This window comes from Stenotrophomonas sp. SKA14 (assembly GCF_000158575.1).
GTDB classification, from domain to species: Bacteria; Pseudomonadota; Gammaproteobacteria; order Xanthomonadales; family Xanthomonadaceae; genus Stenotrophomonas; species Stenotrophomonas forensis.
Window position 1 is genome coordinate 2114441 of sequence record NZ_DS999412.1, and the last position, 56446, is coordinate 2170886.

The 56446-nt window shown below is 67.7% G+C and carries 54 protein-coding genes and 2 tRNA genes (1 of these 56 only partly in view); 25 read left to right on the forward strand and 31 right to left on the reverse strand.

The annotated features are described in order from the left end of the window. Window positions 1-161: 161 nt before the first annotated feature. Window positions 162-989 carry an inositol monophosphatase family protein gene (locus SSKA14_RS09620; RefSeq protein WP_008264733.1) on the reverse strand — a complete coding sequence of 276 codons (828 nt, stop codon included), beginning with the start codon at window positions 987-989 and terminating at the stop codon, window positions 162-164. A gap of 120 nt (window positions 990-1109) precedes the next feature. On the opposite strand from SSKA14_RS09620, the gene SSKA14_RS09625 reads away from it, so the two are divergent. Genes SSKA14_RS09625 through SSKA14_RS09635 form a run of 3 tightly spaced genes read left to right on the forward strand, consistent with a single transcriptional unit; the run spans window position 1110 to window position 4982 of the window. Next, window positions 1110-1880, forward strand: coding sequence for an RNA methyltransferase (locus SSKA14_RS09625; protein ID WP_005414025.1), 771 nt, complete (start codon window positions 1110-1112; stop codon window positions 1878-1880). A gap of 46 nt (window positions 1881-1926) precedes the next feature. Next, window positions 1927-2859, forward strand: a complete 933-nt coding sequence (locus SSKA14_RS09630; RefSeq protein ID WP_050413364.1) for a phosphate/phosphite/phosphonate ABC transporter substrate-binding protein — start codon at window positions 1927-1929, stop codon at window positions 2857-2859. Next, on the forward strand, window positions 2856-4982 hold the full coding sequence (locus tag SSKA14_RS09635) for an EAL domain-containing protein (protein WP_040007386.1): 2127 nt from the start codon (window positions 2856-2858) through the stop codon (window positions 4980-4982). Before SSKA14_RS09630 ends, SSKA14_RS09635 begins: the two co-directional genes overlap by 4 nt. Before the next feature lie 117 nt (window positions 4983-5099). Here the strand turns inward: SSKA14_RS09635 and epmB are convergent, their stop codons facing one another. Continuing rightward, entirely contained in the window at window positions 5100-6140 is a 1041-nt protein-coding gene (gene epmB, locus SSKA14_RS09640) for an EF-P beta-lysylation protein EpmB (protein WP_087944943.1), read from the reverse strand. 96 nt (window positions 6141-6236) lie between these two features. On the opposite strand from epmB, the gene efp reads away from it, so the two are divergent. From efp to SSKA14_RS09665, 5 genes are all read left to right on the forward strand, one after another. After that, on the forward strand, window positions 6237-6803 hold the full coding sequence (gene efp, locus SSKA14_RS09645) for an elongation factor P (protein WP_006457340.1): 567 nt from the start codon (window positions 6237-6239) through the stop codon (window positions 6801-6803). Between the two features lie 200 nt (window positions 6804-7003). Next, complete coding sequence (locus SSKA14_RS09650; RefSeq protein WP_006457248.1) at window positions 7004-8347, forward strand: TRZ/ATZ family hydrolase; 1344 nt, start codon at window positions 7004-7006, stop codon at window positions 8345-8347. A gap of 25 nt (window positions 8348-8372) precedes the next feature. Further along, window positions 8373-9089, forward strand: a complete 717-nt coding sequence (gene ubiG / locus SSKA14_RS09655; RefSeq protein ID WP_008268227.1) for a bifunctional 2-polyprenyl-6-hydroxyphenol methylase/3-demethylubiquinol 3-O-methyltransferase UbiG — start codon at window positions 8373-8375, stop codon at window positions 9087-9089. Beyond that, a complete protein-coding gene (locus SSKA14_RS09660) occupies window positions 9086-9781 on the forward strand; it encodes a phosphoglycolate phosphatase (protein ID WP_008266752.1) in 696 nt (231 codons plus the stop codon). The genes ubiG and SSKA14_RS09660 overlap by 4 nt, the downstream gene beginning before the upstream one ends. Window positions 9782-9792: 11 nt before the next feature. Then, complete coding sequence (locus tag SSKA14_RS09665; RefSeq protein ID WP_008267738.1) at window positions 9793-10497, forward strand: phytoene synthase; 705 nt, start codon at window positions 9793-9795, stop codon at window positions 10495-10497. 88 nt (window positions 10498-10585) lie between these two features. On the opposite strand, the gene SSKA14_RS09670 is transcribed toward SSKA14_RS09665, so the two are convergent. Genes SSKA14_RS09670 through yidD form a run of 3 tightly spaced genes read right to left on the reverse strand, consistent with a single transcriptional unit; the run spans window position 10586 to window position 13036 of the window. Beyond that, window positions 10586-11434: a M23 family metallopeptidase gene (locus SSKA14_RS09670; protein ID WP_008267322.1), complete on the reverse strand. Its 849-nt coding sequence runs from the start codon at window positions 11432-11434 to the stop codon at window positions 10586-10588. Further along, complete coding sequence (locus SSKA14_RS09675; protein ID WP_006457238.1) at window positions 11434-12780, reverse strand: dihydroorotase; 1347 nt, start codon at window positions 12778-12780, stop codon at window positions 11434-11436. The genes SSKA14_RS09670 and SSKA14_RS09675 overlap by 1 nt, the downstream gene beginning before the upstream one ends. Window position 12781: 1 nt before the next feature. After that, window positions 12782-13036, reverse strand: coding sequence for a membrane protein insertion efficiency factor YidD (gene yidD, locus SSKA14_RS09680; protein ID WP_008266150.1), 255 nt, complete (start codon window positions 13034-13036; stop codon window positions 12782-12784). Between the two features lie 272 nt (window positions 13037-13308). Here yidD and dksA point away from each other — a divergent pair, with 272 nt between their 5' ends. Further along, a complete protein-coding gene (gene dksA / locus SSKA14_RS23375; RefSeq protein ID WP_008268391.1) occupies window positions 13309-14538 on the forward strand; it encodes an RNA polymerase-binding protein DksA in 1230 nt (409 codons plus the stop codon). Window positions 14539-14907: 369 nt separating this feature from the next. On the opposite strand, the gene SSKA14_RS09690 is transcribed toward dksA, so the two are convergent. The 3 genes from SSKA14_RS09690 to cysS are packed head-to-tail and all read right to left on the reverse strand — an operon-like array spanning window position 14908 to window position 18035. Then, window positions 14908-16155, reverse strand: a complete 1248-nt coding sequence (locus tag SSKA14_RS09690; RefSeq protein WP_008266987.1) for an MFS transporter — start codon at window positions 16153-16155, stop codon at window positions 14908-14910. Beyond that, a complete protein-coding gene (locus SSKA14_RS09695; protein WP_008264524.1) occupies window positions 16152-16604 on the reverse strand; it encodes a SufE family protein in 453 nt (150 codons plus the stop codon). Before SSKA14_RS09695 ends, SSKA14_RS09690 begins: the two co-directional genes overlap by 4 nt. A 54-nt stretch (window positions 16605-16658) precedes the next feature. After that, complete coding sequence (gene cysS / locus SSKA14_RS09700) at window positions 16659-18035, reverse strand: cysteine--tRNA ligase (protein ID WP_008266640.1); 1377 nt, start codon at window positions 18033-18035, stop codon at window positions 16659-16661. 186 nt (window positions 18036-18221) lie between these two features. Between cysS and SSKA14_RS09705 the strand changes: the two genes are divergently transcribed. From SSKA14_RS09705 to SSKA14_RS09755, 11 genes are all read left to right on the forward strand, one after another. Continuing rightward, window positions 18222-18785 carry a hypothetical protein gene (locus SSKA14_RS09705; RefSeq protein WP_040007390.1) on the forward strand — a complete coding sequence of 188 codons (564 nt, stop codon included), beginning with the start codon at window positions 18222-18224 and terminating at the stop codon, window positions 18783-18785. A gap of 319 nt (window positions 18786-19104) precedes the next feature. Continuing rightward, on the forward strand, window positions 19105-20115 hold the full coding sequence (locus tag SSKA14_RS09710) for an N-acetylornithine carbamoyltransferase (RefSeq protein WP_008266571.1): 1011 nt from the start codon (window positions 19105-19107) through the stop codon (window positions 20113-20115). Between the two features lie 118 nt (window positions 20116-20233). Continuing rightward, window positions 20234-21430, forward strand: coding sequence for an argininosuccinate synthase (locus tag SSKA14_RS09715; protein WP_040007391.1), 1197 nt, complete (start codon window positions 20234-20236; stop codon window positions 21428-21430). A gap of 87 nt (window positions 21431-21517) precedes the next feature. Further along, on the forward strand, window positions 21518-22606 hold the full coding sequence (locus SSKA14_RS09720; protein WP_008267807.1) for an acetylornithine deacetylase: 1089 nt from the start codon (window positions 21518-21520) through the stop codon (window positions 22604-22606). A 25-nt stretch (window positions 22607-22631) separates the two neighbouring features. Then, a complete protein-coding gene (locus SSKA14_RS09725) occupies window positions 22632-23960 on the forward strand; it encodes an acetylglutamate kinase (protein WP_008267932.1) in 1329 nt (442 codons plus the stop codon). Window positions 23961-23963: 3 nt separating this feature from the next. Continuing rightward, window positions 23964-24566 (forward strand): GNAT family protein, encoded by a 603-nt coding sequence (locus SSKA14_RS09730; protein ID WP_008267931.1) that lies wholly within the window; start codon window positions 23964-23966, stop codon window positions 24564-24566. Continuing rightward, window positions 24563-25516, forward strand: coding sequence for an N-acetyl-gamma-glutamyl-phosphate reductase (gene argC, locus SSKA14_RS09735; protein ID WP_008265048.1), 954 nt, complete (start codon window positions 24563-24565; stop codon window positions 25514-25516). The genes SSKA14_RS09730 and argC overlap by 4 nt, the downstream gene beginning before the upstream one ends. A 20-nt stretch (window positions 25517-25536) precedes the next feature. Then, window positions 25537-26832, forward strand: coding sequence for an argininosuccinate lyase (argH, locus tag SSKA14_RS09740; RefSeq protein WP_008264692.1), 1296 nt, complete (start codon window positions 25537-25539; stop codon window positions 26830-26832). Next, window positions 26832-27095 carry a YciI family protein gene (locus SSKA14_RS09745; protein WP_008265684.1) on the forward strand — a complete coding sequence of 88 codons (264 nt, stop codon included), beginning with the start codon at window positions 26832-26834 and terminating at the stop codon, window positions 27093-27095. Before argH ends, SSKA14_RS09745 begins: the two co-directional genes overlap by 1 nt. A gap of 11 nt (window positions 27096-27106) precedes the next feature. Beyond that, window positions 27107-28264: a glutamate 5-kinase gene (gene proB / locus SSKA14_RS09750; RefSeq protein ID WP_008265873.1), complete on the forward strand. Its 1158-nt coding sequence runs from the start codon at window positions 27107-27109 to the stop codon at window positions 28262-28264. Continuing rightward, window positions 28261-29532, forward strand: coding sequence for a glutamate-5-semialdehyde dehydrogenase (locus SSKA14_RS09755; RefSeq protein WP_008266831.1), 1272 nt, complete (start codon window positions 28261-28263; stop codon window positions 29530-29532). The genes proB and SSKA14_RS09755 overlap by 4 nt, the downstream gene beginning before the upstream one ends. 172 nt (window positions 29533-29704) lie before the next feature. On the opposite strand, the gene pgaD is transcribed toward SSKA14_RS09755, so the two are convergent. From pgaD to SSKA14_RS09805, 10 genes are all read right to left on the reverse strand, one after another. After that, window positions 29705-30175: a poly-beta-1,6-N-acetyl-D-glucosamine biosynthesis protein PgaD gene (pgaD, locus tag SSKA14_RS09760; RefSeq protein WP_008266968.1), complete on the reverse strand. Its 471-nt coding sequence runs from the start codon at window positions 30173-30175 to the stop codon at window positions 29705-29707. Next, window positions 30172-31428 carry a poly-beta-1,6-N-acetyl-D-glucosamine synthase gene (pgaC, locus tag SSKA14_RS09765; protein ID WP_008264916.1) on the reverse strand — a complete coding sequence of 419 codons (1257 nt, stop codon included), beginning with the start codon at window positions 31426-31428 and terminating at the stop codon, window positions 30172-30174. The genes pgaD and pgaC overlap by 4 nt, the downstream gene beginning before the upstream one ends. A 1-nt stretch (window position 31429) precedes the next feature. Continuing rightward, a complete protein-coding gene (gene pgaB, locus SSKA14_RS09770) occupies window positions 31430-33316 on the reverse strand; it encodes a poly-beta-1,6-N-acetyl-D-glucosamine N-deacetylase PgaB (protein ID WP_008268171.1) in 1887 nt (628 codons plus the stop codon). 1 nt (window position 33317) lies between these two features. Further along, window positions 33318-35345, reverse strand: coding sequence for a poly-beta-1,6 N-acetyl-D-glucosamine export porin PgaA (pgaA, locus tag SSKA14_RS09775; RefSeq protein WP_008266448.1), 2028 nt, complete (start codon window positions 35343-35345; stop codon window positions 33318-33320). Between the two features lie 347 nt (window positions 35346-35692). Beyond that, window positions 35693-36898: an MFS transporter gene (locus tag SSKA14_RS09780; protein WP_008268590.1), complete on the reverse strand. Its 1206-nt coding sequence runs from the start codon at window positions 36896-36898 to the stop codon at window positions 35693-35695. A 221-nt stretch (window positions 36899-37119) separates the two neighbouring features. Then, window positions 37120-37196 (reverse strand) — tRNA-Pro (locus SSKA14_RS09785). A gap of 140 nt (window positions 37197-37336) precedes the next feature. Further along, window positions 37337-37413 (reverse strand) — tRNA-Pro (locus tag SSKA14_RS09790). 55 nt (window positions 37414-37468) lie between these two features. Beyond that, window positions 37469-37585 (reverse strand): cytochrome bd-I oxidase subunit CydX, encoded by a 117-nt coding sequence (gene cydX, locus SSKA14_RS09795; protein WP_008268311.1) that lies wholly within the window; start codon window positions 37583-37585, stop codon window positions 37469-37471. 54 nt (window positions 37586-37639) lie between these two features. Next, entirely contained in the window at window positions 37640-38791 is a 1152-nt protein-coding gene (cydB, locus tag SSKA14_RS09800) for a cytochrome d ubiquinol oxidase subunit II (RefSeq protein WP_006457007.1), read from the reverse strand. Between the two features lie 15 nt (window positions 38792-38806). Continuing rightward, the gene (locus SSKA14_RS09805; protein WP_006457005.1) at window positions 38807-40396 is read right to left on the reverse strand and encodes a cytochrome ubiquinol oxidase subunit I; all 1590 of its coding nucleotides are present in this window, start codon (window positions 40394-40396) and stop codon (window positions 38807-38809) included. A 228-nt stretch (window positions 40397-40624) separates the two neighbouring features. Between SSKA14_RS09805 and cydD the strand changes: the two genes are divergently transcribed. Together cydD and cydC are read left to right on the forward strand one after the other, a co-directional pair. Continuing rightward, window positions 40625-42370: a thiol reductant ABC exporter subunit CydD gene (gene cydD, locus SSKA14_RS09810; protein WP_008268314.1), complete on the forward strand. Its 1746-nt coding sequence runs from the start codon at window positions 40625-40627 to the stop codon at window positions 42368-42370. Further along, on the forward strand, window positions 42367-44040 hold the full coding sequence (gene cydC, locus SSKA14_RS09815; protein ID WP_008268368.1) for a thiol reductant ABC exporter subunit CydC: 1674 nt from the start codon (window positions 42367-42369) through the stop codon (window positions 44038-44040). The genes cydD and cydC overlap by 4 nt, the downstream gene beginning before the upstream one ends. Before the next feature lie 71 nt (window positions 44041-44111). Here the strand turns inward: cydC and SSKA14_RS09820 are convergent, their stop codons facing one another. From SSKA14_RS09820 to ccmA, 11 genes are all read right to left on the reverse strand, one after another. Then, window positions 44112-44456 carry a DUF1294 domain-containing protein gene (locus tag SSKA14_RS09820; RefSeq protein WP_040007392.1) on the reverse strand — a complete coding sequence of 115 codons (345 nt, stop codon included), beginning with the start codon at window positions 44454-44456 and terminating at the stop codon, window positions 44112-44114. Beyond that, window positions 44457-45569 carry a homoserine O-acetyltransferase gene (locus SSKA14_RS09825; protein ID WP_008264885.1) on the reverse strand — a complete coding sequence of 371 codons (1113 nt, stop codon included), beginning with the start codon at window positions 45567-45569 and terminating at the stop codon, window positions 44457-44459. A gap of 151 nt (window positions 45570-45720) precedes the next feature. Further along, window positions 45721-46710: a cytochrome c biogenesis protein gene (locus SSKA14_RS09830; protein ID WP_008264669.1), complete on the reverse strand. Its 990-nt coding sequence runs from the start codon at window positions 46708-46710 to the stop codon at window positions 45721-45723. Next, on the reverse strand, window positions 46704-47153 hold the full coding sequence (locus SSKA14_RS09835) for a cytochrome c-type biogenesis protein (protein ID WP_008266460.1): 450 nt from the start codon (window positions 47151-47153) through the stop codon (window positions 46704-46706). Before SSKA14_RS09835 ends, SSKA14_RS09830 begins: the two co-directional genes overlap by 7 nt. A 4-nt stretch (window positions 47154-47157) precedes the next feature. Then, complete coding sequence (locus tag SSKA14_RS09840) at window positions 47158-47775, reverse strand: DsbE family thiol:disulfide interchange protein (protein ID WP_040007393.1); 618 nt, start codon at window positions 47773-47775, stop codon at window positions 47158-47160. An 8-nt stretch (window positions 47776-47783) separates the two neighbouring features. Then, the gene (locus SSKA14_RS09845) at window positions 47784-49703 is read right to left on the reverse strand and encodes a heme lyase CcmF/NrfE family subunit (protein WP_008266998.1); all 1920 of its coding nucleotides are present in this window, start codon (window positions 49701-49703) and stop codon (window positions 47784-47786) included. Next, a complete protein-coding gene (gene ccmE, locus SSKA14_RS09850) occupies window positions 49704-50165 on the reverse strand; it encodes a cytochrome c maturation protein CcmE (protein ID WP_040007394.1) in 462 nt (153 codons plus the stop codon). Continuing rightward, the gene (locus SSKA14_RS09855) at window positions 50162-50350 is read right to left on the reverse strand and encodes a heme exporter protein CcmD (protein ID WP_040007395.1); all 189 of its coding nucleotides are present in this window, start codon (window positions 50348-50350) and stop codon (window positions 50162-50164) included. The genes ccmE and SSKA14_RS09855 overlap by 4 nt, the downstream gene beginning before the upstream one ends. After that, entirely contained in the window at window positions 50347-51117 is a 771-nt protein-coding gene (ccmC, locus tag SSKA14_RS09860) for a heme ABC transporter permease CcmC (protein ID WP_008265653.1), read from the reverse strand. Before ccmC ends, SSKA14_RS09855 begins: the two co-directional genes overlap by 4 nt. 43 nt (window positions 51118-51160) lie before the next feature. Then, the gene (gene ccmB, locus SSKA14_RS09865) at window positions 51161-51856 is read right to left on the reverse strand and encodes a heme exporter protein CcmB (RefSeq protein WP_008268019.1); all 696 of its coding nucleotides are present in this window, start codon (window positions 51854-51856) and stop codon (window positions 51161-51163) included. Further along, window positions 51853-52482 (reverse strand): heme ABC exporter ATP-binding protein CcmA, encoded by a 630-nt coding sequence (ccmA, locus tag SSKA14_RS09870; RefSeq protein ID WP_008266623.1) that lies wholly within the window; start codon window positions 52480-52482, stop codon window positions 51853-51855. The genes ccmB and ccmA overlap by 4 nt, the downstream gene beginning before the upstream one ends. Before the next feature lie 185 nt (window positions 52483-52667). On the opposite strand from ccmA, the gene SSKA14_RS09875 reads away from it, so the two are divergent. Genes SSKA14_RS09875 through SSKA14_RS09885 form a run of 3 tightly spaced genes read left to right on the forward strand, consistent with a single transcriptional unit; the run spans window position 52668 to window position 55103 of the window. Beyond that, window positions 52668-53816, forward strand: a complete 1149-nt coding sequence (locus SSKA14_RS09875; protein ID WP_008268564.1) for a pyridoxal phosphate-dependent aminotransferase — start codon at window positions 52668-52670, stop codon at window positions 53814-53816. 14 nt (window positions 53817-53830) lie between these two features. Next, window positions 53831-54637 (forward strand): amidohydrolase, encoded by an 807-nt coding sequence (locus SSKA14_RS09880; RefSeq protein WP_008264492.1) that lies wholly within the window; start codon window positions 53831-53833, stop codon window positions 54635-54637. 28 nt (window positions 54638-54665) lie between these two features. After that, window positions 54666-55103: a hypothetical protein gene (locus SSKA14_RS09885; RefSeq protein ID WP_008268753.1), complete on the forward strand. Its 438-nt coding sequence runs from the start codon at window positions 54666-54668 to the stop codon at window positions 55101-55103. 93 nt (window positions 55104-55196) lie between these two features. On the opposite strand, the gene SSKA14_RS09890 is transcribed toward SSKA14_RS09885, so the two are convergent. Together SSKA14_RS09890 and SSKA14_RS09895 are read right to left on the reverse strand one after the other, a co-directional pair. Further along, window positions 55197-55457, reverse strand: coding sequence for a hypothetical protein (locus tag SSKA14_RS09890; RefSeq protein WP_008266622.1), 261 nt, complete (start codon window positions 55455-55457; stop codon window positions 55197-55199). Window positions 55458-55657: 200 nt separating this feature from the next. Beyond that, window positions 55658-56446: the 3' end of a pseudouridine synthase gene (locus tag SSKA14_RS09895; RefSeq protein ID WP_008268505.1), read on the reverse strand. The gene runs 852 nt beyond the window's last position; 789 of the gene's 1641 nt are visible here — the last part of the coding sequence; its start codon lies off the right edge, out of view; it ends in the stop codon at window positions 55658-55660.

Sequence of the window (56446 nt, forward strand, 5' to 3'; positions counted from 1 at the left end):
GTAGCGACGGCTCGCGGCCGGCGGCGTGTTTCTTTGGTTACTTTCTTTGCGCGCAAAGAAAGTGACACCCCTCCGTGGTCGCGGAAATGACTCTCGCCAGCGCGCAAACGAAAACGGCACCTTCGCAGGTGCCGTCTCCATGAACCGCTCTACACGGAACCTCAGAACTTCGCGTCGAACTCCGCCGCGTAGCCGGTGTTCACCAGCACCTTCTGCAGCGACTCGGCCACCTTCAGGTTGCCGGCGACGATCTGGTGGCTCTCCGGGCCGCGGTTGTCCATGCGGCCCAGGGTCGCGCCCTTGAAGTCGCAGACCTTGCCGCCGGCCTCGCGGACCAGCAGCAGGCCGGCGGCGATGTCCCATGCCTTCACGCCGGCTTCGAAGTAGGCGTCGGCGCGGCCGCAGGCTACGTAGGCCAGGTCGAGCGCGGCCGAGCCGGTGCGGCGGATGTCCTCGCCGTGCACCAGCAGGGCGTCGACAGCCTTCAGCTGGGCACTGGCGCGGGCGCGTTCGCGCGGGGCGAAGCCGGTGTGGATCATGGTGCCGTCCAGGTCCTTGCGGTCGGCCACGCGGATGCGGCGGTCGTTCAGCACGGCACCGGCGCCGCGGCTGGCAGTGAACAGCTCATTGCGCAGCGGGTCGAAGATGACCGCATCGGTCGGTTCGCCGTTCTCGACCAGCGCGATCGATACGCAGTAGTGCGGCACGCCACGCAGGTAGTTGCTGGTGCCATCGAGCGGGTCGATGACCCACATCTGGCGACGTTCGCCCTGCACGCCGCCTTCTTCGCCGAAGATGCCGTATTCGGGGTAGGCGCGCTTGAGTTCCTTGACGATGACCTTTTCCGCGTCCGCATCCACTTCGCTGGCGTAGTCCATCCGGCCCTTCTGCACCACGTTCAGTGCCTCGAGCTTGTTGATGTTGCGCAACAGGACGTTGCCGGCGAGGCGGGCGGCCTTGACCATGACGGTGACGGCGGGTTTCTGCATGGCGTGGGCTCCCGGAAAGGCAGAAGAGATGGACTGGCGGGGGAAAAGAGCAGGTCCGGCGCAGTGGCCGGCCGCACAGTTTACCATTGGTCATCGTCCAGCTCGACCTTTTCCCTGTTCATGTCCCAGTTTCCTGCCGCCACCCGCCTCCGATTCGTCCTGGTCGGTACCCAGCACCCCGGCAACATGGGCGCTGCCGCCCGCGCCCTGAAGACCATGGGCCTGGCACGCCTGGTGCTGGTCGCCCCCGAAAAGCCACTGGACGAGGAGGCCTTCCGCCGCTCGGCCGGTGCCGAAGACGTACTGGGGGACGCCCCGGTGGTGGCCACCCTGGCCGAGGCCGTGGCCGACTGCCGGCTGGTGCTGGGCTGCACCGCCCGGGCCCGCCGCGTCCAGCTGGAGGAGTACCTGCCGGCCGACGCCGCTGCGCGCGCAGTGGCCAAGGCGGGCGAGGGCGCCGAAGTGGCGCTGGTGTTCGGCCGCGAGCGCACCGGCCTGACCAACGAGGAACTGCAGCTCTGCCACGCTGCGGTGCACATCCCGTCCGATCCGGAGTTCAGCTCGCTCAACCTGGCCGCGGCCGTCCAGGTGCTGGCCTATGAAACGCGGATGCAACTGCTGGGCGCGCAGCCGGCTGCCGACGCTGAGCCGGGCTTCCGCGAGCAGGCGGCCAGCCACGAGCAGATGGAGAGCTTCTTCGCCCAGCTCGGCGATACCCTGGACGAGATCGATTTCCACAAGGGCCGCGCGCCGGAATCGGCAATGCGCAAGCTGCGCCGCCTGTTCCTGCGCAGCGAGCCGAGCGAGCAGGAAGTACGCCTGCTGCGCGGCATTCTTGCCGACACCCAGCGCATGGCACGACTGGCGCAGGCAGGCAGCAAGGACAGCTGACGACGTTCTCATTTTTTCGGGTAGTCTGTCCGGATACTCAGGGGGGATGAAGCCTGTGTCGGGTCTGCGAAGGGCAATGCAGGGGGGACTGCTGAGCCTGGCCATGGTCCTGCTGGCGGGGACGGTGCGTGCAGCGCCGGACCCGGTGCTGGTGCTGGGCCGGATCAGCGATGATCCCAAGGCCCACTACGAGCAGCTGCAGCCCCTTCTGGATTATGTGGTGGCCCGCATGCACGACGTCGGCATCAAGGAGGGGAGGATCCTGATGGCGCGCGATCCGCAGCAGATGGCCAGCTATCTGCGGCGGGGGCGGGTCGACTGGGTCACGGAAACGGCGGGCACGGCGGTGGCGCTCGGCCAGCGCAGTGGCGCACGGCCCTTGCTGCTGACCGAACGCAATGGTGTGCGCGAGTACCAGACGGTGTTCTTCGTGCGCAACGACAGCCCGATCCAGCGCATGCAGGACCTGCCTGGACATCGCCTGGCGCTGCAGAACACGGCGTCCACCAGCGCCTACCTGGTGCCGGTGATGACGTTGCTGCAGGAGGGATTGTCGCCGCAGATCCTGGCCGGCGACTGGGACATGCCGGGACGGGACAGTGTGGGGTATGTGTTCGCACGCAGCGAGTTGAACATCGCGACGTTCGTGCACAAGGGGGTAGTCGACGTGGGGGCGGTGAGCAGCGTGGACTGGAACGACGAGCGGCGGGTGCCGGCCGCGTTCCGGCACGACTTCCGTGAGCTGCTGCGTACCGAGCCGTACCCGCGAGCGGTGGAAATGGTCCGCGCCGACCTTGACCCGCGCGTGCGCGATCGCCTGCAGGAAGTCCTGCTGCAGGCGGCCAGCGACCCGCGCGCGCAGGGGGCGTTGCATCGGTTTTTTGGCACTTCCGGTTTCCACCGTGTCGATGCGCATGCGCAGCAGCGGTTGGATGAATTGAAACAAGGATTGACGCGCGTGCGGATGGAAGTGGAATGAAGTGGCTCGGCTCTGGAATGCAGGCCCGGTTCCTGCTGGCGATGGGCGGAGCAATGCTCGTGGTGATCGCGATCCTGGCGGTGCTGCTGGGGCGCCAGACGGCGATGCAGAGCGAGGTGCGCAGCCTCAGTGGCGGTGTCATCCACGAACTGTTCGACCGCAGCGTGCGCAGCCGCGGCGAGGCAATGGCGCGCGAATTGTCCGACTCGCTGGCCAACCCGTTGTACTACCGCGACCTGGACCAGGTCGGCGCCCTGGTGCGCGGTACCGCGCGGCAGCCGGTGGTGCGCTATGTCCTGGTGTTCGACCAACGCGGGCGATTGGTGCATGACGGCTCGATCGAGGTCGCCGGCTTCGGCCAGCAGATGACCGACCCGCTGGCGCCCAAGGCCGCTGCCGCGCAGGCACTGGTGGTGCAGGAATCGCCCAAGGTGCTCGACAACACGATGCCGATCACGATCGGCAACCAGCGCATTGGCGGTGTCCGCGTCGGCATGGCGCTGGACGAGGTGCAGCAGCGCGAGCAGGCCGCCAATGCCACCCTCGGCGAACGCCTGCAGCAGGCCGGCAGCCGTCATCTGGGCTGGCTGCTGCTGATGCTGGGCCTGCTGGTGGTGATCGGCGTGGTGGTGATCCTGTACGTGCAGCGGACCCTGGTCGCGCCGATCCGCGATCTGGCCGCGGCCGCCCGCCGCATCGAGGCCGGCGACTACCAGACGCCGTTGGCGGAGAATACCCGCGATGACGAAGTAGGCGAACTGGTGCGTGGCTTTGCCCGCATGCGCGATGCGATCGCCCGCCATGACCGCGAAGTGCGGCACATGGCCTACACCGACGCACTGACCGGATTGACCAATCGATTGGCCTTCCGCGAGGCACTTGATCATCGGTTGATGGCCGCGCGCGCGTCCAACCACCGGTTGGGCCTGCTGTTCGCCGACATCGATGATTTCAAACGGGTCAACGACACCCTCGGTCATGAAGCCGGCGACGAAGCACTGCTGCAGTTCGCGCAGCGCATCGGCCGAGCGGTGACCGAAGCCGGTGGCGACGAGGCCCTGCTGGCGCGCTTTGGTGGCGACGAATTCGTGATCCTGGTCGGCGACGGTGACGTCGCTGCCAACGCGCGGCTGCTGGCCGAAGTGCTGGTGCGCGAACTGGGCAAGCCGCTGGTGGTGCAGGGCCGGGAACTGTTCCTTGGCACGTCCATCGGCGTGACCCTGTTCCCGGACGATGCGGCCGACGCGACCACGCTGCTGAAGAACGGCGACATCGCCATGTACCAGGCGAAGATGGCCGGCAAGAACTGCTACCGCTACTACAGCCGGGCGATGGACCATGCGGTCGAGCGCCGCGTGCACATGGAACAGGAGCTGCGCGGAGCGTGGGAGCGTGGCGAACTGCGCCTGGCCTACCAGCCGATCTTCCGCATGCGCGACCGTCGCATGGTCGGTGTCGAGGTGCTGCTGCGCTGGCAGCATCCGACCCTGGGTACGATCCCGCCGTCGGTGTTCATCGAAGTGGCCGAGCAGAGCGGGCTGATCGAGATCATCGGCCCGAAGGTATTGCGCGCAGCCTGCATGGAGGCCGCGCAGTGGCCGCGCGGGGTGGCCGGGGACGACCTGTTCGTGTCGGTCAACGTGTCGCCGCGGCAGCTGCGGGGCGGCGAACTGCCGGCGCTGGTCGCACAGTGCCTGCATGAGTCCGGGCTGCCGGCGTCGCGCCTGCACCTGGAACTGACCGAGACCGCGGTGATCGGCGATGAAATGGTCGCCGCGCAGCTGCTGGACAAGCTGCACCGGACCGGCGTGAAGGTCTGGCTGGATGATTTCGGCACCGGCTTCTCCGGGCTCAGCCATCTGCGCCAGGTGCCGGTGGACGGGGTGAAGATCGACAAGAGCTTCGTGGCCGACATGCAGCGTGATCCCGACGACCTGGCACTGACCACGGCGATCATCGCAATGGCCCACGCGCTGGGCATCACCGTGGTCGCCGAAGGCATCGAGCAGCAGGCGCAGTTCGAACTGCTGGCCCAGCGTGGCTGCGACCTCGGCCAGGGCTACTGGCTGAGCCACCCGGTGACCGCCACCGAAGTGGTGCGGATGATCGAATCGGGTCTCTGACCCACGGCGGCGCCCGGTAGATCCACGTCATGCGTGGATGAGCCGTCCCAGTAGATCCACGCCATGCGTGGATGGGCTTTCCTGGCCAAAGCATCCACGCATGGCGTGGATCTACGGCTACACCGGGCGCTTGCTCGGGTCGCCGGGCAGTTCGCGCACCAGCTTCGGGATCAGGTAGCCGGACAGGCGTGCGGTGAGGCCGGCAATCAGTGCCTTGGCCCGGGCATCGTCCACTTCGAAGTGGGCTACGCCCTCGACCCGGTCCAACTGGTGCAGGTAATAGGGCAGCACGCCGACGGCGAAGCTGCGCTCGCTCAGATCCTGCAGGGCCTGCACGCTGTCGTTGACCCCGCGCAGCAGCACCGCCTGGTTCAGCAGCTGCGCACCGGTACCGCGCAGGCGTGCCATCGCCGCGTCCACGCTGGCATCGAATTCATTGGCATGGTTGGCGTGCACCACGATCGCCAGCGGCCACGGCAGGCTGCCCAGCCAGGCCAGCAGTTCCTCGTCCACGCGTTCGGGCAGCACGATCGGCAGGCGGCTGTGGATGCGCAGGCGCCGGATGTGCGGGATCGCGCGCAGTGCGTCGGTCAGTTCGACCAGCTTGTGCGTGGCCAGCGACAACGGGTCGCCGCCGGACAGGATCACCTCGTCGATGTCCGGATCGGCCGCGATGGCGGCCACGGCTTCCTGCCAGCCACCCTTGGCGGCGTTCTCCGCGCCGTAGTCGAAGTGGCGGCGGAAGCAGTAGCGGCAATTGATCGCGCAGCTGCCGGTGGCGACCAGCAGGGCGCGGCCGCGGTATTTCTGGATGACCCCGGTGGCCTTCCTGGCCGCACCATCCCCCACCGCATCGAAGCTGAACCCGGGCGCCGGGCGCATTTCCTCGTCGATCGGCAGCACCTGGCGCAGCAGCGGGTCGGCGGCGTCGCCCCTGCGCATGCGGGCCACGAAGCCCTCGGGCACGCGCAGCGCGAACTGGGCCATGGCCGCCTCCGAGACGCCCAGCGCGGCCGCGTCCAGCTGCAGCCGGGCCAGCAGGGCGTGCGGGTCGCGCACTGCCTGGCGCCAGAGCTGCTGCCAGCGCGCGGGCGCGCCTGGCGACTGGGGCCGGGGGAAGGCGGAAAGCTGCATGGAGAGGGGGCCTGCGGTTATCATGGGGGCAGAAAAACAGTCGCCCACCGGCATCCGGTGGGCTTTCCATTCTAACGGCTCGCCGCACCCGCGGCGTTTTTGCCACTCAGGAGTTTACGCATGGCCAGCTACGGCATGAACGACGTCAAGAACGGGATGAAGATCCTGGTCAACAACCAACCGGCTGTCATCATCGACACCGAATACGTCAAGCCGGGCAAGGGCCAGGCCTTCACCCGCGTGAAGTACCGCCTGATCAAGGACGGCCGTACCCAGGAAGTGACCATGAAGTCGACCGACTCGCTGGATGCAGCCGACGTCGTCGATACCGACATGAACTTCATGTACAGCGACGGCGAGTACTGGCACTTCATGGACCCGGAATCCTTCGAGCAGGTCCAGGCCACCAAGGCCGGCATGGGCGGCGCCGAGAAGTGGCTGAAGGGCGAAGAGTCCTGCGTGGTGACCCTGTGGAACGGCGAGCCGATCTTCGTGCAGCCGCCGAACTTCGTCGAACTGAAGATCACCGAAACCGATCCGGGCGTCCGTGGCGACACCTCGGGCGGCGGCGGCAAGCCGGCCACCCTGGAAACCGGCGCCGTGGTCCGCGTGCCGCTGTTCGTCAACCAGGACGAAATCATCAAGGTTGATACCCGTTCGGGCGAATATTCCGCACGCGTCAAGTAATCCGGCGCAGCCGGATTACAGTAGGGCCGGCCGCTGGCCGGGTACGCGCCATCGCATTCGCGCTGGCGCTCCCCTGATCTGCCTAGGCAGATCAGGGGCCCCGCTTCACGAGTCTCCAGACCCCGCCGCTTCGCGGCAGCCCCTGACTCGGGGGCGTGTCCCCCAGAAGTATCTCGCCACCCCCCAGCCAGTGAGCCCGCATGAGCGATAGCCCGCACCTCCCCGAAGCCTGCGACCTGCTCATCGAAGCCGGTTACGTCGTTCCGATCGAGCCGCATGCGGTGGTGCTGGAAGACCATGCCGTCGCCGTGCGTGGCAGCGAGATCGTGGCCATCCTGCCGCGCGCCGAGGCCCGCGCGCGCTTCCGCGCCGCCCAGGTGGTCAGCCGCCCCGAGGCCGCGCTGATGCCGGGCCTGGTCAACGCGCACACCCACAACCCGATGACCCTGCTGCGCGGCGTCGCCGACGACCTGCCGCTGATGACCTGGCTGCAGCAGCACATCTGGCCGGTGGAAGCGGCGGTGATCGGCCCCGAGTTCGTCGCCGACGGCACCACGCTGGCCATCGCCGAGATGCTGCGTGGCGGCACCACCTGCGCCAATGAGAACTACTTCTTCGGTGACGTGCAGGCCGCGGTCTACAAGAAGCACGGTTTCCGCGCGCTGGTCGGCGCGGTGATCATCGATTTCCCCACCGCCTGGGCCAAGACCGACGACGAGTACTTCGCCAAGGCCGGTGAACTGCATGACCAGTGGCGCACCGATCCGCTGATCGGCACCGCGTTCGCGCCGCATGCGCCGTACACCGTCAACGACGCCAACTTCGAGCGGGTGCGGATGCTGTCCGACCAGCTCGACATGCAGGTGCACCTGCACACCCACGAGACCGCGCAGGAGATCACCGATTCGATCAAGCTGCACGGCCAGCGCCCGCTGGCGCGGCTGGACCGGCTTGGCCTGGTCAACGACCGCCTGATCGCGGTGCACATGACCCAGCTGACCGATGCGGAAATCCACCTGTGTGCCGAGCGCGGCGTCAGCGTGGTGCACTGCCCGGAATCGAACCTGAAGCTGGCCTCGGGCTTCTGCCCGGCCTGCGCCCTGCAGCGCGCCGGCGTGAATCTGGCGATCGGCACCGATGGCTGCGCCAGCAACAACGACCTGGACATGTTCAGCGAGAACCGCACCGCGGCGATCCTGGCCAAGGCCGTGGCCGACGATGCCACCGCGCTGGATGCGGCCACCACGCTGCGTGCGTCCACGCTGGGTGGCGCGCGCGCGCTGGGCTTCGGCGACCGCATCGGCTCGATCGAAGTCGGCAAGCAGGCCGACCTGGTCTGCGTCGACCTGTCCGCACTGGAAACCCAGCCGTTGCACAACGTGCTGTCGCAGCTGGTGTACGCCACCGGACGCCAGCAGGTCAGCGATGTCTGGATTGCCGGCAAGCCCAAGCTGGTGCAGCGCGAGCTGGTCGGCATGGACCTGCCGGGCATCATCGCCAACGCGCGCCAGTGGCGCGAGCGCATCCGTCATATCCGCGCCTGAACCCCGGCGCCGCAAGGACTCCCCCATGACTGCCCCCCACGCTTCCTCCAATTTCGATCAGGCCGAGCTGGACAAGTTCGCCGCGCTGGCCAACCGCTGGTGGGACGCTGACGGCCCGCAGAAGCCGCTGCATGCGCTGAACCCGGTGCGGCTGAAGTACGTGGCCGACCGCGTGCCACTGCGCGGTGCGCGCGTGCTCGACATCGGTTGCGGTGGTGGCCTGCTGAGCGAGGCATTGGCGCAGGCCGGTGCCGACGTCACCGCCATCGACCTGGCCCCGGAACTGGTCAAGGTCGCGCGCCTGCATGCGTTGGAAAGCGGCGCCACGGTCGATTATCGCGTGCAGGCCGCCGAGGATCTGGCCGCCGAGCAGCCGGGCAGCTTCGACGTGGTCACCTGCATGGAAATGCTTGAGCACGTGCCCGACCCGGGCGCGGTCATCGAGGCCTGCAAGCGCCTGTTGAAGCCGGGTGGCCATCTGTTCCTGTCGACCATCAACCGCACCGCGGCGGCCTTCGCAGTGGCCATCGTCGGTGCCGAGTACGTGGCACGGCTGCTGCCCAAGGGCACCCACCACTACCAGGAATTCATCAAGCCGGCCGAGCTGGCGCGCTGGCTGCGCGAGGCCAACATGCAGCTGGTGGATGTCAGCGGAATGGCCTACGAGCCGTGGCGCAACCATGCCCGCCTGAGCAGCCGCACCGACATCAACTACCTCGCCTACGCGGTCAAGCCGGCATGAGCCTGCAGCGTTTCCCGCGCGCGGTGCTGTTCGACCTGGACGGCACGCTGCTGGACAGTGCACCGGACTTTGTCGCGACCTGCGACGCGATGCTGGCCGAGCGGGGCCGCGCGCCGATCGATCCGGCGATGTTGCGCCCGGTGGTGTCCAAGGGCTCGCGGGCGATGGTGTCGGCGGCCTTTCCGGAACTGGATGCCGCAGCGCGCGACGCGCTGGTCCCGGAATTCCTGCAGCGCTACGAAGCGCTGATCGGCCAGCATGCGGTGCTGTTCGATGGCGTGGCCGGCATGCTGGCGGCACTGGATGAGGCCGGTACGGTGTGGGGCATCGTCACCAACAAGCCGGAGTACCTGGCGCGCCTGATCCTGCCGCAGCACGGCTGGCAGCAGCGCTGCGCGGTGCTGGTCGGCGGTGACACGCTGGCCGAACGCAAGCCGCATCCGCTGCCCCTGCTGCACGCCGCACAGGCCATCGGCATCGCCGCCGAAGACTGCGTGTACGTGGGCGACGACGAGCGCGACATCCTCGCCGCACGTGCCGCCGCCATGCCCTCGGTGGCGGCGCTGTGGGGCTACCGCCTGCACAGTGACGACCCGCTGGCCTGGCAGGCCGACGTGCTGGTCGAGAACGCCGGACTTCTGCAACTGGCCAGCCTCTGGCCGACCCGGCCGGCAGCCCCGGCCCAGCCGTAAGGAATGACGTAGTGAGCAGTACCGCGCTGGACAGTTTCCTCGACAAGTGGCGCAGCCGCTGGCCGGAATGGTCGGTGGCCGCCCCGTTCGTGGCCGAATCGCAACGCGAGCTCGCGGTGGCGTGGTTCGCGCTGCTGCAGGAATTCGACGACATGCTCAACACCAGCGGCGATCCGTTGCCGGCCGACGCCAAGCTGGCCTGGTGGGGCGAGGAACTGCGCAGCTGGGCTGCGCATCGTTCGCGCCACCCGCTGGGTCGCCTGCTGGAGCCGGCGCGTGCACCGTGGGCGCAGCTGGCCGAGGCGCTGCCGGATCTGGTTGAAGCGCGCACGGTCGCGCTGGATGCGGCCGGCGCCGAACGCGCACTGGCCAACTATTCCGACGCGCTGGCGGCGGTGGAAGCGGCGTTGTTCAACGACAAGCCGCGTACCGGTGCCGGTCGTGCGGTGCAGCTGCAGACCCTGGCCCAGCGTCTGCAGGATGCCGGCGTGGCGGGCGTACCGCGCAGCCTGCTGGATGAGGACGCCGGCACGGCCGCGCAGCGTTGGGCGCAGTATCTGCTGAAGGGCTGGGGCACCCGCGTGCCGGGTCCGCGTCCGCGCCGCGTCTGGTCGAGCCTGGCGCGCGCCCGCGTGGCCGCACAGGCTGCGGGCAAGCCGATCGAGGCCACCCCGGTGCGCACGCTGCTGCGTGTGTGGTGGGCCGCACGCGGTTGATCGATCGCCGCTGGTAGTGCCGGCCGCTGGCCGGCAGCTCCGGCGCTGCGGAATTCATGCAATTGCCGGCCAGCGGCCGGCACTACCGCTACTTCCGCTCCAGCACCAGCAGCGGGTCGATGCGGGTATCGAACCAGTTCATGCCCCAGTGCAGATGTGGGCCGGTGGCACGGCCGGTGGCGCCCACGGCGGCGATCACCTGGCCCTGTTCGACACGGTCACCGACCTTCACGTCGATGCGCGACAGGTGCAGGAAGTTGGAGCTGACCCCGAAACCGTGATCGAGCAGCAGCGTGCCACCGGTCAGGTAAAGGTCCGGGCCGGCGAAGGTGACGATGCCGGCGGCCGGTGCTTTCACCGGGGTGCCGGTCGGCACCGCGATGTCCATGCCGGAATGGCCCGCACCGGGCTGGCCGTTGTACACGCGCGCATTGCCGAAGCGTCCGCTGATGCGGCCCTGCACCGGCCAGATGAAGGTCTGGGTGAAGTCGGTGCGGTCGTCATCGCGCGCGCGTGCGGCCGTGACCTGCGCCTGTTCGCGCTTGATCCGCTCGGCAATCGCCGGCGGTGGGTTGACGGTCTTCGGCGGCACGCCGTTGACCCGTTCGGTAGGCCAGTCGCGTGGCGTCACCGCGATGGTCGCGGTTTCGCTGCCACCATCGGGGCGCTGCACCTGCACGCGCAGCGGGCCCTTCTCGTCGCGGCCAATGCCGAACACCACGCTGCCATAGCCGCTCACCCGCAGCTGGCGGCCGGCGTACTGCACGCGGCTGCCGGCGGGCACCTTGCCGATCACCAGCGCGCCCTGCGACGCGCTGGCCGGAAACACCACGCGGCTGTCGATCAGGCTGCCGATGCCATCCTGTGCCTGCGCCGAGGGGGCGGAAAACAGGGGCGCGGCCAGCAGCAGCGCCCCGATCATCAGTGCCGGACGCATCAGCGGTCGTAGGTCATGCGCTGGCCGGCGGGCTCGCCCACCAGCTTGCTGCCGTCCCACACCTGCTGGCCGTTGACCCAGGTGGAGGCGATGCGCGAACGGAAGGTGGTGCCTTCGAACGGCGACCAGCCGCACTTGGACAGCACGTCCTCGCGCTTGACGGTGAACGGCACGTCCTCGACCAGCACCAGGTCGGCGAAGTAGCCCTCACGCAGGAAGCCGCGTTCTTCCACGTCGAACAGCTGCGCCGGGGCGTGGGCGAACTTCTGCACCACCTGCTCGCGGGTCAGCTTGCCTTCGTGCACGCGCTCCAGCGCAGCGACCAGCGCGTACTGCACCAGCGGCAGGCCGGACGGTGCCTGCGCATAGGGCTTCTGCTTCTCTTCCCAGGTATGCGGGGCGTGATCGGTGGCCAGCACGTCCAGCACGTCATCGGCCAGCGCGGCGGTGATCGCCTCGCGGTCGGACACTTCCTTGATTGCCGGATTGCACTTGATCAGGTTGCCCTTGGTCGCATAGTCCGGGCGTGCGAAGTGCAGGAAGTGCACGCAGGTCTCGGCGGTGATCTGCTTGCGGCTGCCGTCGGCGCGGATCAGCGGGCCCTTCTCGAACAGCGCCAGCTCGTCGGCGGTGGAGATGTGCAGCACGTGCAGGCGGGTGCCGTGCTTGCGTGCCAGCGACATCGCCAGCCGGGTCGACTTGATGCAGGCTTCGCGCGAACGGATGTCCGGGTGCATGTCCGGGGTCAGTGCGTCGCCGTACTTTTCCTGGAAGGCCTTCAGATTGGCATCGATCATCGGCGTGTCTTCGCAGTGCGTGATGATCGGGGTCGGGCATTCGCGGAAGATCGCGTCCAGCGTTTCCGGGTTGTCCACCAGCATGTTGCCGGTCGAAGCACCCATGAACACCTTCACGCCGGGCGCCTTCTTCGGGTCCAGCGCACGGATCGCTTCCAGGTTGTCATTGCTGGCGCCGTGGTAGAAGCCGTAATTGGCCCACGCGCGGCCACGCGCCAGTTCGTACTTGGCTTCGAGGATGGTCGAATCCAGCGTCGGCGGATTGGTGTTGGGCATGTCCATGAAGCTGGTCAGGCCACCGGCCACGGCGGCAGCCGATTCGCTGGCGATGTCGCCCTTGTGGGTCAGGCCCGGTTCGCGGAAGTGCACCTGGTCATCGATCATGCCGGGCAGCAGCCAGCGCCCGGCCGCGTCCACCACCTGCTCGCCGTCGCGCGGCGTCAACCCGCTGCCGATCTGCGCGATGCGGCCGTTCTCGATGCGCAGGTCGCCATCGAAGGTGCGGCCTTCGTTGACCATGCGGGCGTTGGTGATGAGGGTGGAGGACATGTCAGTGTTTTCCTGTGCAACGGCAAGAGGGGGCGTTGGGGGACTCGGGCACGGGGTCGAAGCCGCCGGGATGGAACGGGTGGCAGCGTCCCAGGCGGCGCGCAGCCAGCCAGCTGCCGCGCAGCGGGCCATGCAGGGAGATGGCCTCCATCGCGTATTCAGAACAACTGGGCACGAAACGGCAGCGCGGCCCCAGCAGGGGGCTGATGAAGCGCTTGTAGAAGCGCAGCAGGGCAATGAGCAGGCGCGAGATCACCCAGTCATCTTATGCCAGTTGGCATGAAGGCCGCATTTGTGCAGGATGGGCCGTTGGTCGCATGTCGCCGATGGCCTGCGACCGGTACCAGCACTCTCGGGTGCTGGCCAGGTTCCGTACCGCGCGAGGCGGTCCGTGTTCGTCGGACCGCCCCTTGGCTGGCTTGGCTCCAGGACTGAATGGAGCAGGGCCGCTGAGGTTGCTGCTGCGGGTCGGGTAGGCTATAAAGGCCCGCTTTCCCGGGCCCCGGGGAATCCAAGGAAGAGCGTTTCGTGGCTGCTAAAAAAACTGCAAAGAAGGCCGCAACGGCCGCCAAGAAAACCGCCAAGCCTGTTGTGAAGAAGTTGGCGGCAAAGCCCGTTGCCAAGAAACCGGCCAGCAAGCCGGCGACCAAGGCAGCGTCCTCGCAACCGGCGGCCAGGAAGGCCACCGCAAAGAAAACGCCGGTCAAGGCAACCAAGCCAGTGGCGAAGAAAGTCGCCGCGCCCGCCAAGGCCAAACCTGCCGCTGCCAGCAAGAAGGCGCCGGTGGTGAAGAAGGCTGCCAGCAAGGCCGCGCCGGTCAAGAAGGCCGCCGCCAAGCCGGTAGCGAAGAAGGCAGCAGCCAAGCCAGCGCCGAAGGCGGTGGTGAAGAAGGCGGCGGCCAAGCCGGTCGCCAAGCCTGCAGCGAAGAAGGTGGCTGCGGCTAAACCGGCGGCCACGTCTGCCGCTGTAAAGAAGGTCACCAAGAATGTTGCTGCGCCGGCCGTCAAGCCGAGCCCGTCCCCAGTAGTGAAGTCCGCACCGAAGCCGGCTGCCAAGCCGGCCCCGGCCAAGCCTGTCCCGGCCAAGACCGCGGCAGTGGCAGCAGCCCAACCGGCCCCCAAGCCGGCCCCGGCCGCCGCACCTGCTGCATCGAAGGCCCCGCAATCCAAGAATCCCGTGCCCGTTTCGAAATCGCCTGCCAAAACCGCCGTGAAATCCGATTCCGCCCCGAAGACCGTGTCGCGCCCTGTCGGCAAGGTTGCCGTGGCCGTCGCCGCCCGCTCGGCTGCACCGGCCCCGCGCAGCAAGTACAAGGTGGTCGAGTACAAGACCGACGAGGCCACCGGCCGCCCGATCCTGCCCGCTGGCTACAAGCCGTCCTCGGAAGAGGAATACATGAGCCCGCTGCAGCAGGAATATTTCCGCCAGCGCCTGCAGAACTGGCGCGCGGACCTGGTGGAAGAGTCCAAGCAGACCATCGAGAACCTGCGCGAGGAAGTGCGTGACATCGGCGATGAAGCCGAGCGCGCGACCCGCGAGACCGAGAACTCGCTGGAACTGCGTACCCGCGACCGCTACCGCAAGCTGATCGGCAAGATCGACAGCACCCTCAAGCGCCTGGAAGCCGGCGACTATGGCTACTGCGTGGATACCGGTGAAGAGATCGGCCTGGAGCGCCTGGAAGCGCGCCTGACCGCCGAGCGCACCATCGACGCCCAGGAGCGTTGGGAGCACCTGCAGAAGCAGCAGGGCGACTGATTCCCGGTCGTTGTCTGGTCATGCGAAAAACCCGGCCTCGGCCGGGTTTTTTCTTTGGTGATTGTTGGTACGCGACTGTGGCAGGGACGGGCGGCTGTGGCCGTTGACTTGGGTCCGCCTTGTAGCGAGCCGAGCACCGCAAGGGAATCAGGGGCGAAGAGGCGCCGCTGTTTGAGCGCAGCGAGTTCGGCGCCGTCCCCTGATTCACCGAGGAGCACAGGGCACCGGCGCGCAGCGCCGGCTCGCGGATGGCGGAGCGTTTCTTTGGTTACTTTCTTTTCGCGAAAAGAAAGTGACAAGCCCAATCATCGAGGGAGAGCAGCGGCCCCAGCCAAACGTCCGGCGCCGCCGAATCCGCTGTCCGCCGGGTCACTGCAGGTCGCGAAGATTCAACTTCCGCAGCGTCGGGTTCTTCCACGCGGTGATCCCGGCCACGCTCAGCACCGCGAACCCACCCAGCACCACCGCCGGCACCAGGCCCAGCAGCCGGGCCATCGTGCCGGCGTAGAACGCGCCCAGTTCGTTGGACGAACTGATGAAGATGCCGTTGATCGACGACACCCGTCCGCGCATTTCTTCCGGCGTGGCCAGCTGCAGGATGGTCGAGCGGATCACCACCGACACGCCGTCGAACGCCCCGTAGAACAGCAGGATCAGCGCCGACAGCCAGAAGTGCTGCGACAGCCCGAAGCCGATCACGCACAGGCCGAAGCCGGCCACCGCAAACAGCAGCACGCGGCCGGCATTGCGATGCAGCGGGTGACGGGCCAGCCACAGGCCCACGCACACCGAACCCAGTGCCGGCATCGCGCGCAGGATGCCCAACCCTTCCGGACCGTGGTGCAGGATCTCGTGCAGGAACGCCGGCAGCATCGCCACCACGCCACCCAGCAGCACCGAGAACATGTCGAGCGCCATCGCGCCGACCATGATCCGGTTGCCCACCACGAAGCGCGCGCCTTCGGCGATGCTCCTGAAGATCGGCGCGGCCGGGCCGGTGTGCACCAGTTCTTCCACCTTCAGCGTAGCCAGGCACCCCATCGCCACCAGCGCGAAGACCGTGGCCACCGCATAGGACAGGCCCTTGCCCCCGAAGCCGACCAGCACGCCACCCAGTGCCGGACCGGCCACCATGCCGGCCTGGAACACCACGGCACCGAGGCCGGCGCCACGCGCGAACTGGTCGCGGGCCAGCACGCGGGCAAACAAGGCGTTGTAGATCGGCGACAGGAAGGCGCGCACCATGCCGGTCAGTGCGATGGCCGCATAGATCGGCCACACGCCTTCAAACGGCAGCCAGCCCTTGGCCACGCTGGTCAGCACCAGTGCGGTGGCGATCAGCCCGGAGCAGGCGACCATGCCCAGCCGGCGCCGTGGCAGGTGGTCGACCAGGTAACCGGCGAACGGCGCCACGCAGAAGAACGGCAGTACCTCGGCCAGGCCGACTAGGCCCAGCGAGAACGGATTGCGGGTGACTTCGTAGATATGCCAGCCGACGGTGACCGCGACCACTTGGTAGGACAGCATCGCGAAGATGCGGTATGCCAGCAGCCTGGCGAAACCGGGCCGGGACAGCAGCCCCAGCGCGGTGTCTTCGGCCGTGGCAGGTTCGCTCACGACGGATCGCGCTGCAGCTGGGCCTGCGCGGTCTCGCGGATGAAGGCCAGCATCGCCGCCACGCCGTTGCTGCGGGTGGGCGAGAGGTGGCGGGCCAGGCCGATGTCCTGGATGTAGCTCGGTTCGGTGTCCAGGATCTCCCGGGCCGAACGCCCGGAATACACGCGCAGGGCCAGGAAGATCAGGCCGGAGACGATGGCCGAGTCACTGATGGCGTGGAAGCGCAGCGACTGCGCGTTGCCTTCCGGCACGATCCAGACCATCGACTGGCAGCCGAGCAGGCGGTGCTCCTCGGTCTTCCATTCCTCCGGGAAGGCCGGCAGCTTGCGGCCGAGGTCGATCAGGTACTGGTAGCGCTCGGACCAGTCGCCGAAGAAGCCGAATTCCTCGGCGATGGCGGTCTGGGCCTCGGCGGCGGTGGGTTCAAGCGGGAACGGGGAGTCGGTCACAGCGGTCTCTACAGTGGGGACGTGGCCGGCGGGCCGGCCACGGGGCAGGGCAGGTCAGCCGCGCTTGCGCGACCAGCGCACGCCCTGCGGGGTGTCTTCGAGCACGATGCCTTCGGCGGCCAGCTGGTCGCGGATGGCATCGGAGCGGGCGAAGTCGCGTGCCTGCTTGGCCGCGGCGCGCTCGTCGATCAGGCCCTGGATGCGCGCATCGTCGCCGTCATCGCCGGCGGCAGTGCCGAACCACTGCGCCGGATCGGCCTGCAGCAGGCCCAGCGCCAGGCCCGCGCCGAGCAGTTCGCCCTTCAGGCGTGCCTGTTCGGCCGGATCGGTGGCCCGGCGTGCGTCGGCCGCGATACGGGCCACTTCGGCCAGCGCCTGCGGCGTGTTCAGATCGTCATCCAGGGTTGCCTCGACCGTGGCCGGGATCACCGCACTGGCCTCGATCGACGCCAGCTCGCGCAGGGTGCCGTACAGGCGGTCCAGGGTGCGCACCGACTGCTCGATCAGGCCATCGGACCAGTCCAGCGGCTGCCGGTAATGGGCCGACAGCAGGGCCAGGCGCAGGGCTTCCGGCGGATGCTGGCGCACCAGGTCGTGCACGCGTTCGATGTTGCCCAGCGATTTGCTCATCTTGGCGCCGCCGAAGTTGAGCATGCCGTTGTGCAGCCAGAAACGGGCGAAGATCTTGCCGCCGTGGGCGCACTCGCTCTGCGCGATCTCGTTCTCGTGGTGCGGGAACTGCAGGTCGACGCCACCGGCATGGATGTCGATGGTCTCGCCCAGGTGCGCTGCGGCCATCGCCGAACATTCGATGTGCCAGCCCGGGCGGCCACGGCCCCACGGCGATTCCCAGCCGGGCAGGTCGTCGCTGGACGGCTTCCAGAGCACGAAGTCGCCGGGGTCGCGCTTGTACGGGGCGACATCGACGCGGGCGCCGGCCAGCATTTCATCCGGATCACGGCGCGAGAGCTTGCCGTAGCCGTCGAAGCTGGCCACCGCGAACAGCACGTGGCCTTCGGCAGCGTAGGCATGGCCGCTGGCGATCAGCTGCTCGATCATGGTGATGATCTGCGGCATGTGCGCGGTCACTTCCGGCTCGATGTCCGGCGGCACCACGCCCAGCGCGGCCATGTCTTCACGGTAGGCGGCGGCGAACTTGTCGGTGATGGTGCTGATCGGCACGCCCTGCTCACGCGCGGCAGTGTTGATCTTGTCGTCGACGTCGGTGATGTTGCGGGCGTAGCGCAGTGCGCCGAAGCGTCGCCGCAGCAGGTCGGCCAGCACCCCGAACACCACCGGGCCACGGGCGTTGCCGATGTGCACGTAGTTGTAGACCGTCGGGCCGCACACATACAGGGTCGGACAGGCCGGATCGAGCGGGGTGAACGGTTCGAGCTGGCGAGTCAGGTTGTTGTGCAGGCGCAGGGTCATGGGGCTGTGGCTGGGGGACAAGCCTGCGATTTTAGAACGTGTCGGCCCCTTTGGGGGCACTGGCTGCCACCGGTGGACGCGGGTTCTCCCAAGGTGGGGTGGGCAGGAGCGGCGTGGACGGGTAATGTTCAGCCCCTTGCGCTCGTCACTGCCTACACTATTGCCGTGTCCTTGCTCCCATCGCCAATGAAATCCACCGCGTTGCTGACCCTGGCCTGCCTGTCGGCGCTGCCCGCCGTGGTGCTGGCGCAGGAGGCCGAGCCCCGCAACCGGGTGGTGATCGTGGAGAACGTGAAGTTCGACTATGCCCAGGTGCTGAACGTCGAGCCGGTGTTCCAGACCCTGCGCGCGACCCGCGCCGAGGAGCACTGCGAGCCGATCTCGACCCGGACCCTGGCCCCTGTGAACGTAACCGGCGAGGAGCCGGTCGAGGACAAGGGCCGGATCAGCCGCTTCTGGGACTCGGTGCGCTCGATGTTCAAGCGCAGCGATGAAGAGGCGTCCGAAGAGGTTGCCGCCGAGACGCCGGCCCCGGCGCCGGCCAACAATGGCCCGATGCTGACCCGTGACTGCCGCATCGTGCCGGTGGGGCGTGAATTCCGCCGGCCCATCGCCTACGACGTGGACTACGTCTACAAGGGCACCAAATACCGCTCGCGGCTGCCGGAAGACCCTGGCAACCGGCTGAAAATCCGGGTGTCGATCACCCCGTGGGTCGGCCCCGAGCAGGGTACCGCCAGCAATCCCTGATTCTGCGACCCCGGCCCCTTGCGCCGGCCCCGGCCGCATGCAAAGATGGTTGACCATGAAGCTCACCGACTTCCAGCACGACAGCAGCGCAGCCCGACAGGCGTCGGGCATGACCTCGCGTGCGCGTCGACCGGAACCCCACATCCTCGCTGGGTAACCGGAGCTTTTTGCTGTTCGTCCGAAAAAAACCCAGCCGCCCGGCTGGGTTTTTTCGTTTCTGCGTTCTGAAAGCTGCAACTGCAACCTTTTCGTTCCACCTTTGGTTCCTGTTTTTCCCTTCCACCGCGTCGAACCCGGCGCCGCCACGCAAGGAAAGATGATGTCCCCCAAGCACTTCCTGAACACCCAGGACTGGAGCCGCAGCGATCTTGACGCGCTGCTGACCCAGGCCGCGCTGTTCAAGCGCAACAAGCTCGGCGACCAGCTCAAGGGCAAGTCGATCGCGCTGGTGTTCTTCAATCCGTCCATGCGCACCCGCACCAGCTTCGAACTGGGCGCGTTCCAGCTCGGCGCGCACGCGGTGGTGCTGCAGCCGGGCAAGGATGCGTGGCCGATCGAGTTCAACCTCGGTACGGTGATGGATGGCGATACGGAAGAGCACATCGCGGAAGTGGCCAAGGTGCTGGGCCGTTACTGCGACATCATCGCCGTGCGTGCGTTCCCGAAGTTCCAGGACTGGGCCTACGACCGCCAGGACATCGTCCTCAACAGCTTCGCCAGGTACTCGCCGGTGCCGGTCATCAACATGGAGACCATCACCCACCCGTGCCAGGAGCTGGCCCACATCATGGCCCTGCAGGAGCACTTCGGCACCCAGGACCTGCGCGGCAAGAAGTACGTGCTGACCTGGACCTACCACCCCAAGCCGCTGAACACCGCCGTGGCCAATTCGGCGCTGACCATCGCCACCCGCATGGGCATGGACGTGACCCTGCTGTGCCCGACCGCCGACTACATCCTCGACGAGCGCTACATGGGCTGGGCCGAGCAGAACGTGGCCGAGAGCGGTGGTTCGCTGAAGATCAGCCATGACATCGACAGCGCCTACGCAGGTGCCGACGTGGTGTACGCCAAGAGCTGGGGCGCGCTGCCGTTCTTCGGCAACTGGGAGCCGGAAAAGCCGATCCGCGACCAGTTCAAGCACTTCATTGTCGACGAGCGGAAGATGGCGCTGACCAACGACGGTGTGTTCAGCCACTGCCTGCCGCTGCGCCGCAACGTGAAGGCCACCGACGCGGTGATGGATTCGCCGCAGTGCATCGCCATCAACGAAGCCGAGAACCGCCTGCATGTGCAGAAGGCGATCATGGCCGCGGTTGCCGGGCGCTGAATCAAACAAGGGGTAGAGCCGACCGTTGGTCGGCTGCTCCCGCAGCGGCGCATCCAACATTTCAGCCGACCAGCGGTCGGCTCTACCGAAATCTCATCACCAAGTGGACCTGACCCCCATGAGCAACAAAGACGTCGTTCTCGCCTTCTCCGGCGGCCTCGATACCAGCTTCTGCGTGCCGTACCTGCAGGAGCGCGGCTACAACGTGCACACCGTGTTCGCCGATACTGGCGGCGTCGATGATGAAGAGCGCGATTTCATCGAGAAGCGCGCCGCCGCGCTGGGCGTGACCAGCCATGTCACCGTCAACGGTGGCCCGGCCATCTGGGAAGGCTTCGTCAAGCCGTTCGTGTGGGCCGGCGAAGGCTATCAGGGCCAGTACCCGCTGCTGGTCTCGGACCGTTACCTGATCGTCGATGCCGCGCTGAAGCGTGCCGCCGAACTGGGCACCAACATCATCGCCCACGGCTGCACCGGCATGGGCAATGACCAGGTCCGCTTCGACCTGGCGGTGAAGGCGCTGGGTGACTACCAGATCATCGCGCCGATCCGCGAGATCCAGAAGGAACATACCCAGACCCGCGCCTACGAACAGAAGTACCTGGAAGAGCGTGGCTTCGGCGTGCGCGCCAAGCAGCAGGCCTACACCATCAACGAGAACCTGCTGGGCGTGACCATGTCCGGCGGCGAGATCGACCGTTGGGAAGCCCCGGGCGAAGGCGCGCGTGGCTGGTGCTCGCCGCGCAGCGAGTGGCCGGAACAGGCGCTGACCGTGACCCTGAAGTTCGTCGAAGGCGAAGCGGTTGAACTGAACGGCAAGGCGCTGCCGGGCGACCAGATCCTGGCCCAGCTCAACAAGCTGTTCGCCCCGTACGGCGTCGGCCGCGGCGTGTACACCGGCGACACCGTGATCGGTCTGAAGGGCCGCATCGTGTTCGAGGCCCCGGGCCTGGTTTCGCTGCTGGCCGCGCACCGCGCACTGGAAGATGCCGTGCTGACCAAGCAGCAGAACCGCTTCAAGCCGGACGTCGCACGCAAGTGGGTGGAGCTGGTGTACGAAGGCTTCTACCACGACCCGCTGAAGACCGACATCGAAGCCTTCCTGAAGTCCTCGCAGGCCAAGGTCAACGGTGAGGTGGTGCTGGAGACCCGTGGCGGCCGCGTCGACGCGGTGGCGGTGAAGTCGCCGCACCTGCTCAACACCAAGGGCGCCACCTACGCGCAGTCGGCCGACTGGGGCGTGGAGGAGGCTGAGGGCTTCATCAAGCTGTTCGGAATGAGCTCCACTGTCTATGCGCAGGTCAATCGCGGTTGACCTGTGACGGGGGTGCCGGCCGCTGGCCGGCACTCACCACCGACATCGTTGCCGGCCAGCGGCCGGCACTACCAGGATTGTTGATTCATGCTTGAACAGACGCTCGATCACCTGCAGGCCCTGGTGTCCTTCGACACCCGCAACCCGCCGCGTGCGATCACCACCGGTGGCATCTTCGATTACCTGCGCGCGAACCTGCCCGGGTTCAACGTCGAGGTGATCGACCACGGCGCGGGTGCGGTCAGCCTGTACGCCGTGCGCGGTACGCCGAAGTACCTGTTCAACGTGCATCTGGACACCGTGCCCGACTCGCCACACTGGAGTGCCGACCCGCATGTGATGCGGCGGCTGGACGACCGCGTGGTCGGCCTGGGTGTGTGTGACATCAAGGGCGCGGCTGCTGCGCTGGTGGCCGCGGCCAATGCCAGCGAGGGCGATGCGGCGTTCCTGTTCTCCAGCGATGAGGAAGCCAACGACCCGCGCTGCATCGCTGCGTTCCTGGCCCGTGGCATTCCGTACGAAGCGGTGCTGGTGGCCGAGCCGACCATGAGCGAGGCGGTGCTGGCCCACCGTGGCATCAGTTCGGTGCTGATGCAGTTCGCCGGCCGTGCCGGCCACGCGTCCGGTAAGCAGGACGCGGCTGCCAGCGCCTTGCACCAGGCCATGCGCTGGGGCAGCCGCGCGCTGGACCATGTGGAATCGCTGGCCTCGGCCCGCTTCGGCGGGCTGACCGGCCTGCGCTTCAACATCGGCCGTGTCGAGGGCGGGATCAAGGCCAACATGATCGCGCCGGCCGCCGAAGTGCGGTTCGGTTTCCGTCCGCTGCCGTCGATGGACATCGACGGCCTGCTGGCGACCTTTGCCGGCTTCGCCGAACCGGAAGCCGCCGTGTTCACCGAAACCTTCCGTGGCCCCAGCCTGCCGGCCGGTGACATCGCCGAGGCCGAGAACCGTCGCCTGCTGGCACGCGACGTGGCCGATGCGCTGGAACTGCCGATCGGCAACGCGGTGGACTTCTGGACCGAGGCCTCGCTGTTCTCCGCCGCCGGTTACACCACCCTGGTCTTTGGCCCGGGTGACATCGCCCAGGCCCACACCGCCGATGAGTTCGTGACGCTGGAGCAGCTGCAGCGCTACACCGACGCCGTGCACCGCATCATCGCCGCCGGCGCCTGATTCTTCCCTTTCCGACGAAACCGAAATGTCTCCTGCCCTCCAGCCTCACCGCCAGACCCGCCAGACCATCGTGCGCCTGCTTTCCAGCATGGCCAGCGCGAAGGAGATCAGCCAGTACCTCAAGCGCTTTTCGCAACTGGATGCCAAGCGCTTCGCCGTGGTCAAGGTCGGCGGCGCGGTGCTGCGCGATGATCTTGACGCGCTGACCTCCTCGCTGTCGTTCCTGCAGGAAGTCGGCCTGACCCCGATCGTGCTGCACGGCGCTGGCCCGCAGCTGGATGCCGAGCTGTCTGCCGCCGGCATCGAGAAGCAGACCGTCAACGGGTTGCGCGTGACCTCGCCGGAAGCGCTGGCGATCGTACGCCGGGTGTTCCAGCAGTCCAACCTGCGCCTGGTCGAAGCCCTTCAACAGAACGGCGCGCGCGCCACCTCGATCACCGGTGGCGTGTTCGAGGCCGAGTACCTGGACGTGGACACCTACGGCCTGGTCGGCGAGGTGAAGAAGGTCAACCTGGCACCGATCGAGGCCAGCCTGCGTGCCGGCTCGATTCCGGTCATCACCAGCCTAGGCGAGACTGCCGGTGGCCAGATCCTCAACGTGAATGCCGATTTCGCCGCCAACGAGCTGGTGCAGGAGCTGCAGCCGTACAAGATCATCTTCCTGACCGGTACCGGTGGCCTGCTGGACGAGGGCGGCAACGTGATCGATTCGATCAACCTGTCCACCGAGTACGACCACCTGATCGCGCAGCCGTGGATCCACGGTGGCATGAAGGTGAAGATTGAACAGATCAAGGATCTGCTCGACCGCCTGCCGCTGGAATCGTCGGTGTCGATCACCCGTCCGGCCGACCTGGCCAAGGAACTGTTCACCCACAAGGGCTCGGGCACGCTGGTGCGCAAGGGCGAGAAGGTGCTGCGCGCCACCGCATGGGAACAACTTGACCTGCCGCGCCTGAAGCAGCTGATCGAATCCAGCTTCGGTCGCACCCTGGTGCCGGACTATTTCGAGAAGACCAGGCTGCTGCGTGCGTATGTCAGCGAGAACTACCGTACTGCGGTGATCCTCACCGATGAAGCCGAAGGCGTGTACCTGGACAAGTTCGCCGTGCTGGACGATGCACAGGGCGAGGGCCTCGGCCGCGCGGTCTGGAACGTGATGCTGGAAGAGACGCCGCAGCTTTTCTGGCGCTCGCGCCACGGCAATCCGATCAACCACTTCTACTACGCTGAGTCCGATGGCTGCTACAAGCAGGATCACTGGAAGGTGTTCTGGTTCGGCGCCGATGGCATCGATCGCATCAAGACCTATGTCGATCACTGCGCCCAGCGCACCCCGAGCCTGCAGGGCTGAGTGATGAGCAACCCGGACGCCTGGAACACCGTTCCCACACTGCGCGGGCAGCACGTACTGCTGCAGCCGCTGCAGCTTGAGCACGTCCCCGGCTTGCGTGCCGCGCTGGAAGGCAGCGGCCTCGACCAGCTCTGGTATACCCAGGTGCCGTCGCCGGGGCGGACCGAGGCCTATGTGCAGGCCGCGCTGCAGGCGCAGGCCGAAGGCAAAGGGCTGCCGTTCGTGATCCGCGATGCCGCCGGTGACATCATCGGCAGCACCCGTTTCTACGACATGGACGCCAGCGTGCCCAGGCTCAGTCTCGGCTACACCTGGTACACGCCGCGCGCACAGCGCACCGGTGCCAATACCGAAGCCAAGCTGTTGCTGCTGCAGCACGCCTTCGAAGTGCTGGGCTGCATCAGCGTGGTGCTGGAAACCAGCTGGTTCAACGCCACCTCGCGCACCGCCATCGCCCGCCTCGGCGCCAAGCAGGATGGCGTGCTGCGCAACCACAAGCGGCATGCCGATGGCACGCCGCGCGATACCGTCATCTTCTCCATCATCGACGCGGAATGGCAGGGCGTGAAGCGCCACCTGCAGTACCGCCTGGACCGTCACGCATGAACGATTCGACTTTCACCCTGGGCATCGTCGGTGCCCGCGGCCATACCGGCGCCGAGCTGATCAAGCTGGTGGCCGCACACCCGCGCCTGAAACTGGCCTTCGTGTCCTCGCGCGAGCGCGCCGGGCAGCGCCTGTCGGACCATCACCCGGAGTTCCAGGGCGATCTGCAGTACGAGAGCCTGGATGCCGACGCGGTGGCCGCCAAGGGCGTGGACGCGGTGATCCTGGCCCTGCCCAATGGCCTGGCCGCACCGTTCGTGGCTGCGCTGGAAGCGGCGAAGCCGGAGACCGTCATCGTCGATCTATCGGCCGATTACCGCTTCGACAACGGCTGGTACTACGGTCTGCCGGAACTGACCCGCAACCGCTACAACGGCCAGAAACACATCAGCAACCCGGGTTGCTATGCCACCGCGATGCAGCTGGCGGTGCATCCGCTGCTGGACCTGCTGGCCGGCCCGCCGCAGTGCTTCGGTGTCTCCGGTTACTCCGGTGCCGGTACCACGCCGTCGGACAAGAACAACGTCGAGCTGCTGGCCGACAACCTGATGCCGTATGCGCTGACCAACCACGTGCACGAGCGCGAGGTGTCGGTGCAGCTGGGCGTGGCCGTCGAGTTCATGCCGCACGTCGCGCCGCATTTCCGTGGCATCACGCTCACCGCCAACCTGTGGCTGAACCGCGTGCAGACCCGCGAGCAGATCGTCGAGCGCTTCCAGCAGGCCTATGCAGGCGAGCCGCTGATCGAGGTGGTGGATGAAGCGCCGTGGGTCAGCCGCATCGCCGGTCGTCACGGTGCCCAGGTCGGTGGCTTCACCCTGGCCCCGGGCGGCAAGCGGGTCGTCGTGGTCGCGACCCTGGACAACCTGCTGAAGGGCGCGGCCACCCAGGCCATGCAGAACCTCAACCTTGCGCTGGGCATCGACGAACTGACGTCGATCCCGCACTGAACACGCATTCCGGAGCCCCCATGGCAGACCTTCTTTGGCAGAAGCCAGGCGTTGCTGTCGACGCCCAGATCCAGACCTTCCTCGCCGGCGACGACGTGATCCTCGACCGCGAGTTCTTCCTGCACGACATCGCCGCCAGCGCCGCGCATGCGCAGGGCCTGCAGCACATCGGCATCCTCAGCGCCGACGAGCTGGCCGGCCTGCTGCGCGAGCTGGAGGTGCTGGCGCAGGACTTCCGCGACGGCCGTTTCGTGCTGGACACGCAGTATGAAGACGGTCACTCGGCAATCGAAGCACGGCTGACCGAACGCCTTGGCGACGCCGGCCGCAAGATCCACACCGGCCGCAGCCGCAATGACCAGATCCTGGTCGCCACCCGGCTGTGGCTGAAGGAGAAGCTGCAGCGCGTGGCCCAGCTCAGCGCCGAAGTGGCCAAGGTCGCGCTGGACCGTGCCCAGGCCGAGAAGGATCTGCCGATCCCCGGCTACACCCACATCCAGCGTGCCGTGGTGTCCTCGGCCGGCATGTGGTGGGCCGGCTGGGCCGAGGCCTTCATCGACAACGCCATCCGCGCCCGCGACACGCATGCGCTGGTGGATGCCAATCCGCTTGGCACCGCTGCCGGCTACGGCGTGAACCTGCCGCTGGACCGTGAACACACCACCGCCGCGCTCGGCTTTGCGCGCATGCAGATCTCGCCGATCTACGCGCAGCTGTCGCGCGGCAAGTTCGAACTGGCCGCACTGGAAGCACTCGGCGGCGCGACGTTGGACCTGCGCCGCATCGCCTGGGACCTGTCGCTGTTCACCAGCGCCGAATTCGGCTTCGTCGCATTGCCGGCGCAGTACACCACCGGCAGTTCGATCATGCCCAACAAGCGCAATCCGGACGTGATCGAGCTGATGCGCGCGACCCACGCCAGCGTCGCCGCGGCACGCACCGAGATCGAGCAGCTGCTGTCGCTGCCGTCGGGCTATCACCGCGACCTGCAGTCGTCCAAGGGCGCCATCTTCCATGGCTTCGGCCGCGGCCTGTCCGCGCTGGAACTGCTGCCGGCGTTGCTGGCCAACCTGGAATGGCGCGACGACAAGGTTCGCGCGGCGATCGATTCGGGCATGTACGCCACCGATGTGGCGGTGGAAGCGGCGGTGGCCGGCGTGCCGTTCCGCGAAGCCTACAAGGCCGCGGCGGCAGGCGCCGACAGTGCAGGGCAGGGCCGTACGCCGGAAGGCAGCCTGGCCGCACGCGTGTCACCGGGCTCGGCCGCTGACCTGCGCCTGGATGAGCTGCGCGCGCGCTGGCAGGCGCTGGCCTGATGGCGGGCACTGTCTACCTGGTGCTGGCCATGCGCCGGGCCGACTTCAACGCCGCCGCCGTGCAGCCGCACCGTGACTTCCTCGATGCGCTGCAGGCGCAGGGCAAGCTGCAGCTGACCGGGGGCTTCGCCGATGGCAGCGGCGGCGCCTATGTGCTGTGCAATGTCGAGAGCCTGGCGCAGGCGCAGGCCATCGTCGCCACCGATCCGCTGGTGACGATGCACGCTTCCGACCTGACCGTGCACGAATGGATTACCCGCTGAGGCCCTGACCGATGACCCTGCACGCCGCCGCCGTTGCCTCGCCGTTCCCGGAACAGGCCTTGCCGCCCTGGCGGCGCGCGGTGCTGAAAGTCGGCAGCAGCCTGCTGGCCGCCGATGGCGGCGGCCTGTCGCCGCGCCACGCGCTGGGTCTGGCCCAGTTCGTTTCGGCCAACGTGCTGGCCGGGCGCGAGCTGGTGATCGTGTCGTCCGGCGCGGTGGCCGCGGGGCGCGCGATCCTGCCACGTGCCGATGAGCCCGGCGCCGCAATGGCGGCGCGGCAGGCCTTGGCCGCGCTTGGCCAGGCCCAGCTGATCGGCCTCTGGCAGCGCTTCTTCGAACGCCCGGTGGCGCAGGTGCTGCTGACCCACGACGACCTGCGCAACCGCCGTCGCTACCTCAACGCACGTGCCACGCTCAGCGAACTGCTGCGGCTGGGTGCGCTGCCGGTGGTCAACGAGAACGACACCGTGTCGGTGGACGAACTCAAGCTCGGGGACAACGACAACCTGGCCGCCACGGTCGCCGCGCTGGTCGATGCCGATGCACTGTTCATCGCCACCGACATCGATGGCCTGTACAGCGCCGACCCGCGCACGGCCGCCGACGCACGGCCACTGCACGACGTGCCCGAACTGGATGAGGCCGTGCTGGCCATGGCCGGTGGCGCCGGTTCGCGTGCCGGCACCGGTGGCATGCGCACCAAGCTGGAGGCAGCGGCGAAAGCCGGGCGGCTCGGCATCGAGACCTACCTGTTCAATGGCCGCAGCGGTGACGTGGTGCGTGCACTGGCGCAGGATCGCCTGTATGGCACCCGCATCCACGCCGCGCGCAGCCGCGAGGCGGCCCGCAAGCACTGGTTGAGGCATGCGCCGCTGGCCGAGGGCGCGATCATCATTGATGCCGGTGCGGCACAGGCGATGCGCGAGAAGGGCGCTTCGCTGCTGCCCGGCGGCATCACCGATGCAGAGGGCGCGTTCCGCCGCGGCGACATGGTGCAGGTGTGCTGGAACGCCCCGCAGGGCCGCGTCTGCGTTGCCCGCGGCGTCAGCCAGTACGCGGCCGACGATGTGCGCAGGATCGCCGGCCGCCATTCGCGCGACATCCAGGCCCTGCTTGGCTACAACTACGGCGGCAGCGTTGTCCATCGCGACGACCTGGTGCTGCCATGACCGGATTGAAGGACACCCCGATGAGCGGAATCGAAACGCAGGCGCGCGCCTGCCGTGACGCGGCCTTGGTTGTTGCCGGCCTTGGCAGTGAGGCGCGACGCGCCCTGCTGCTGGCGATGGCCCAGGCACTGGAAGTGAATGCCGGGCTGATCCTGGCCGGTAACGCGCGCGACCTCGCCGCTGCGCGCGAGAAGGGCGTGGGCACTGCCATGCTCGATCGCCTGGCATTGGACCCGCCGCGCCTGTTCGCGATGGCCGAAGCCGTGCGCGAAGTGGCCGGGCTGTCGGACCCGGTCGGCCAGGTGACCCGTGACGACGTGCGCCCGAACGGCATCCGCGTGCAGAAGGTGCGGGTGCCGCTGGGCGTGATCGCGATGATCTACGAGGCACGCCCGAACGTGACCGCCGAAGCCGCCGCCCTGTGCCTGAAGGCCGGTAATGGCGTGATCCTGCGCGGCGGTTCCGAGGCGATCCATTCCAACACCGCCATCGCCCACGCGCTGGCGGGTGCCTTGCAGGCCAACGGCGTACCGGCGGCGGCGGTGACCGTGCTGACCGACCTGCGCCGCGAAGCGATGCTGGAACTGCTGCAGCTGCATGAGCTGATCGACCTGGCGATTCCGCGTGGCGGCGAAGGCCTGATCCGTTTCGTTGCCGAGCATGCGCGGGTGCCGGTGATCAAGCACTACAAGGGCGTGTGCCATCTGTTCGTGGACGCCAGTGCCGACCTGGACAAGGCCATCGATCTGCTGGTGGATGGCAAGTGCAGCCGCCCGGCCGCCTGCAATTCACTGGAGACGCTGCTGGTGCATGGCGACGTGGCCGCTGCATTCCTGCCGCGCGTGGCACAGGCGCTGGGCGAGCGCGGTGTGCAGCTGCGTGCGGACGAGCGTGCCCAGCCGCAGTTGCCGGGCAGCTGCGCCGCTACCGACGAGGATTACGCCGCCGAGTTCCTCGACCTGGTGCTGGCGGTACGCGTGGTCGACGATCTTGATGCGGCCATTGCCCACATCCGCCGCTATACCTCCGACCACACCGAAGTGATTGCCACCGAAGACAGCGGCAATGCCGAGCGCTTCGTCAACGCGCTGCGCTCGGCGGTGGTGATGGTCAATGCCTCCTCGCGCTTTTCCGACGGCGGCCAGCTCGGCCTGGGCAGCGAAATCGGCATTTCCACCACGCGCCTGCATGCCTATGGCCCGATGGGCCTGGAAGCGCTCACCGTCGAGCGTTTCGTCGTGCGCGGCGAAGGGCAGACGCGCAAGTAGATCCACGCCATGCGTGGACGCTCTTCGCGGTAGACCCCGGTGCCGACCAAGGTTGGCACCCACCAGACCCAAGTGCCGACCAAGGTTGGCACCCACCGGAGAGAACGCCGACCAAGGTCGGCATCCACCAAGGCAGGTGCCGCCCCAGGTCGGCATCTGACGGGCAGCGGGGCTACACCACCTCGCGGCGGATGCCGATCGGCCGTGCATGTTCATCCATGTGCAGCGTGGCGGCCTTGCATCCCATCAGGCGTTCCGCCAGGCCGGTGCTGGCGCCCAGATCGGCGGCGACCTCGTTGAGGCTGGCCAGCGGGCGTGGCAGGCGCCGGTCGTGGCCGCGGAAGCGCGCACGGTTGTACTCGGCCCAGCCGATCAGCAGCACGCTGGCGCACAGCAGCATCAGCGGCAACGCCACCAGCACGTACGGATCGAGCTGGTTCTGCCGCTCATACAGCTGCTGCCACGCCAGCTGGCCGCCAATCAGCCACGACAGCAGCGTCACCAGCGGCGCCCATAGATAGAAGTAGAAGCCCCAGAATGCCAGGGTGACGAAGCCCCAGGCCGTGCGTTGGAAGCGCGGCTGGCGGTGCGGCTTGCGGATCGTCCGCGAGTCGAAGCGGTTGGATGGGCGTTGTGCGTTCATCGGATTCCCCGGTCAGGGCTGGTCCAGGTGGCGCGCTTGCGGCGACGGCGCAGCAGCGTCTTCGGCAGCGCCACCAGGGTGGTGGAAAGGCTGATCAGCCAGTACGCCATCGGGTACCAGATGACCCAGAAATAGTTGCGTCCAATCTGTGTTTCGTAGCGCCGGTCGATGATCAGGCTGCTGGCGAACTGCAGCAGGCAGACCAGCGCCAGGATCACGCCATGCCATTCCGGCAACAGGCTGACGATGTGCAGCTGCGGTGGCAGCTCGATGAACTTTCCCAATGCCCACAGCAGCACGATGAACAGCATGGTGTAGGCCCACATCACGCTCAGCACATACTCCAGCAGCACCCCCCACATGCGCCGCTCCTTCCAGTTCAGCAGCGACCGCGCATGCCGCAGCATCACTTCCACGCCGCCCTGCGCCCAGCGCAGCCGCTGCCGCCACAGGCCCTTCAATGTTTCCGGCATCAGGATGAAGCACAGCGCGTTGGGCTCGTAGCGGATGTCCCAGTGCGCGCGTTGCAGGCGCCAGCTGATGTCGATGTCCTCGGTGACCATGTCATCCGACCACCAGCCCACCTGGTGAAGGGCGGTACGACGGAAACCGGCGATCACCCCGGAGATGGTGAAGATGCGCCCGTACACGCGCTGCGCGCGCTTGATCATGCCGATGATCGATGAGAATTCGGCCACCTGCAGGCGACCGAGCAGGGTCGAACGGTTGCGGATGCGGGGATTTCCGGTCACTGCACCGACCCGGCTGCCACTGACAAGGTGCCAGACCATCCAGTGCAACGCGTGCTCTTCCAGCATCGCATCGCCGTCGATGCACACCAGGTACTCCGAGCGCGCCGCCAGCGCTCCCATGCGCAGTGCGTTGGCCTTGCCCAGGTTGCGGTCCAGGTGCAGCACGCGCAGCCGTGGATGCCGGGCCGCCAGCGCATCCAGCCGTGCGCCGGTGTCGTCGCTGCTGCCGTCGTCGATGGCGATCACCTCATAGTCGGCCGGATAACGCTGTGCAAGCGCGGCGCCGAGCGTGTCGTCAAGGTTCTCCGATTCGTTGTGGCAGGGGATCAGCAGGGTCGCGAACGGAGGATCGACCATCAAGGGTGGATCGTTGCGCGCGCGTGAGTGGCGCTCGCGCCGGAAGTAGTAGTACAGCCCGCCGGACATCCAGAAGAACGCCATCACCATCGGGTAATAGAAGGCGAACTGGAACAGGATCAGCAGCATGGGATGCATGTCCATGTCACTTCTCCGGGTACGGGAAGTTGCCGGCGGACATCGCCGCACGGGCATCGTGGGTGGAGGGCTGGTCGGCGATGAAGTCGTCCGGGTACCAGGCGAAGTGGTGCACGCCCTGCGCCTGCAGCTGGCGGATCTGCGCACGCAGGCGCTCGGCGGGGATCGGCTGGCCGCTGTTCCAGTCGACGGTCTGCAGCTCGAACAGGGTGTGCTGCAGCTGGGGATCGTGGCTGCGTACGGCGGCCAGCAGCTGGTCCAGCCAGCGCTCCGGGTGCTTGCTGCCTTCCATCCACGGCATCGCCATCAGCGCGGTCTGGTCGTAGGCCTTGTTGAACAGGTCCAGGCGTTGCGCGAACCAGGCTTCGCTCTGCGGACGCAGTACGGGCTCGGCATACAGGTTGCGCACCGTTGCCAGCTTCGGTCGCCAGCGCTGGGCGCTGTCACGCAGGGCCAGGGTGAAGTCGATCAGCGCCTGGGTGCGCGCGCTGCCGCCGTCGCCGGAGGACAGCGCGGGAAGTTCGGTGTCGCGCAGGTAGCCGTCGTCGTGGAACAGCAGGCCTTCAAAGTACGAGTTGACTGCCAGGTCCTCGTAGATGTCGAGCATGATCTGGCGCGCTTTCGGATTGGTGAAATCCAACCGGTACATGCCATCGGCATCGCCGTTGTGGATTGCCAGTGCCTTGCGCTGCATCGGATCGGGCAGTTCGAAGCCGAGCACCGGCAGCCACGCGTAGACCTTCACCCCGGCGCGCGATTTCAGCTGCCACGCGACGCGGCTGAACAGGTCCGCGCGCATCGGCATGTGGCGGTTGGGGAAGTACAGCGCATCGGCGGTATTGTTGCCATCGGGGTCGGCGAACGCCTGCAGGTAGACGTGGGTCGGCGCGATGCGCTTGACCCGCTCGATCAGTGCATCGAGATTGCGGGCCTGCTGTGCGGGGTCGGGGTCATATACATCGTCCAGGTCGATCTGCAGCGCGCGGATGCCATCCAGCGCGACGTCGCGGCGCAGTTCGTAGGCCAGGCCCTCCACGGTCGGATTGTCACTGACCAGGAAGCGTGCCAGCCCGTGCAGGTCGCTGGCCACCGGCGTGCTGCGGCCTTCCAGATCGAATGAAACCGGCATGCCCAGCTGCTCGGCGATGTCGTTGCTCAGCTGGTTGTAGGCGGCATACGGCCAGACAATGGCCCGTGGGCGCACGCCCAGGTGCTGCTCGATGCGCTGCACGCTGCGCGAGAGGTCGACGCGCAGGCGTTGTTCGTACTGGGCTTCACTTTCGTAGCTGTGGGTGGCCGGGCTGTAGACGCGGGTCACCACCGCCGGCGTGGAGTTGCCCTGTGGATTGGCGAGCACGCCGTGATGCAGGTCATCGGTGTGGCTGGCCACTTCGATCAGGCCACTGTCATGCATCTGTTTCAGCTGTGCCCAGGTGACGAAGTCGTCATGCCCGAACGGGCGGTAGCCATAGTCGATGGTGCGTCCCGGCGCCATGTCCACGTAGTCGGTGATCACCGCCACCAGCGCCGGATAGCGGTAGGCCTGGAGCAGGGGGAAGGCCTTGTCATAGACACTGCGCAGGCCGTCGTCGAAGGTCAGCAGCACCGGCTTGGGCGGCAGCGTGGCGCGGCCCTGCGAGGCCTCGATCACCTGCGACAGCGAGACCGGGTGGTAGCCGTGCGCGCCCAGCCAGTCCAGGTGCGCGGCGAAGTTCTGCGTGCTCACCGCATAGGTATCGGCATCGCCCTTGGCGGCCACCTGGTCGCGGATGTCGTGGTAGCTGAGGATCAGCAGGCCGTTGTCGATCGCATCGAGATGCAGGGCCTGCTGGGCGAAGGCTGGCGGTGCAACGGCCAGCAACAGCAGCACGATCAGTCGCAGGATGCGGGCCATGTCAGTCTCCCCAGCGCAGTGCGGCTTCGAAGCCGATATGGCGCTCGCGACGGCCGTCGTAGACCGGTCGCGACCAGCGCACGCCGTACTCGAACACGCGCCCCGGACCCAGCTGCCATTCGTGCATGTACGACACCGACGGCACCAGCGCACTGCCGAAGCCATCCTGCCAGTAGTCGCCCAGCGAGACCGTCAGCCGGTGCCGGAAGTGGCGCTCGTAGTGCCGCCACAACTGCTGGTCGATGCGCAGGCCGATCTCGACCATGCGGTCGCGCTTCGGGTTGAAATAAGGCGCGTCGTCGCGGCTGCCGCGACTGGCATACGCGCTTGCCAGGCCGTCGATCAGCCAGCGCGGACGCGTCAGCAGCCGTTGTTCGAGGCCGGTACTGACCAGTTCGCGATGGTTGCCATCGTCGTAGCGGAAGCGGCTGGCGCCGAACGTCCAATGGGTGAGTTCGCTGCGCCGGTAGTCCACCTGCGCGCTTACGCTGTCGGCGGTGATGCCGGCCACGCGGGCCTGCATCGAGGCTTCCGGATCATTGCGCGCGGCGACCAGCCCGGCGTGCCAGTAATCATTGAACTGCCAGCCGACGCCTACGCGCAGGCCGGTGTCGCCGATGTGGTCATTGGCCCGCAGTACCGCGGCTTCCGCATCCAACCTGCCGAAGCGGTAGCGCACGCCAGCCCCCAGCCAGAGCGGGTCGATGCGCTGGTCCTGGAAGTCGATCGAGCGGCGGTCGGCGAAGGCGAACAACCGCCAGCGGTCATCCAGCATCGGCGATTCGACTTCAACGCCGTAATGGCGATCGTTGTTGCCCAGTGGCGACGTGCCGCCGCCGCCCGAGCTGCGGCCGATGTCGGTCCATGCCTTCAGCTGCCAGCCGCGATGCGCGCGCCACGCCTGGTCCATGCGCTCGACCGCGGGTTGGGTGGGATAGCGCGCGATCAGATCGTCGTGCAGCGGTCGTGCCAGGTCATCACGCTGCAGGGCGACGTAGGCTTCTTCCATGCCCAGGCGGGCTTCGATGTCACGCGGGTCCAGCGCATGTGCCATCTGCTGCCGCTGCAGTGCCCGGCGTGGCCAGCCGCGCATCATGTACACGCTGCCCAGCGCACTCTGCAGGCCACCGTTGCCGGGTGCGATGTCGACCATCGATTCCAGGTCGTGCTGTGCGGTGCGCAGATCGCCACTGTAGGCACGCACCATCGCCAGGTTCAGGTCGGCCTCGTAGCGCGACCAGTTCGGGTACGGTGATTTGCCATTGCTCCATCGCCATGCCGGTTCCTTGTCGCGCCAGGCCTGCAACAGGTCGATGGCCTTTTCCTGCTGTTCGCTTTCCAGGTAGGCATAGGCCAACTCCGAATGCGAGGCGTCGCGGGTCGGGTCGCCGGCCACCGCCGCCTGCAGCACCGGAATGGCTTCCTGCGGATGCAGGGTACCCATCAGCGAATCACCCACGGCGGGCAGCACGTAGTCGGGCAGGGTGTGGCCTTCGGCCTGCAGGGCCCGTGCTTCCTCGCGCACCTGCGCATGTCGGCCCAGACGGTTGAGCAGGATCAGCCGGTCCATGCGGATGCGCAGCGGCGCCTGCGCCGGCGGCGTGCCTTCGCCCCCGAGATAGCGCTGCATGCGGGCCAGGGTTGATTCGGCCTCTTCCAGGCGGCTGTCTTCGCTGCTGCTGTAAGCCAGGCTCCAGACCACCAGCTTGGCCAGGTAGTCCCCTTCCAGGCGCTGCTTCTGGGCAGCGTCGAACAGCTGTGGGCGCTGCTGGTAGAGCTCCCAGGCCCGCCACGCGTTGCCGATGTCGCCCAGGGTCAGTACCCGCAGCTTGAACAGCAGATCGTCGTTGGGCTGCTGCTGGCTGGCGCGTTCGATCGCACCCAGCGCATCCAGCCAGCGGGCCTGGTCGCGGTAGCGGCCGATCTCGGCCAGCGCCGCGTCGCGGTCAGGCGGGGCAGCGCTGCTGGCCCAGGCCAGCGCGGTGCAGGCAAGGCCGACGCAGAGCGCCAGCCGGCGGTGGACAACCATTGGGGACCCCCTTGGCTTCCGAACCAGACAACCTGTAAAAGTGTGACGCACATCACATGCCAGCTTTTGGCGTGGCCGTGGCCCGCGTCACTCCCTTCGTGCATGCCGCCCAGCAAGGACGGGTACAACCCGGACAGCGACCTGCAATGTCTTGTCTGAAACGAAAGTCCCCCGCACACCGAGTGGTGTTCCGGGCGGCGGCGCCGCCCCCATGCCCCATGCCCGATGCCGGCACGCGGCAAGGATGGGCATTCGTGGGCACTATCCGCCGGGAATTGTCAGTCCGGCGTCAAAATGCGCGTGAAGGCTGTGCACCTGTGGCCGGGGCCGGCAGGCGGCCCCCAGCATCACCAGAGGTCTTCCAGTTTGCGCGGCTTGCAGGCCACCCAGGACGCGCACAGCATCAGGGTGGCACAGCCGAACAGGAAGCTGAACGGGAGCGTCCAGCCCTCGCTGACGGTGTGCAGCCAACCGACCAGGAAGGGCCCCAGGCAGCTGAAGCTGTAGCCCACGCCCTGCATGAAGCCGGACAGCGCCGCCGAACCGGTCGGGGTGCGGGTGCGCAGATTGATCAGGGTCAGCGCCAGCGGGAAGGTGGATGGGCCGACGCCCAGCAGGCAGGCCCACAGCAGCGGTGCCTTCATCGGCGCCAGCAGCAGGCCGGTGAAGGCGATCACGAATGAGAAGAAGCCGATCAGCACCAGCGGGAACGGGTTCTGCAGGCGCACCGCCATCGACGGAATCACCAGCGAGGGCAGCAGGCCCAGGGCCGAGAACACCGCCACCATCACGCCACCGAAGGCGGGCGTGCCACCGGCCTCGACCACGATGCGCGGCAGCCAGGTGAACATCGAATAGGTCATCAGCGAGGTCATGCCGAACATCAGCGTCATGCTCCAGCCCAGCGAGGTGCGCCAGACCTTGCCGTGCGGCTGCGCGGTCGGATCGGTGGCATCGGCCTGCGGCTTCGGTGCGCGCGTGGCCAGCACCAGCCAGGGCAGCGCAGCGGCCAGCGCCAGCAGGGCCCACATGCCCAGCGACACGCGCCAGCCCGCGGCGTTGGCCACCGGCACTGCCAGCAGCGCCGGCAGCATCGTGCCCAGCTGCAGCACGCTGATGTAGAGCGTGCTCATGGTGCCGACCTTGTTGGCGAAGTAACGCTTCACCAGCGGTGGCACCACCACGTTGCCGATGCCCATGCCGGCCAGTGCCACCACCGAGCCGAACAACAGCGTGCCGACATTGCCGGCGCTGGAGCGCAGCAGCAGGCCGGCCATCGCCATCACCATCGCCAGCAGCGTGGTGCGCTCCAGGCCCAGGCGTCGCGCCAGGGCCGGCGTGGCCACGCCGAACAGGGCGAACGAGGCGGTCGGCAGCATGCCCAGCACGCCGGTCATGGTGGTGCCGAAGCCGAACTGCTGGCCGAGCACGTCCAGCAGCGGCGTGATCGAAGTGACGGCGGTGCGCAGGTTGATCGCGGCCAGCAGGATCGCGGCGAACGCGAGGACGCGACCGTGCAGCAGCGACGGCGAATCGGAAGGGGAGGAACTCATCGGTGGTCCTTGCAGGTGTCGCACGCCGGAGCAATGGCATGCAGCGCCGGCATCGGTCTACGCCGAAGCGGCAGGTGGGGGAGAGGGCTGCGGTCAGACCGGCAGCGCGGCCATTGTACGTGCGCGGCCCGGCAAGGTCCCATCATGCGGGTGGCCTGGCGCTGATACAAAAAAACCCGGAGGACAGTGATGTCTTCCAGGCTTCTTGGTGACCACCGAAGTGGTCGGGGAGACAGGATTCGAACCTGCGACCTCTACGTCCCGAACGTAGCGCTCTACCAGACTGAGCTACACCCCGAAGGGAGCCGCCTATTCTAGCGATTCACCCCGATGGCGGCAAGGGGTGAATGCTGTTTTCTTCACACTGCCGAAGCAGTGCCACTTCAGGGAACAAAAAAGCCTGGATGACTTCACCAGGCTTCAATGCGACCACAAGAGTGGTCGGGGAGACAGGATTCGAACCTGCGACCTCTACGTCCCGAACGTAGCGCTCTACCAGACTGAGCTACACCCCGAAGGAGCCGCCTAAGATACCGTGTGAAGGCCAAGGCGGCAAGGTTTTTTTACGGCTCAGTGACGATTTTCCTTCTCGATGCGGTTCTGCTCGCGGGCTTCGAACCACATGCCGTTGAGGATGGCCACCGTCGAGGCGAGGCCGGCACCGAGAATCCAGGCGAAATACCACATGATCAATCTCCTTTGTCCAGGGGATGTGCCGGCCGTGGGCCGGCACACCGGCCATCAGTAAGCGTTCGGGTTGTTGCCCATCTCTTCGCTGGTGGTCTTGCCCTTCAGCACGCGGTACACCCAGGTGGTGTAGGCGAGGATGATCGGCAGGAACACCGCCGTGGCCAGCAGCATGATCCACAGGGTCAGGTGGCTGGACGAGGCATCCCACACGGTGAGGCTGGAGGTAGGCTGGCTCGAGGACGGCAGCAGGAACGGGAAGATCGCAAAGCCGACGGTCAGGATGATGCCGGCGATGGCCGCACCCGAGGCGATGAAGGCCAGGCCGCCACGACGGGCACGCAGCAGTACCGCACTGGCCAGCAGTCCGGCCAGGCCGAGCAGCGGGGCCAGGATCGTGGCCGGCATCGCGCTGTAGTTGCGCATCCAGCCACCGGCGGCGCCGAGTTCGGCGGTCTTCAGCAGCGGGTTGGTGGCGCCATCGGTGACCACCTGCGAGGTGATCTGGTAACCCGGCAGGCCGAAGGCCACCCAGGCACCGCCGACCGCGAACAGCACGAAGGCGATGATCGCCGCAATGCTGCCGAAGCGGGCGGCACGTTCGGCGACCGGGCCGTCGGTCTTGATCACCAGCATGGCGGCACCGTGCGCGACCAGCATCGACACGCTGAGCAGGCCGGCCAGCAGCGCGAAGGGCATCAGCAGGCCGAAGAACGAACCGGTGTAGAAGATGCGCATGCTGTCATCGAAGTGGAACGGCACGCCCAGCACCACGTTGCCCACCGCCACGCCCATGATCAGCGCGGGGATGAAGCCGCCGATGAACAGCGCCCAGTCCCACGTGTTGCGCCAGCGTTCGCTGGGCATCTTGCTGCGGAACTTGAAACCGACCGGACGCAGGATCAGCGCGAACAGGATCACGAACATCGCCAGGTAGAACCCGGAGAAACTGACCGCGTACAGCGGCGGCCAGGCGGCGAAGATCGCACCGCCACCGAGCACCAGCCACACCTGGTTGCCTTCCCAGACCGGGCCGATGGTGTTGATCACCAGCCGGCGCTCGGCATCGTTGCGGGCGACGAAGGGCAGCAGCGTGCCCACGCCCAGGTCGAAACCATCCATCACGGCGAAGCCGATCAGCAGGATGCCGAGCAGCAGCCACCAGATCACGCGCAGCGTGGTGTAGTCCAGAAGAATGAAATCCATCTTGGTTCTCCTGCCTCAGGCCTGGCCGGCGGCCGGCGCCGAGGCATTGTGGGAAGCATGCGGCTGGGGCGACTGCAGCGACGGCAGCACCTCGTCCGGACCCTTGCGGATCGCCTTGAGCATCAGCTTGATCTCGACCACGATCAGTGCGGTGTAGATCGCGGTGAAGCCGGCCAGGGTCAGCACGATTTCGTGCAGGGCCAGGCCCGATGCCGCGTAGAAGGTCGGCAGCACGCCATCGACCGCCCACGGCTGGCGACCGTACTCGGCCACGAACCAGCCACACTCGATCGCGATCCACGGCGCCGGCAGCGTCCACAGGGCCACCTTCAGGAACCAGCGCTTGTCCTGGAAGTTGTTGCGGCACGAGTAGTAGAAGGCCAGCGCGAAGAAGGCGATCAGGTAGAAGCCGAGGCCGGCCATCACGCGGAAGGTCCAGAACAGCGGCATCACGCGCGGCACGGTGTCCATCGCGGCCTGCGAGATCTCCTGCGGGGTGGCGTTGAGGATGTCATCGCGGTAGCGCTTGAGCAGCAGGCCGTGGCCCAGGTCCTGCCAGTGGCGATCGAACATCTCGCGCGCTTCCACGTCGTTCTTGTTGGCGCGCAGGCGTTCCAGTGCGCCGTAGGCCAGCTGGCCGCCGCGCACGCGGTGCTCGGCACGCTCGACCAGTTCCAGAATGCCCGGAATCGGCTGGTTCAAAGAGCGGGTGGCGATCAGGCCCATCAGGTACGGGATCTTCACCGCGTAATCGTTCTGGTGGGTCTGCTGGTTCGGGATGCCGAAGGCGGTGAAGTCGGCCGGCGCACGCTCGGTTTCCCACATCGCTTCGATCGCGGCCAGCTTCATCTTCTGGTGTTCGCTGGCGGCGTAACCGCTCTCGTCACCCAGCACCACCACCGACAGCGAGGACAGCAGGCCGAACGCTGCGGCCACCGCGAACGAACGACGGGCCAGGTCCTTGTGCTTGTTGCGCAGCAGGAACAGGGCGCTGATCGCCATCACGAACACCGCACCGGTCACGTAACCGGCGCTGACGGTGTGCACGAACTTGGCCTGTGCCACCGGATTGAACACCACCGCCATGAAGTCGACGACTTCCATGCGCATGGTTTCCGGATTGAACACCGCGCCGGTCGGGTTCTGCATCCAGCCATTGGCGATCAGGATCCAGATCGCCGACAGGTTGGTACCCAGCGCCATCAGCCAGGTCACCATCAGGTGCTTGACCTTGCTCAGGCGGTTCCAGCCGAAGAAGAACAGGCCGACGAAGGTGGCTTCCAGGAAGAACGCCATCAGGCCTTCGATGGCCAGCGGCGCACCGAAGATGTCACCCACGTAGTGGCTGTAGTAGGACCAGTTCATGCCGAACTGGAACTCCATCACGATGCCGGTGGCGACGCCCATGGCAAAGTTGATGCCGAACAGGACGCCCCAGAACAGGGTCATCCTGCGCCAGATCTCCTTGCCGGTCATCACGTACACGCTCTCCATGATGGCCACCATGAAGGACAGGCCGAGAGTGAGCGGTACGAATAGGAAGTGGTACATCGCGGTCAGCGCGAATTGCAGCCGCGACAGTTCTACGACTGTCTGATCAATCATGGCCTGGCTACCTCGTTGGATAGTGCCGTTGCAGGTGGCGGGAAGGGTGGTCTACGACGTGAATGATGTGACCGACTACTTCAAACAGCCTTGATCCAGATCAATGTATGAACAGGTGACCCGGTTGATCGTATGCCAACCTGATGAAGACTGCGACTGCCGGCCGCAGGGGCCGGCTATTGCCTGCGCCTACAATGCCGTGTCTCCCCCGCTGCCCGTGAAGACCTCTTGAGCGCTGCCGAAACAACCCCCGACGGCCTTTCCCAGGAAGCCGAAACGACCCGCCAGCGGCGCGCCCGCACTGCATGGCTGGCCGATCTGGCGCGGCCCGCCCGGGGCCGCCAGCGCCTGGCGGCGCTGTGCATCAGCCTGTCCGGGGCGCTGTTGATCGGCCAGGCCGCCGCCATCGCCTGGCTTGTGCAGCAGGTGCTGGTGGAACGGGCGCCGCTGGCGTCGGGCCTGCCGGTGCTGGGCGGACTGGCGCTGATCCTGGTGCTGCGCACGCTGCTGGGCAGCGCCACCCAGGCCGCAGCCGGTGATGTGGCCGATGCCGCGCGGCTGGCACTGCGCGAACGTGTGTTCGCGCGCCTGCTGGGCCACGGGCCGCTGTGGCTGCGCCAGCGTCGCACCGGCGAGCTGGGCGAACTGGTGCTGCATCACGGTGATGCGATCGAGAATTATTACAGCGGCTTCCTGCCGGTACGCACCGAGGTCGTGGTGGTGCCGCTGCTGATCCTGGCCGCAGTGGCCTGGGTCGACTGGGTGGTGGCGCTGATCCTGTTGTTCACTGCGCCGCTGGTGCCGTTCTTCATGATGCTGGTGGGGTGGGGCGCTGAAGCGGCCGGCCGTGCCCAGCTGGGTGAGCTGGCGCGGATGAGCGGCCACTTCGCCGATCGCATCAAGGGCCTGGGCGTGCTGCGCCTGTATGGCCGTGGCGAAGCCGAACTGGCTGGCGTGGAGGCCGCCGCCGAAGGTGTGCGCCTGCGCACGCTGAAGGTGCTGCGGATCGCGTTCCTGTCATCCACGGTGCTGGAATTCTTCGCCTCGGTGAGCGTGGCGATGGTTGCGCTGTACCTGGGCCTGAGCTACCTCGGCATGATGTCGCTGCATGCAGCGGTGCCGACGCTGGGCGCCGGTCTGTTCTGCCTGCTGCTGGCCCCGGAGTTCTACGCCCCGCTGCGACGGTTGGCCGCGCACTACCACGACCGTGCCAACGCCCTGGCGGCGGCCGCAGAAGTGGAACGCCTGCTGCAGTCGCTGCCCGACGAACAGGGCCTGCTCGACAACGAGGGCACCGCGCTGGTGGTGGAGCCGGCCGAGGCCGCCTTGCCGCCGCTGCGCGCGCAGGGACTGGTGCTGCGTCCGCTGGGCGCACCGCACGATGTGCTGCAGGATCTGGATGTACTGCTGGAACCGGGCCAGCGGCTGGCCCTGGTGGGCCCCAGCGGGTCGGGCAAGAGCACGCTGCTGGAAGCGCTGGCCGGGTGGTTGCCGCCACGCGCCGGCAAGCTGCAGCTGCGCCCCGGCGTGCAGGTGGCCTATGCCAGCCAGCGCCCCTACCTGTTCCACGGCAGCATCGCCGACAACCTGCGGCTGGCCGACCCCGCCGCCAGTGATGCACGGCTGCTTGCGGTGGCCGAGGCGGCGCAGGTGCTGCAGTTCGCGCAACGACTGCCGCAGGGGCTGGACACGATGATCGGCGAGCGCGGCTTCGGCCTGTCCGGAGGTGAAGCCCGCCGCATCGGCCTGGCGCGCCTGCTGCTGCGTGACCCGCAGGTGCTGCTGCTGGATGAGCCCACCGCCTTCCTCGATGCCGATACCGAAGCGGCGCTGCTGCGCAGCCTGGCCGCGTATGCGCGGGGCCGCAGCGTGGTGGTCGCCACCCACAGCCCGGCGGTGATCGCTTGGGCCGACCGCTGCCTGCTGTTGCCGGAAGGGCGCCTGGTCGAGCCGGCGCAGGCGGTGCGCGCATGAGCCGTTCGCCCGATTCACTGCGCGCAGTGTTCCTGCGCCATCGTCCGCGCCTGCTGCTGACGATGCTGCTGCTGTGGACCACGATGCTGGCCGGCACCGCGCTGCTGGGGCTGTCCGGTGGTTTCCTCACTGCAGCCGCGCTGGCCGGTGCGGCCGGGCTGGGCCAGGGTTTCAATTTCTTCTCGCCTTCGGCCGGCATCCGTGGCCTGACCATGGCGCGCATCGTGTCGCGCTATTTCGAGAAACTGGTCGGCCACGATGCCACCCTGCGCATCGCCCGCGACCTGCGCGTGTGGTTCTTCCGCCGCGCGCTGCCACTTGCCCCGGCACGGTTGGGGGCCACGCGTACCGGCGACCTGCTGGCACGGTTGCTGGGGGACATCGGCGAAGTGGATGGACTGCTGGTGCGTGCCATCGGGCCGCTGGTGGCGCTGGGTGCGCTGTCACTGGTGGCGGTCGCCTCGGCAGCGCTGATCCTGCCCTCGGCAGCGGTACTGCTGGCGGTGCTGGCGCTGCTGATCGCCTTCGGTGTGCCGTGGCTGGGCGTGCGTGGCCATGACGACGAAGAGGCCGATCGTGCCGCGCATCGTGCCGCATTGCGTACCGCTGCATTCGAAGGGCTGGAAGGTGCCGGTGATCTGGCTGCGCTGCATGCCGATGCGGCGTGGCAGCTGAAGGTGCGTGTGGCCGCCAAGCAGCTGGCCTCGCGTGATCGTCGTCGGCGCTGGCGCCTGATCGCGGCCTCGACCCTGCACGGTCTGGTCGCGGGCCTGGGGCTGGTGGCGATGCTGGCGTTGGCCCTGCATGCGGCCGAACAGCAGCGCATCGCGCCGGAGATGGCCGCGGGGCTGGTGTTCCTCACCGTCGCGCTGATCGAACTGTGGGCCGGCATGGGGCTGGCCTGGCAATCGCTGCAGGCCGGACGGATCGCCGCCGATCGTCTGCAGGCCATCGTCGAGCAGCCGCCGACGGTGGAGGACCCCGCAGTGCCACAGCCGGTGCCGCAGGCGGCGCACGTGCATTGGGATGACGTCCATTTCCAGTGGCCGGGTGCGGGGCGACCGGTGCTGTCGGGCCTGCAGCTGACCCTGGCACCGGGCGAGCGTATCGCCATCCGTGGCGACAGCGGCAGCGGCAAGACCACGTTGTCCAGCCTGCTGCTGCGGCTGTGGGATCCGCAGCAGGGGCGGCTGACCTATGGCGGCCGTGATCTGCGCGATTTCGCCCAGGCCGAGTGGCATCGGCAGCTGGCGTGGCTGCCGCAGAACGCGCCGGTGTTTGCCGGCACGGTGGCCGAGAACCTGCGATTGGGTGATCCCGACGCCAACGACGTCGCGTTGTGGGCGGTGCTGAGCCGCGTGCGCCTGGCCGAATGGGCCGAGCGCAATGGCGGCCTGCAGGCCTGGGTCGGTGAGAACGGTGCGACGATGTCGGCCGGGCAGGCGCGGCGCCTGGCACTGGCGCGCGCGCTGTTGCGCAATGCGCCGATCCTGTTGCTGGACGAACCGACCGAGGGGCTGGACGTGGATACCGCACGCGCGCTGCTGCAGGACCTGTCCGGACTGCTGGACGGTCGCAGCCTGCTGATGATCACCCATGACGATCTGCCCGACGGTGTGGTCGATGCGCAGTACCGGTTGCGTGATGGGGTGTTGGTGCGCGAACCGTGAATGGTAGTGCCGGCCGCTGGCCGGCAACCCCATGATTGCCGGCCAGCGGCCGGCACTACCGATTGCGAGGGTTACCGCGAGAATTCGCGCAGCATCACCGCAATCGAGGCCACGTTGGCCAGCACGCACAGCCAGAATGCCCACTGGAACGCGGCCTTGCGGTGCTTGTGGCGGAACACGCCCTGGCCCAGCAGCGCACCCGGCCAGCCCCCGGCAAAGGCCAGCAGCTGCAGGGTGCGTTCGGGGATGCGCGATTGCTTTCGCTGCGCCGCACGCTTGTCATGCCCATACAGCCCGAACGACACCACGCTGGCCAGCAGGCACCAGCCGCCCAGCCACAGCGGCAGCCCGCCGCTGATCATCAGCGCGAACAACGCGCCGAACGCGGCGAGGCCTAGATTGCGCCGCCACGCCACTTACAGCGCGTCGAGGAAGCCGCGCACGGCTGGGCCGAAGCGCTCGAAATCAACCAGGAACGCATCGTGGCCCTGCGGCGACTCCAGGCCGACGAAGCGCGCATCGGCACCGCCGGCACGCAGGCCGTCGGCGACCTGTTGCTGCTGCTGCACCGGGAACAGGATGTCGGTGTTGGCGCCGATCGCCAGCGCCTTTTCCACCCGGATCTTCGCCAGGCCGGCCAGCACATCGCCAGCGGCGTACTCGGCCAGATCGAACCAGTCCATCGAGCGGCTCAGGTACAGGTAGCAGTTCGGATCGAAGAAGCGCACGAAACGCCGGGCGTGGCCCTCCAGGTAACTTTCCACCTGGAATTCGAGGCCGAACGGATCATCGTCGGCCTGGTCCGAATCCAGCCGCACGCGGCCGAAACGACCATCCCATTCCAGTGCCGAGCGATAGGTGATGACGCCCAGCTTGCGCGCCATGCGCATGCCCGACTCGGGATACTCGGCATCGTCGTAGTGGCCGCCGTTCCAGCGCGGATCGAGGCGGATCGCCTCGCGCTGCAGCGAGCGGATCGCGATCGAGAACGGCAGTGCCTGTGCGCTTCCGGAAATGTTGACGTGGCTGCGCGCGATGCCCGGCTGCAGCATCAGCAGCGCCAGCGCGGTCATGCCGCCCATCGAGTTGCCGACCACGCAGGCCAGCTGCGCGATGCCCAGCGCGTGCACGACCTCGATCGCGGCGCGGGCGCCGTCTTCGATCGACAGCTCGGGGTAATCGAGGCGGTAGGGTTCACCGGTGGCGGGGTTGAGCGAGGCCGGACCGGTCGAGCCCTTGCAGCTGCCCAGCGAGTTCACGCACACCACGAACCAGCGATCGGTATCGATCGGCTTGCCGGGCCCGACCATCGCCTCCCACCAACCCGGTGCCGGGTTGCCATCGTTGGCCGCAGCATGCGCATCGGGTGACAGGCCGGTGACGATCAGGATCGCGTTGCCGGCGTCGGCCGCCAGTGTTCCCCAGGTTTCGTAGGCCACGCGTGCGCCATGCAGTGCGCCACCGCGCTTGAACGGGAATGGCGAGGGCAGGGCGTGGAAGCGGGTGCCGGGCGGGATGAATTCGGTCATGCGGGCATTCTAGCGGGGCCGCATGTGGAGCTGGCGACACGCTGGTTTCCATCGATGGATGCGCGGTAGTGCCGGCCGCTGGCCGGCAACCACGCGGGCGCATCAACGTTCCTGCGGTTGCCGGCCAGCGGCCGGCACTACCTGGGGTGTGTTACGGGAACCGCAATTCCACCACGCCCTCTTGCGGCAGGCTCACCTTCACCGGTGTGCTCTGCAGGTCGTCTTCGCTGCGGTTGGCGCTGCCGCTGCGTGAAATGCGTGCCAGTACTTCCACTTCGCGATGCGCCGACAGCGGCGCGGTCGGCATCGGGCTGTCGCCGTCGCCCAGCCCAACCGTGGCCGGGAAGTCCGCCAACGGGAGTTTGCGCGCGGCCACCGGCATCGGCGGCCCACCCACGGCGCGTGCCAGCACGAACACCTGGGTGCTGGCCGGCCACTCGGCATTCTTCAGAACAGGCAGCTGCACGCGCACCTGCAGCAACGCGGGTGGCGCTACAGCCGGCGCATCAGGCGCCTGGCCTGCGGCGTCGCGGGCGATGGCGATCTGTGCCTGCAGTGCCTGCGCGGCGCCCGGCTCCAGCCGCGGCAGCAGGCCGCTCCAGACATCGGCGGCCTCGGCATTCCGGCCGCGCTGGCGCAGCGCGATGCCGAGCAGCCAGCTGGCGCGCTCGGCGTCCGGGGCCAACGTGCGTGCCTGCTGCAACCAGCCGATTGCGGTGTCATCGAACTGCTTGCCGGCGTTGGCCTGGGCACGTGCCTGTGCGGCTTCCACCAGCACGCCGGGGTCGTCCGGAGCCAGTGCGGCAGCACGTGCGAAGGCCTCTGCGGCAGCGACGGCATTGCCCAGCTCGGCCTGCGAACGGCCCAGCAGCGCCCAGCCATCGGCCCGCTGCGGGTCGCGCTTGAGTGCATCCTGCAACGCCTGTACGCCATCGCGCAGCGTCGCGACCGAGGGTGCCGGCTGTACCTGCGCGGCGCGCGGGTCACCCACCAGCAGGTACAGGCAGGCGCCGGCCACACCGAGTGCCAGAACGCCCACGGCGAAACCTCTGCGGCCGCGGTGGCGCAGGGGCCACAACACCAGCACCGCCATCAATGCGGCAACCAGACCGGCCAGCACCGGCAGCCAATGACTCACCATCCCTCTCCTTCGTCGGCCTGGCTGGCCGGCGCGGCGGCGACCGCGCGGCCACGGCGGCGGACGATGCCGAACACCACCAGCGCACCGGCCCCCAGCACCAGCAGCGGACCGCCCCACAGCAGCCAGGTGCCCGGCTGCAGCGGCGGCTGGTACAGCACGAACTCACCGTATCGGGCCACCAGGAACTGCTTGATCTGCGCGTCGTCGTGGCCCTGCTGCATCAGCTGCAGCACCTCGCGGCGCAGGTCCTGCGCGATCTGCGCGTTGGAATCGGCCAGCGACTGGTTCTGGCACTGCACGCAGCGCAGCTGCGCGGCCAGGTCATGGAAGCGACGCTCCTCGGCGTCATCGCGGAACTGCAGGGGCTGCGGATCGTGCAGCGGCTGCTGGGCCAGCACGGCCAGCGGCAGCACAAATAGCAGCAGCGTCAGCAGCCAGCGCACGGACTCAGGGCGCCGTGTGCAGCGTGCTGCCGGCACTGCCCTGGGCCTTCTCGATCTTTTCCAGCGCCGGGATCAGTTTCTCGTCCACCACGCGCTGGGTCATCGCACCACTGTACTTCCAGCGCACAATGCCGCTGCCATCGACCAGGAAGGTCTCCGGTGCTGCGGTCACACCCCAGTCGATCGCGGTGCGGCCTTCAACATCGCTGAGCACCACCATGAAGGGATTGCCCAGCTGTTCCAGCCAGTGCAGCGCGTCGGTCGGTTCGTCCTTCCAGTTGTAGCCGATCACGCGCACGCGCTTGCTCTCGGCGAAGCGGGTCAGCACCGGGTGTTCCTCGCGGCAGGCCGCGCACCAGCTGCCCCACACGTTCAGCAGGTAGGGCGCGCCGCGCAGGTCGTCGCTGTGGACGATCATTTCCGGGTCGTGCAGCACCGGCAGTGCAAACGCCGGCGCCGGCTTGTCGATCAGGGCCGAGGGCAGCACGTCGCGCTGCGGATCGCCCGATTTCATCACCCCGTAGATCATCAGCCCGAGCAGGCCGAAGAAGAACAGCACGCCGATCACGATGGCTACCGGCGGCAGCGGGCGGGAGGGGCGCGGGGCGGGGGACTCGGACATGGGAACTCCTACGGACGACGGAAACGGCGGTCGGCGGCGGTGATGAATCCGCCCAGGGCCATCAGCAGCGCGCCCAGCCAGATCCAGCGCACGAACGGCTTGATGTGTACCCGTACCGCCCATGCATTGTTGCCCAGCGGCTCGCCCAATGCCACGTAGACATCACCGTCGAAGCGTGCATCGATGCCGGCCTCGGTCATTACCTGGCCGCCACTGGCGTACTGGCGCTTCTCCGGATGCAGCAGCGCCAGCTCGCGGCCGTTGCGGAACACGCGAAGGTGGCCGCGGTCGGCGATGAAATTGGGCCCTTCGCGATGGTCCACGCCTTCGAAGCGCACTTCATGGCGGCCGACCACCAGCTGCTGGCCGGGCGCCAGTGCCACCTCGCGCTGCACGTTCAGCGCTTCCACCAGCAAGGCGCCGGCCAGGAACACCGCGATGCCGGCGTGGGCGACGATCATGCCGAGCATCTCGGCGGTGAAGCGGCCGTTGCCGCGCAGCCGCTGCCAGACAAAGCGTGCGGTACCGAACCCGACCCAGGCTGCCGCGGCCACGCCGATGCCCGCCTTCCAGCCGTTCTGCGGCGCCTGCCACCAGGCCAGCGCGCCGAGCACGATGGCCAGTGCCAGCCACGGTGCCAGCAGCGCGAATGCACGTGATGGCTGGTCGCGCTGCCACTTCACCAGCGGGCCGAACGGCAGCAGCAGGATCATCGGGGCCATCAGCAGCAGGAACAGGCTGCCGAAGTAGGGCGGGCCGACCGAGATCTTGCCCAGCGACAGCGCATCGGCCAGCAACGGGTACAGCGTGCCCAGCAACACCATCGCGCAGGCCGTGGCCAGCAGCAGGTTGTTGGCCAGCAGCAGGGTTTCGCGCGAGGTGGCGGTGAAGCCGCGACGCGGATCGTCGACGTCCACGCTCAGCTGGCTGGCGCGCAGCGCATACAGCAGCAGGCTGCCACCGACCAGCACCGACAGGAACACCAGGATGAACAGGCCGCGCGAGGGATCGGCGGCGAACGAATGCACGCTGGTCAGCACGCCGGAGCGCACCAGGAAGGTACCCAGCAGCGACAGCGCGAAGGCGGCGATCGCCAGCAGCAGGGTCCAGCTGCCGAAGGTGCCGCGCTTCTCAGTTACCGCCTGCGAGTGGATCAGTGCCGCACCGACCAGCCACGGCATGAAGCTGGCGTTCTCCACCGGGTCCCAGAACCACCAGCCGCCCCAGCCCAGCTCGTAGTACGCCCACCAGCTGCCCAGTGCGATGCCCAGGGTCAGGAAGCCCCAGGCGACGTTGGTCCATGGCCGCGTCCAGCGCAGCCAGCGCGCGTCGACGCGGCCTTCCAGCAGCGCCGCTACCGCGAACGCGAACGGTACCGCGAAGCCGACGTAGCCCAGGTACAGCATCGGCGGGTGGATGATCAGCCCCGGGTCCTGCAGCAGCGGATTGAGGTCGCGGCCTTCCAGCGGCGCCGGATTCAGGCGCAGGAACGGGTTGGAGGTGAAGATCAGGAAGGCGAGGAAGCCGACGCTGACCACGCCCATCACCGCCAGCACGCGCGCCTGCACCGGTGCCGGCAGGTGCCGCGAGAACAGCGCTACCGCGCCGGTCCACAGCGCCAGTACCAGCGCCCACATCAACAGCGAGCCTTCGTGCGCGCCCCACACCGCCGAATAGCGGTAGATCATCGGCAGCAGCGAATTGGAGTTCTCGGCCACGTAGCGCACCGAGAAATCCTGCTGCACGAACGCGGCGGTGAGTACTGCGAACGCGCCGGCGACCAGCAGCAGCTGTGCGAAGGCGGCCGGCCGCGCCACCGCCATCCAGGCCGGGCTGTTGCGATGCGCGCCGACCAGCGGCAGGCCAGCCTGCAGCAGCGAGGCCAGCAACGCGCACAACAGCAGGATCTGACCCAGTTCGGGCAGCACTCAGCGCACCTCGGGTGCCGTCACCGGCACGTCGTGCTTGCGATGGGCATCGCCCATCTTGTCGGCCACTTCCTTCGGCACGTACTTCTCATCGTGCTTGGCCAGCACTTCGTCGGCGACGAAGACGCCGTCCTGCAGGCGGCCACTGGCAACCACCGCGGTGCCCTCGGCAAACATGTCCGGCAGGATCCGCGAGGTGGCCACCGGCAGCTGTGCATCGCCGTCGGTCACTTCGAAGCGTGCCTCCAGCGAGCCGACCGGGCGATTGAAGGAGCCTTTCACCACCATGCCGCCGAGGCGGAAGCGCGACTGCGCATCGACATCGCCACGCAGCACTTCGGCGGGCGTGTACAGGTAGGCGATGTTGCGCTCCAGTGCCATCGCCACCAGCGCGGTGGCCAGGCCGGAGGCTAGCAGGGCCAGTAATACCCACACCAGGCGGCGACGCTGTACCGGGGTCATCGTTCCAGCTCCGTCGACAGCGGCGCGGCGGCCTCCTGCTTGCTGGCGCGGGTCTGCTGGCGCTGCTGCCGGGCCAGGGCCAGGCGGCGCGCCACGCGCAGGCGCAGCCACGAGCCGATGGCATCGGCGCCCAGCACCAGCAGGAATACGGCGTAGGCGCCGATCACATAGGGCAGGTGGGTCATGGCTGTGCCTCCCGGGCCGCGCGTTCGGCATCGACGCGACTGCCGACCCAGGCCTTGCCGGCCTCGCGGTCGAGGTTGTCGGCGCGCGCCTTGGCCAGTACCGAACCGGCGAACCAGAACTTGGTGCCGATCACCATCCACCATAGCGGCGCGATCATTGCGCTGCTGATGGCCGATTCACCGAACACGTTGATCGACTGACGCTGGTGCAGGCCGCCCCACCAATCCACCGAATAGCGGATCACCGGCAGCAGGCTGACACCGACGATGGCCAGCAGGCCGGCCGCGCGCGCGGCGCTGCGGCGATCCTCGATGGCGTGGTACAGGCCGATCACGCCCAGGTACAGGAACAGCAGTACCAGCTCACTGGTCATGCGCGGGTCCCAGTCCCACCAGGTGCCCCAGGTGCCCTTGCCCCAGATGCTGCCGGTCAACAGGGTGATCAGAGTGAAGCCGGCACCCATCGGCGCACAGGCCATGGCCAGGATCTCGCAGACCTTGATCCGCCAGATCAGGGCAATGGCGGCATACAGCGCCATCAGCGCGAATACGAACAGGCTCATCCAAGCGCTTGGCACGTGGATGTAGAGGATGCGGAAGCTGTCCAGCTGCTTGGCTTCCGGCGGCACCACCAGCAGTGCCTGCCACATGCCGACCAGCAGCACCGGTACCGCGGCGAGATAGAACACCCGCGACCAGCGGGCAGCGAATCGGTCGAACGTGGGGGGCGAACCGAGTTGGTGGAACCAGCGGATAATCGGATTCATGCGTGGCGGCTATCCAGCAGGGGTGGATTGGCTCTCAGCTCGGTCAACTCAGAGAAATACGTATTGCAGCGGCGGTGGCCAGCGGCGCCAGCACCAGCGCGACTAGCAGGCCGGCGCCCAGCATCAGCAGCGCACCGACCGGATCCTGTCCGCGTCCGGCTGCCGCCAGGCTGCCCGCGCCGAACACCAGCACCGGCACGTACAGCGGCAACGACAGCAACGCCACGAGAATACCAGAGCGTCGGATGCCCACGGTCAGCGCGGCGACCACACCACCGATCAGGCTCAGCAACGGGGTGCCCAGCAGCAACGATGCCAGCAACATCGGCAGTTGGTCATGCGGCAGATGCAGCATTTCCGCCAGCAGAGGGCTGACCACGATCAACGGCAACGCGGTGGTCGCCCAGTGCAGCAGCACGCGCACCAGCACCAGCCACGCCAACGGTACCGGTGCCAGCAGCCATTGCTCCAGCGAGCCGTCTTCAGCATCGGAACGGAACAGCGAATCCAGCGACAGCTGGCCGGCCAGCAGCACCGCCAGCCACAGCACCGCACCGGCGGTGGCGGCCAGCAGTTGCGGCTCGCGGCCCTGGGCCAGCGCGAACAGCACCACTACCAGCAGGGCGAACAGCAGCGGCTGCAGCGCATCGCCGCGACGGCGCCAGAGCAGGCGCAGGTCGCGCTTGAGCAGGGCGCCCGCGGTCTGCCACAGGCCCGGTTCGGTGCCTGGCGCGATCATGCGGCACCGCCGAGGTCGAGCTGGCGGGTGCGCACGGGCGGCGCGGCGTAGGCGCCGTGGGTGGTGACCAGCGCCGCGCCACCGGCGCGCAGATGCGCCGAGATCATCCGGTTGACCAGGGTGATGCCCTCCAGGTCGAGGTTGGCATAGGGTTCGTCGAGCAGCCACAACGGCGCGGGCGACAGCCAGATGCGCGCCAGTGCCAGCCGCCGCTTCTGCCCGGCGGACAGGTGACGCACCAGGGTGTCCTCGTAGCCGGCCAGGCCAACGATGGCCAGCGCGTTGCCGGGCATCTGGCGTGCACGGCGGCCGTGCAGGCCACACAGGAAGTGAAGGTTCTCCAGCGTATCCAGATCCGGCTTCAAGGCCGGCAGATGGCTGAGGTAGGCGACATAGCGGGCACGCTCGGCATTGCTGGCCGGCTTGCCATCGATGCGCACCTGGCCGGCACCGGGCTTGGCCAGGCCGGCCAGCACGCGCAGCAGGGTGGTCTTGCCGGCGCCGTTGCCGCCCTGCACCAGCAGGGCTTCGCCGGCGTCCACATGGAAGTCCAGCGGGCCGAACACCGGCTCGTCATTGCGGGAGAAGCTCAGGCCGCTGGCGGCCAGCAATGCAGGGGCGTTCAAGGGGCAGGGGTCTTCGTGCCGGAGTGCGGCGGCAATTGTAGCGGCGAATGCCCGTGGTAGTGCCGGCCGCTGGCCGGCAATTGGCCCGGCGCCGGTTGTCTGGCCGCTGTTGCCGGCCAGCGGCCGGCACTACGGAAGCAGGGATTGCGTAAACTCGCAGGTCTGTTCCCCCACAGCCCAGGCCGATGCAACCGAACACCAAGCTGCCCAAGGTCGGTACCACGATCTTCACCGTGATGTCCCAGCTCGCCGCCGAACACGGCGCGGTCAACCTCGGCCAGGGCTTTCCGGACTTTTCCGCGCCGCAGCGCCTGATCGATGAAACCGCCAAGGCGATGGCGGCCGGGCTGAACCAGTACCCGCCGATGACCGGCGTGGCGCCGCTGCGCCAGGCCATCGCGCAGAAGGCGCTGGACTGCTATGGCGCGCAGGTCGATGCCGACAGCGAAATCACCGTCACCAGCGGCGGCACCGAAGCCATCTTCAACGCTATTCATGCCGTGGTGCGTGCCGGTGAGGAAGTGATCGTGCTCGACCCGGCCTACGACTGCTACGAGCCGGCGATCGACCTGGCCGGCGCCAAGGCCGTGCATGTGTCGCTGGACCCGCAGACCTTCGCCGTCGACTGGGACCGCGTGCGTGCGGCGATCACCCCGCGCACCCGCATGCTGATCGTCAACACCCCGCACAACCCGTCCGGCGCGATGCTGTCGGCGCAGGACATGCAGGCGCTGGCCGAGCTGCTGCGCGGCACGCAGATCTACCTGATCTCCGATGAGGTGTACGAGCACATCATCTATGACGGCCGCCGCCACGAATCGGCGCTGCGCTACCCGGAGCTGCGTGAGCGCGCGTTCGTGGTCTCCAGCTTCGGCAAGACCTACCACTGCACCGGCTGGAAGATCGGCTATGCGATCGCGCCGCCGGCGCTGACCGCCGAGTTCCGCAAGGTGCACCAGTACAACACCTTCACCAGCTTCGGCCCGGCGCAGTACGGCTTCGCCGCGATGATCCGCGACGAACCCGAGCATCACCTGGAGCTGGGCGCGTTCTACCAGGCCAAGCGCGATCGCTTCCGCGAGCAGCTGGCCGGCACCCGCCTGAAGGCGCTGCCGGTGCCGGGCGGCTATTTCCAGCTGGTCGACTACTCGGCCATCAGCGACCTGCCGGACCATGAGTTCGTGAAGTGGCTGACCATCGAGAAGGGCGTCACCGCCATTCCGCTGTCGCCGTTCTACGAGAACCCGCCGGCCGGCCAGCGCCTGGTGCGGCTGTGCTTCGCCAAGAATGAAGCGACGATGGACGCGGCGATCGAACGCCTGCGTTTGCTGTGAGTGGAGAGCTGAACATGCAGGACCTGCGCATTTCCCTCGTCCAGGGCGACACCCGCTGGCACGACCCGGCCGCCAACCGTGCCTATTACGGTGCGTTGCTGGCGCCGCTGGCCGGTACCACCGACTTGGTGATCCTGCCGGAGACCTTCACCAGCGGCTTCTCCAACGAGGCCATCGCCCAGGCCGAAGGCATGGACGGCCCGACCGTGGCCTGGGTGCGTGAGCAGGCCAGGGCACTGGACGCGGCGGTGATCGGCAGCGTGCAGCTGCGTGAGGGCGAGGGCGTCTACAACCGCCTGCTGTTCGCCACGCCGGACGGCGCACTGCAGTACTACGACAAGCGTCACCTGTTCCGTTATGGCGGCGAACACGAGCGCTATGCCGCTGGCCGCGAGCGCCTGAGCGTGGAATGGAAGGGCTGGCGGATCAATCCGCAGGTCTGCTACGACCTGCGCTTCCCGGTGTTCTGCCGCAACCGTTACAACGTCGAGCGCCCCGGGCAGCTGGACTTCGACCTGCAGATCTTCGTCGCCAACTGGCCGTCGGCGCGTGCCTACGCGTGGAAGACGCTGCTGCGTGCGCGGGCCATCGAGAACCTGTGCTTCGTGGCGGCGGTCAACCGCATCGGCGTGGACGGCAACCAGCTGCATTACGCCGGCGACAGCGCCGTGATCGATTTCCTCGGCCAGCCGCAGGTGGAGATCCGCGAACGCGAGCAGGTCGTGACCACCACGATCTCGGCCGAGGCGCTGGCCGCGCACCGCGCACGCTTCCCGGCGATGCTTGATGCCGATGCCTTCCACCTGGACGAGCGCGCCTGAGCGCCGCCTTTCCCCACCGGATGACACCATGAAGTTCCCCCTGCTGCTGGCCCTGGGCCTGCTTGCCACCGCGCTGACCGCTCCTGCCGCGCAGGCAGGCGGCAACATCGACTGCGACCTGCGCTACAACCTGTCCGGCTGGTCGCTGTTCTACAAGACCGCTTCGGGCACCGGCACCATCCAGTGCACCAATGGCGCGCGTATTCCGGTGCGCATCAAGGTCACCGGCGGCGGCCTGACCGTTGGCAAATCGAAGATCGTCGACGGCAAGGGCCGCTTCACCGGCGCCTATTCGCTGGACGATCTGCTCGGCAAGTACGTGGCGCTGGGGGCGCACGCTGGCGCCATCCGCTCCGGTGGTGCCGTGGCGATGACCAAGGGCGATGTATCGCTGGCGCTGGCCGGTAGCGGCCGTGGCTGGGACCTGGGCGTGGACGGTTCCTCGTTCGTGATCCGGCGCCGCTGAACCCGCGAAAAGGGGACGGAGGGAATTAAGTCGTTTTTGCCGTTCGGCGCGCACTGTGGCAAAAGCGACTTAATTCCCTCCGTCCCCTTTTTCTCACCAGCTGATCTGCAGGTTCCAGCCGCGTCCAGTGACGCTGAGCTGCTCGGCGACGAAGCCGCGCTGCTGGTAATGCTGGATGACTTCAGTCTGTTGGCCTTCGTGAGCAAGGCCGCGGGGAAGAGTGACCACGATGCGACGCTCGCCCTGCCTCGAATTGGCGTCGATGCAGTCGTCGAAATCGCGAATGAAATCAGACGTGCTGCGCGTGGCTGCGTCAGCGTAAGCGCGTGCTTGCTCGGGCGTAATGAACGTCATGATGTGACCTCGAATCTGTGGAGGCGACACACTAGCGGCTCGATGGAGTGCGCTCTGCGCGCTGGTTCACACCTCCCGGTGAATGCAACAAGTCCTAGAGCGTCGCTTGGTGACGCATCCATCCACGCATGGCGTGGATCTACTGCACAACGAAAAACCCCGGCCGGAGCCGGGGTTTTTCATTTCAAGCGTTTCGGCGATCAGCCGCCGCGCGGGCCGCTGCGGCGCGGGCCGCCCGGACCGCGGTTGCCACCGGGGCCACCCGGGCCACGGTTGCCACCCGGACCACCGGGACCACGATTGCCACCCGGGCCACGGTTGTTGCCGCCGCCCGGACCACGGCCGCCCGGACGGGCACCGTGTGCCGGCTTCGGGCTGCCGTACGGGTTGAAGCCCGGGGTCGCGTGGTCGGACGGGAAGCTGGGGGCATTGCCCGGATGGCCGTACGGGTGCTTGTTGCCCTGGCCCTGCGAGCGGTTGCCCGCGCCGGCCGGACGACCCTGGCCGCCACCGGCGCCACCACGGCCTTCACCACCGAAACCGCCACGGCCCTGGCCGCCACCGGCGCCTGCGCCCGGCCCCTTCGGCTTGCCGTACGGACGGCCCTGGCCGCCTGCACCCGGACCACGGGCACCCGGGCCACGTGCGCCCGGACCGGCGTTGCGATGGCCGCTCGGGCCGGTGCTCACGCCATCCGGCACGTACCAGGTGCGGAATGCCGCCGGATTGCCTTCCGGCAGCGAACGATCGTTCTTCTGCGCGCGCTGCTTGAACGGCTTCTGCGACTGCTTGGCCGCGGCTTCACCGCTGACCGTCAGGCCGCCCTTGAAACCGCCGCCCTTGCCGCCGCGACCACGGCCGCGATCTTCGCGCACGTTGTCGAAGCGGCGCAGCTCGCGGCCTTCATCAGCGGTGTTGTGGCCGTTGACGTAGGCATTGCCACGGCCACCCTCGCGCACGCGCACGGTGGTCTTGGCGGCGCGGCGCTG

Coding starts and splice junctions, on each gene's coding strand:
- SSKA14_RS09620 (WP_008264733.1), bottom strand. CDS start 989: ATGCAGAAACCCGCCGTCACCGTCATGGTCAAGGCCGCCCGCCTCGCC.
- SSKA14_RS09625 (WP_005414025.1), top strand. CDS start 1,110: ATGTCCCAGTTTCCTGCCGCCACCCGCCTCCGATTCGTCCTGGTCGGT.
- SSKA14_RS09630 (WP_050413364.1), top strand. CDS start 1,927: ATGAAGCCTGTGTCGGGTCTGCGAAGGGCAATGCAGGGGGGACTGCTG.
- SSKA14_RS09635 (WP_040007386.1), top strand. CDS start 2,856: ATGAAGTGGCTCGGCTCTGGAATGCAGGCCCGGTTCCTGCTGGCGATG.
- epmB (WP_087944943.1), bottom strand. CDS start 6,140: ATGATAACCGCAGGCCCCCTCTCCATGCAGCTTTCCGCCTTCCCCCGG.
- efp (WP_006457340.1), top strand. CDS start 6,237: ATGGCCAGCTACGGCATGAACGACGTCAAGAACGGGATGAAGATCCTG.
- SSKA14_RS09650 (WP_006457248.1), top strand. CDS start 7,004: ATGAGCGATAGCCCGCACCTCCCCGAAGCCTGCGACCTGCTCATCGAA.
- ubiG (WP_008268227.1), top strand. CDS start 8,373: ATGACTGCCCCCCACGCTTCCTCCAATTTCGATCAGGCCGAGCTGGAC.
- SSKA14_RS09660 (WP_008266752.1), top strand. CDS start 9,086: ATGAGCCTGCAGCGTTTCCCGCGCGCGGTGCTGTTCGACCTGGACGGC.
- SSKA14_RS09670 (WP_008267322.1), bottom strand. CDS start 11,434: ATGCGTCCGGCACTGATGATCGGGGCGCTGCTGCTGGCCGCGCCCCTG.
- SSKA14_RS09675 (WP_006457238.1), bottom strand. CDS start 12,780: ATGTCCTCCACCCTCATCACCAACGCCCGCATGGTCAACGAAGGCCGC.
- cysS (WP_008266640.1), bottom strand. CDS start 18,035: ATGACCCTGCGCCTGCACAACAACCTGACTCGCCAGCTCGAACCGTTC.
- SSKA14_RS09705 (WP_040007390.1), top strand. CDS start 18,222: ATGAAATCCACCGCGTTGCTGACCCTGGCCTGCCTGTCGGCGCTGCCC.
- SSKA14_RS09710 (WP_008266571.1), top strand. CDS start 19,105: ATGTCCCCCAAGCACTTCCTGAACACCCAGGACTGGAGCCGCAGCGAT.
- SSKA14_RS09715 (WP_040007391.1), top strand. CDS start 20,234: ATGAGCAACAAAGACGTCGTTCTCGCCTTCTCCGGCGGCCTCGATACC.
- SSKA14_RS09720 (WP_008267807.1), top strand. CDS start 21,518: ATGCTTGAACAGACGCTCGATCACCTGCAGGCCCTGGTGTCCTTCGAC.
- SSKA14_RS09725 (WP_008267932.1), top strand. CDS start 22,632: ATGTCTCCTGCCCTCCAGCCTCACCGCCAGACCCGCCAGACCATCGTG.
- SSKA14_RS09730 (WP_008267931.1), top strand. CDS start 23,964: ATGAGCAACCCGGACGCCTGGAACACCGTTCCCACACTGCGCGGGCAG.
- argC (WP_008265048.1), top strand. CDS start 24,563: ATGAACGATTCGACTTTCACCCTGGGCATCGTCGGTGCCCGCGGCCAT.
- argH (WP_008264692.1), top strand. CDS start 25,537: ATGGCAGACCTTCTTTGGCAGAAGCCAGGCGTTGCTGTCGACGCCCAG.
- SSKA14_RS09745 (WP_008265684.1), top strand. CDS start 26,832: ATGGCGGGCACTGTCTACCTGGTGCTGGCCATGCGCCGGGCCGACTTC.
- proB (WP_008265873.1), top strand. CDS start 27,107: ATGACCCTGCACGCCGCCGCCGTTGCCTCGCCGTTCCCGGAACAGGCC.
- SSKA14_RS09755 (WP_008266831.1), top strand. CDS start 28,261: ATGACCGGATTGAAGGACACCCCGATGAGCGGAATCGAAACGCAGGCG.
- pgaD (WP_008266968.1), bottom strand. CDS start 30,175: ATGAACGCACAACGCCCATCCAACCGCTTCGACTCGCGGACGATCCGC.
- pgaC (WP_008264916.1), bottom strand. CDS start 31,428: ATGGACATGCATCCCATGCTGCTGATCCTGTTCCAGTTCGCCTTCTAT.
- pgaB (WP_008268171.1), bottom strand. CDS start 33,316: ATGGCCCGCATCCTGCGACTGATCGTGCTGCTGTTGCTGGCCGTTGCA.
- pgaA (WP_008266448.1), bottom strand. CDS start 35,345: ATGGTTGTCCACCGCCGGCTGGCGCTCTGCGTCGGCCTTGCCTGCACC.
- SSKA14_RS09780 (WP_008268590.1), bottom strand. CDS start 36,898: ATGAGTTCCTCCCCTTCCGATTCGCCGTCGCTGCTGCACGGTCGCGTC.
- cydX (WP_008268311.1), bottom strand. CDS start 37,585: ATGTGGTATTTCGCCTGGATTCTCGGTGCCGGCCTCGCCTCGACGGTG.
- cydB (WP_006457007.1), bottom strand. CDS start 38,791: ATGGATTTCATTCTTCTGGACTACACCACGCTGCGCGTGATCTGGTGG.
- SSKA14_RS09805 (WP_006457005.1), bottom strand. CDS start 40,396: ATGATTGATCAGACAGTCGTAGAACTGTCGCGGCTGCAATTCGCGCTG.
- cydC (WP_008268368.1), top strand. CDS start 42,367: ATGAGCCGTTCGCCCGATTCACTGCGCGCAGTGTTCCTGCGCCATCGT.
- SSKA14_RS09825 (WP_008264885.1), bottom strand. CDS start 45,569: ATGACCGAATTCATCCCGCCCGGCACCCGCTTCCACGCCCTGCCCTCG.
- SSKA14_RS09830 (WP_008264669.1), bottom strand. CDS start 46,710: ATGGTGAGTCATTGGCTGCCGGTGCTGGCCGGTCTGGTTGCCGCATTG.
- SSKA14_RS09840 (WP_040007393.1), bottom strand. CDS start 47,775: ATGTCCGAGTCCCCCGCCCCGCGCCCCTCCCGCCCGCTGCCGCCGGTA.
- ccmE (WP_040007394.1), bottom strand. CDS start 50,165: ATGACCCCGGTACAGCGTCGCCGCCTGGTGTGGGTATTACTGGCCCTG.
- SSKA14_RS09855 (WP_040007395.1), bottom strand. CDS start 50,350: ATGACCCACCTGCCCTATGTGATCGGCGCCTACGCCGTATTCCTGCTG.
- ccmC (WP_008265653.1), bottom strand. CDS start 51,117: ATGAATCCGATTATCCGCTGGTTCCACCAACTCGGTTCGCCCCCCACG.
- ccmB (WP_008268019.1), bottom strand. CDS start 51,856: ATGATCGCGCCAGGCACCGAACCGGGCCTGTGGCAGACCGCGGGCGCC.
- SSKA14_RS09875 (WP_008268564.1), top strand. CDS start 52,668: ATGCAACCGAACACCAAGCTGCCCAAGGTCGGTACCACGATCTTCACC.
- SSKA14_RS09880 (WP_008264492.1), top strand. CDS start 53,831: ATGCAGGACCTGCGCATTTCCCTCGTCCAGGGCGACACCCGCTGGCAC.
- SSKA14_RS09885 (WP_008268753.1), top strand. CDS start 54,666: ATGAAGTTCCCCCTGCTGCTGGCCCTGGGCCTGCTTGCCACCGCGCTG.
- SSKA14_RS09890 (WP_008266622.1), bottom strand. CDS start 55,457: ATGACGTTCATTACGCCCGAGCAAGCACGCGCTTACGCTGACGCAGCC.